Source organism: Brevundimonas sp. T2-11 (genome assembly GCF_055397675.1).
Window position 1 is genome coordinate 3,117,223 of the sequence record NZ_AP027920.1, and the last position, 55,305, is coordinate 3,172,527.

A 55,305-nucleotide genomic window follows, 5' to 3' on the forward strand; every position below is an offset into this window, starting at 1 on the left:
TGCCGGATGCGCGACGCCGGCGTCTGGGACGTCGGCCTCTAGCGCCGGATCAATCGAAATCGCCCATCCGGCGGTAGAAGCCGTCGATGTCCGATCCCAGGCCGCAGAAACGCGCGGCCGCGCCGCCGTCCTCGACGAAGACGCCTTCCGGCCCCACGCGAACCTGAATGACCGGGGGATTCGCGCCGATGTCGGCGGCGGTGATCGCGTTCAGCTCGCCCTCGAACGGCGCCAGACGCGCGGCGATGACGCCGTCCGCGTCCTGCGGCCCGACCGCCTGAAGCTCACAGTCGGCGGCGGTCGCCGCGCCGTTCGGAACACCCCCGGCGCGGAAGGCGACGCGCCAGACCGCCCCCTCCCTGGTCAGGGCCATGCTGGCCTGGGCCGGTTCGTCGCGCTCGAACACGGCGTCCGGCGTTTTCGCCTTCATCGCTTTCGAGGACGCGCCGTCCGCCAGAGACGGTCCGGCAGCGGCCAGACCCAGAGAAGCGGCGACGACAATCGAAATGAGACGCATGGAAAACTCGCGAAAACCTGACCGACAGACGGTTCAGCTTCTCGGCGTCGGCGTCAAGCGCTAAGCCTTGGCCATGACCCAGCTTCAAGGCCCCCTCGCCGGCGTTCGCGTCCTCGACCTTTCCCGAGTCCTGGCCGGTCCCTGGGCGACACAGACCCTGGCCGACCTGGGCGCCGAGGTCATCAAGATCGAGCGGCCGGGCGCAGGCGACGACACCCGCCACTGGGGGCCGCCCTTCACCACCACGACCGACGGCTCGAAAGGCGACGCCGCCTATTTCCTGTGCGCCAACCGGGGCAAGAAGTCGGTCGCGCTGGACATCGCCACGCCTGAAGGCGCCGAGGCCGTGCGCCGACTGGCCGCGACCTGCGACGTGGTGGTCGAGAACTTCAAGACCGACGGGCTGAAGAAGTACGGCCTCGACTACGCTTCGTTGGCGACGGTCAATCCCAAGCTCGTCTATTGCTCCATCACCGGCTTCGGCCAGGACGGGCCGGACGCGCACCGGGCCGGCTACGACTACATGATCCAGGCCATGGGCGGGCTGATGTCGATCACCGGTCAGCCCAACGGCGCGCTCGGCGCCGAGCCGATGAAGGTCGGGGTGGCGGTCGTGGACCTGTTCACCGGCCTCTACGCCTCCAACGCCATCCTGGCGGCCCTGTGGCACGCGCGGGCGACCGGCGAGGGCCAGCACGTGGACATCGCCCTGTTCGACGTCCAGGCGGCCATGCTGGCGAATCAGGCGACCAACTGGTTCGTCTCAGGGACAGCGCCGACGCGGATGGGCAACGCCCACCCCAACCTGGCCCCCTATCAGCCCTTCCCCTGCTCGGACGGCATGGTGGTGATCGCGGTCGGCAACGACGGCCAGTTCCGCGCTCTGGCCAAGGCGCTCGGCGTCGAACCCATTGGCGCCGATCCGCGCTTCGCCACCAACGCCCTGCGGGTCCAGCACCGCGCCGAGCTGTCGCCCACCCTGTCGGCCCTGACGGCGGGCTTCACCATGAAGGGGCTGATGGCGGCGCTGGAGGCGGCGGGCGTGCCCTGCGGTCCCGTCAACACCGTGGATCAAGTGTTCGAGGAACCCCAGGCGATCCATCGCGGCCTGACGGTCGAGCAATCGCGCGACGATCTGGCGACGCCGATCCGCACCGTCGCCTCGCCCATTCGCCTGTCCAAGACCCCTGTCCGCTACGCCGCCCCGCCGCCGAAGCTAGGGCAGGACACGGATGAAATCCTGCGAGGATTACGCTCCGAACCCTAGGATCAGGGCGGATTCAGCACGAGCTCTGCGGCCACCCAGAGCAGGCCTCCTAACGCCGCGAGCAAAGCTGCGGAGGCCAGCATGCCCTGCCACGCGACAGGCCTGAACCGACGCGGCAAGCTGGAGCCCCAAAAGCCTCCACAGGCGAAGGCCGCCAGGGCCATGACAGTGCCCGCCGCACGCGTCCCCGGCGTGATCGCGTCCAAATCGTCGCCTTCCACCGTTGCGAACTCACCGGCACGCACGCGCGCCAGCAGGTCACGAGCCTGTTCCGCCTGATCGGCCCGCCCCATCAGTCGCAAGCCCAGAGCCCGCTGCATCAGGGGATCGACCGTGGTCTGGAACCGCTCGGTCACATCCACTTCCACCCCGTGCGAGGCGAGGAAGGCCGCCGCGAGGTCGGCCTCATAGACATCCTGAAAGCGGGCGATCTCGACAATGCTCATAGGCCGAGGCTAGCACGCCCGGCCCAATTGAAAACGGCGGCTCCCGAAAGAGCCGCCGTCGTCAGTTTCGCGTGCTGCGGGCCTTACAGGTCCAGCAGGGCGCGCGCCGGGTCTTCCAGCAGTTCCTTGATGCGGACCAGGAAGGTCACGGCTTCCTTGCCGTCGACGATACGGTGGTCGTAGCTGAGGGCCAGATACATCATCGGGCGGATCTTGACCTCGCCGTTGATGGCCATCGGACGCTGCACGATGTTGTGCATGCCCAGGATGCCCGACTGCGGCGCGTTCAGGATCGGCGTCGACATCAGCGAGCCATAGGTGCCGCCGTTGGTGATGGTGAAGGTGCCGCCCTGCATCTGGTCCATGGTCAGGGCGCCGTCACGGGCGGCCTTGCCCAGGGCGCCGATGCCCTTTTCGATGCCCGCCAGCGACAGGGTGTCGGCGTCGCGCAGGACCGGAACCACCAGACCCTTGTCGGTGCCGACGGCCACGCCGATGTCGTAGTGGTTCTTGTAGATGATGTCCGTGCCGTCGATCTCGGCGTTGACGGCCGGGATTTCGTGCAGGGCCTGAACCACGGCCTTGGTGAAGAAGGACATGAAGCCCAGCTTCACGCCGTGGCGCTTCTCGAAGACTTCCTTGTACTGGGCGCGCAGGGCCATGACGTTGGTCATGTCCACCTCGTTGAAGGTGGTCAGCTGGGCGGCCGTGTTCTGGGATTCCTTCAGGCGGCGGGCGATGGTCTGACGCAGGCGCGTCATCTTCACCCGCTCTTCACGCGGCTGGTCGGCGCGCGGCGCGGCGGGCGCAGCAGCAGCGACCGGAGCCGGGGCGGCGGCGCCGATGGCGGCGATGGCGTCAGCCTTGGTGATGTTGCCCTTCGGACCCGTGGCCGAGAGCGAGGCCGGGTTGATGTTGTTTTCCGAAACCACGCGCTGGACGGCGGGCGACAGGTGGGCCGAAGCGGGCGCCTGGGCCGAGCCGGTGTTGGCCGGAGCGGCGGCCACCGGAGCGGCGGCCGGAGCAGCCACAGCGCCCGAAGCCGAAATGGAACCGATGACCTGACCGGGGGTCACGGTCGAGCCGTTGTCGGCGGCGATGGTCAGGACGCCGGCGGCCGGGGCCGAGACTTCCACGGCGACCTTGTCGGTCTCGATCTCGACCAGAAGCTCGTCCTTGGCGACGGTGTCGCCCGACTTCTTCAGCCAGGTTCCGATCGAGCCTTCAGCGACGCTCTCGCCCATGGTCGGGACGGCGATCTCGACCGAGGCGCCGCCCGAAGCGGCCGGAGCGGCGGCGGGAGCCGCGACAGCGGCAGGCGCGGCGGCCGGGGCCGAAGCGCCTTCGCTCACCGACCCCAGGACCGTGCCGGGAACGACGGTGTCGCCCTCGGCGGCGTTGATCGCCGCCAAGACGCCGTCGGCCGGGGCCACGACTTCCAGCGAAACCTTGTCGGTTTCCAGCTCGACCAGGACTTCGTCCTTACGAACGGCGTCGCCGACCTTCTTGGTCCACTTGGCGATGGAGGCTTCGCTGACGGATTCACCGAGGGCGGGGGTGAGGATATCGGCCATGGTTCGGTCCAGTGTCTTTGTGTCTTGGCGTATCTATAGGTCAGGCGAGGCCGGTCAGGCCATGGCCTCGGCGAGGAAGGTCTCGAGTTCCTTCAGGTGGCGGCTCATCAGGCCGGCCGCCGTGGAGGCGGAGGCCGGACGCCCGACGTAACGCGCGCGCTTGGCCTTGATATCCATCTTCTCGAGCGTCAGTTCGATCCACGGATCGACGAAGGTCCAGCCGCCCATGTTCTTGGGCTCTTCCTGACACCAGACCAGGTCGGCGTTGGGGAAGCGGGCCAGCTCGGCCGAGATCGACTTGATCGGCCACGGATAGAACTGTTCCAGACGCAGGATGTAGATGTCGTTGATCCCGGCCTTCTCGCGCGCGTCCAGCAGGTCGTAATAGACCTTGCCCGAGCAGGCGATGACCTTGCGGATGTCCTTGTCCGCCTTGAGCGAGACGCCCGCCACTTCGGGACGCAGCTGGGCGTCGTCGCGCAGGACGCGGTGGAAGGACGAGCCTTCGGCCATGTCGGCGATGGTCGAAACCGCCTTCTTGTGACGCAGCAGCGACTTGGGCGTCATCAGGATCAGCGGCTTGCGGAACGAGCGGTGCAGCTGGCGACGCAGGATGTGGAAGTAGTTGGCCGGGGTCGTGCAGTTGGCGACCTGCATATTGTTCTCGGCGCACTGCTGCAGGAAGCGCTCGAGGCGGGCCGAGGAGTGTTCGGGGCCCTGGCCCTCATAGCCGTGCGGCAGCAGCATGGTCAGGCCGCTCATGCGCAGCCACTTGCGTTCACCGGAGCTGATGAACTGGTCGATGACCACCTGGGCGCCGTTCACGAAGTCGCCGAACTGGCCTTCCCACAGGGTCAGGGTGTTCGGGTCGGCCAGCGAGTAGCCGTATTCGAAGCCCAGCACCGCCTCTTCCGACAGGGCCGAGTCGATGACCTCGAAGTGGGCCTGGCCCTCGCTGAGGTGGTTCAGCGGGATGTAGCGCTGCTCGGTCGTCTGGTCGGTGATGCCCGAGTGACGCTGCGAGAAGGTGCCGCGCACCGAGTCCTGGCCCGACAGGCGGACGTTGTAGCCCTCTTCCAGCAGCGAGGCGAAGGCCAGGCTTTCGGCGGTGGCCCAGTCGATGTTCTGGCCGCTGTCAATGGCTTCGCGGCGGCCCTCGACGACGCGCTTCAGCGTCTTGTGGATGTCGACGCTGTTCGGGATCTGGGTCAGGCGATGACCATAGTCCTTGAGCTTGTCAGCCGGGACGGCGGTGTCGCCGCGCTGGGCCGCGTCGTCGGTCTTCTCGGCGCCCAGGCCCTGCCACTGGCCGTCCAGCCAGTCGGCCTTGTCGGCCTTGAAGATCTTGCCGGCCTCGAACTCGGCGTCGAGGAAGGCCTCGAAGCGGGCGACCTCGGCGTCGACATCGGCCTGGGTCAGGACGCCTTCGGCGACCAGACGCTTGGCGTAGATTTCGCGCGTCGATGGTTGGGCGCGGATCTTCGAATACATCAGCGGCTGGGTGAAGGTCGGATCATCGCCTTCGTTGTGGCCGAAGCGGCGATAGCAGAACATGTCCACCACCGCGTCCTTGTGGAACTTCTGACGGTATTCGGTCGCCACCTTGGCGGCGAAGACGACCGCTTCGGGATCATCGCCGTTGACGTGGAAGATCGGGGCCTGGACCATCAGGGCCACATCCGACGGATAGGGCGACGAGCGCGAGTTGCGCGGGCTGGTGGTGAAGCCGATCTGGTTGTTGATGACGAAGTGCAGGGTGCCGCCGGTGCGGTAGCCCTTCAGCCCCATCAGTGCGAAGCATTCGGCCACCACGCCCTGACCGGCGAAGGCGGCGTCGCCGTGGATCAGCAGGGGCACGACCTTGGAGCGGTCCAGCACCCATTCATTGTCCGGCTTGCCGATATTGACCTCGGCCTCGCGGATGTCGAAGGCCTGCTTGGCGCGCGCCTTGCCCAGGACGACCGGGTTGACGATTTCCAGGTGCGACGGGTTGGCCGTCAGCGACAGGTGGACCTTCTTGCCGTCGAACTCGCGGTCCGACGAGGCGCCCATGTGATACTTGACGTCGCCCGAGCCCTCGATGTCCGAGGGGACGGTCGAACCGCCCTGGAACTCGTGGAAGATGGCCTTGTAGGGCTTGCCCATGACGGCCGCGAGCGTGTTCAGGCGGCCGCGGTGTGCCATGCCGAAGACGATTTCATCGACGCCCAGGGCGCCGCCGCGCTTGATCACCTGCTCCAGGGCCGGGACCATGGCCTCGCCGCCATCCAGGCCGAAGCGCTTGGTGCCAGGGAAGCGCTTGTGCAGGAAGCGCTCGAAGCCCTCGGCCTCGATCAGCTTGTTCAGGATGGCCAGCTTGCCTTCCTTGGTGAAGGCGTTCTGCTCGAACTTGTCCGGGCCTTCGAAACGCTGCTGCAGCCAGGATTTCTCTTCCGGCTCGGCGATGTGCATGTACTGCACGCCGATGTTGCCGCAGTAGGTGCGCTTGAGGATCTCCAGCACCTGACGGATCGAGCCGGTCTGCAGGCCCAGGACGCCGTCCAGGAAGATCGGACGATCCATGTCGGCGGCGCTGAAGCCGTAGAATTCGGGGGTCAGCTCGGGGTTTTCGATCGGCTGCTCGATGCCCAGCGGGTCCAAGGTCGCCTGCAGGTGGCCGCGCACGCGGTAGCTGCGGATCAGCATCAGGGCGCGGATCGAGTCATGAGCGGCGGCGCGCACGTCGGCGGCGGTCAGGCCGCCCGAAGCGTCAGGTGCAGGAGCGGCCGGACGCGGGCCGGGCTTGCCGGGGGCGGCCTTGGGATCGACCTTGGGCGCGGGCCAGCGGCCGTCGAAGACAGCGGTGTCCTCGGTCGGCTCGGCCGGCCCCGAACGGCCCCACGAGCCGGCGGCGGCCGACTGCTTCACCAGGTCGGCGTTGTCCTTCAACTGGTCGAAGAAGGCGCGCCATTCCCCCGGCACCGAGCCGGGGTCCGCGGCCCATTTTTCGTGCAGGTCCTCAATGAAGGCGGCGTTCGCGCCATAGAGGAAACTGGTCTCGGCAAAGACCTGGTTCAGCTGACCTGCATCGTCCGCCATTTTGCTCTCGTCGTCCTACATTCCGGCCGCACGCGCACGCCTGCGCGGTGAGCGGCGCCGCTCATATAGGCCGTGTTTCCTTACTGGTCATGACCGAAGCGGGGCGGACAGGGTGGAAATTGGTCGAATCGGCAAGAAAAAACGCCTCCGGACGAATCCGGAGGCGTTTCAAAAGGTCGCGGGGCGCTAAATTTCGCCCCGGAACATCGTTCGGTCGTACTCGCCGCCCCCGAAACGAGGACATCGCCGTCGAGGGTGACGCCGCGAACTCGCTCAAGCAGCGAGCCGCCGCGCGGCGAGCGTTAGCGACCTTGCTGAAGGGTTTAGCCCTTCAGCACTTCCAGAAGCGTGTGGCCCAGACGCGCCGGCGACGGCGAGACGCGGATGCCCGCGGCCTCCATGGCGGCGATCTTGGATTCCGCGTCGCCCTTGCCGCCCGAAACGATGGCGCCGGCGTGGCCCATGGTGCGGCCGGCCGGAGCCGTGCGGCCCGCGATGAAGCCGGCCATCGGCTTCTTGCGGCCCTTCTTGGCTTCATCGATCAGGAACTGGGCGGCGTCTTCTTCGGCGCCGCCGCCGATTTCACCGATCATGATGATCGACTCGGTGGCGTCGTCGGCCAGGAACATTTCCAGGACGTCGATGAACTCGGTGCCCTTGACCGGGTCGCCGCCGATGCCGACGGCCGTGGTCTGACCCAGGCCGGCGTTGGTGGTCTGGAACACGGCTTCATAGGTCAGGGTGCCCGAGCGCGAGACGACGCCGACCGAACCCTTGGAGAAGATGTTGCCCGGCATGATGCCGATCTTGCACTCGTTCGGGGTCAGGATGCCGGGGCAGTTCGGGCCCAGCAGACGCGAGTTGGAGCGGTCCAGGCGCGCCTTGACGCGCACCATGTCCAGCACCGGGATGCCTTCGGTGATGCAGGTGATGAAGGGGATCTCGGCCTCGATGGCCTCGATGATGGCGTCGGCCGCGCCTGCCGGCGGGACATAGATGACGGTGGCGTCGGCGCCGGTGGCGTCGCGGGCTTCGGCGACCGAGGCGTAGATCGGCAGGGTTTCGCCGTGCGAACCGGTCCAGTTGGTGCCGCCCTTGGTCGGGTGCACGCCGGCGACCATCTGGGTGCCGTGGTAGGCCAGGGCCTGTTCGGTGTGGAAGCCGCCGGTCTTGCCGGTCAGGCCTTGCACGATGATCTTGGTGTCTTTGTTGACGAGAATGGACATGTGTCTGTGCTCTGAATTCTGTGTGTCAGCGGGGCGGTGGCGAGTAAGGCGTGAGCCTTAGCCGACCGCCGCGACGATCTTCTGGGCGGCGTCGTCGAGATCGTCGGCCGCCTGGATGGTCAGGCCGCTCTCGTTCAGGATCTTCTTGCCCAGCTCGGCGTTGGTGCCTTCCAGACGCACCACCAGCGGCACCTTCAGGCCCACTTCCTTGACGGCCGCGACCACGCCTTCGGCGATGACGTCGCACTTCATGATGCCGCCGAAGATGTTGACCAGGATGCCCTGGACGGCCGGGTCAGCGGTGATGATCTTGAAGGCCGCCGCGACCTTGTCCTTGCCAGCGCCGCCGCCGACGTCGCAGAAGTTGGCCGGCTCCTTGCCGTACAGCTTGATGATGTCCATGGTCGCCATGGCCAGGCCGGCGCCGTTGACCATGCAGCCGATGTTGCCGTCGAGGGCGACATAGGCCAGGTCCCATTCCGAGGCTTCGATTTCCTTGGCGTCTTCCTCGGTCTCGTCGCGCAGTTCCTTGATGTCGGGGTGACGGAACAGGGCGTTGCCGTCGAACGACACCTTGGCGTCCAGAACGCGCAGGTGGCCGTTTTCCATGACGATCAGCGGGTTCACTTCCAGCATGGCCATGTCCTTCTCGACGAAGGCTTTATACAGGGCCGGGAACAGCGACTTGCCGTCTTCGCGGGCGTCGCCTTCCAGCTTCAGCGCGTCCGACAGGGTGGCGCAGTCAGCTTCGGTCACGCCGGTCGTCGGGTCGATGACGACGGTGATGATCTTTTCCGGGGTGTCGTGGGCGACGGCTTCGATGTCCATGCCGCCTTCGGTCGAGACGACGAAGGAGATGCGGCCGTAGGCGCGGTCGACCAGGATCGACAGGTAGAGTTCGCGGGCGATGTCGGCGCCGTCTTCGATGTACAGGCGGTTGACCTGCTTGCCGGCGTCCGTGGTCTGAGCGGTGACCAGGGTGTTGCCCAGCATTTCCTTGGCGTTCTTGACCACGTCCTCGATCGAGAAGGCCAGGCGCACGCCGCCCTTGGCGTCAGCCGGCAGTTCCTTGAACTTGCCCTTGCCGCGGCCGCCGGCGTGGATCTGCGACTTCACCACATAGAGCGGGCCAGGCAGCTGCTTGGCGGCGGCTTCGGCCTGGTCAGCCGAGGTGATGGCGACGCCTTCGGCGACCGGAGCGCCAAAGGCCTTGAGAACCTGCTTGGCCTGATACTCGTGAATGTTCATGTCTGATCCGCGCCGTTGGGAGGAGGGTTGTGGAAACTTTGGTCGCGCTTATAGGCGTCGCGCCTTCGCCTGCGCAACCGCCCCCCTCCTTATGGCCGTCAGAGGCTTTTCCTATGGCCCAAGCTGGGCTGGATCAGTCGACCCAGTCCTTCTTCAGCGTGCGCGAGGCGCCGAACAGCAGGGCCGAGGACAGCAGATAGAAGCCCATGCCCGTATAGATGGCCCAGCGCAGGCTCTCTTCGCCAAAGGTCGGACGCAGCAGATCCGACATCCAGCCGAAGTAGTAGATGCCGACGGCGATCCCCAGCAGGTTGTTGATCAGCAGGAAGAGGGCCGAGGCCGTGGTGCGCATGGCCGGGGTTCCCAGATGCTGCACCGCCGCCGTGATCGGCCCCAGCCAGGTCAGGTTCAGGCCCGTCGGGATCAGGAAGATCAGGAAGGCCAGGGTCAGGGCCGCCGCCCCGTTGGGGTCAGCGCCCGGCATGGCGGCCCCGACCAGGGCGCCCGAATTCATCGCCAGCAGGAAGCAGGGCACCGAGATCAGGAAGGCGATGGCCGGCGTCAGCGGATAGGCGCCCTTGGATTTCTTGCCCAGACGGTCGGCCATGACCCCGCCCAGCCAGATGCCGGCCACGCCCCCGACCATGACGATGGCCGAATAGTACCAGGCCGTCTGCGACAGGGTCAGGCCGAAGCTGCGCATGAAGAAGCTGGGCAGCCAGGCGGCGACGCCGTAGCCGCACACCGAGGACGAGGCGGCGCCGAAGGCCAGCAGCCAGAAGCTCGGCTTGGGCGCCAGCGTCTTGAGCACCTCGCCGAAGGGCGGCGCCTTCTGCACCACGGGCGCGGCCTGTGGCGCGTCGGCGACAGGGGCGTCCAGCCCGCCGCGCTTCGGGTCCCTGACCGTCAGGCGCAGGATCGGCGCGACCAGAACGCCGAGAACGCCGACGACGATGAAGGCCGTGCGCCAGCCCCAGGTCGCCGCCAACAGGCCCCCGACCAGGGTGCCCGCCGCCATGCCCAGCGGAATGCCGAAGGCGTAGGCCGCCAGCGCCCGCGCGCGCTGCGACTTGGGGAAGTAGTCGGCGATCAGGGAATAGGCCGGGGCCACGCCGCCCGCCTCGCCGATGCCCACCCCCATGCGGCACAGGAACAGCGAGGCGAATCCGCCGGCCATGCCGCACAGGGCGGTGAAACCCGACCAGACGGTCAGGGCGGCGGTCATGATCCACACCCGGCTGAAGCGGTCGGCCAGCCAGGCGATCGGAATGGCCAGGGTGGAATAGAGCAGGGCGAAAGCCAGGCCGCCCAGCAGACCGAACTGGGTGTCCGACAGGCCGAACTCGGCCTTCAGCGGCGCCGCCAGGATGCCGATGATCTGACGATCCAGGAAGTTCAGCATGTAGATGAGGATCAGGATCCCCAGCACATAATAGCGATAGCCGGGGGAGACGGCCTTCTCGACAGCCTCCTTGGGCGCTGCGGCCTCGGACGTGGTCATGGCGTGCCCCCCTCGGGCTTGTTCTGTCTTGTTGAAGCGACGGTAGCGGCGCCGCTCGGCGACGCCAAAAGAAAAAGGGCGACGGTTCGCTCTGAACCGCCGCCCGCGATCAGATGATCAGGCGTTAGGGAGAAGGCTGGATCAATACTTGGCCGTGACCTTGATCATCCAGGTCCGCGGCGCGCCGTAGTAGGCGGTGCGGATGTTGCCGATGGAAGAGAATTCCTGGGCGTCGGTCTTGTAGACCTCGTCCGCCAGGTTCTGGCCGTACAGGCCGACGCTGTAGCGATCCGCCGCATCCGACCACACGACGCGGGCGTCGTAGAGCCAGTAGCTGTCCTGATACATGCCCGGCAGTTCGGTGTCGGTGTTGATGATGGTGTTGTCGACCGCCAGGGCCATGCGCGAGCGATACTTGGCCGCCGCGCCGAAGGTCACCGACGAACCGCCGTCCAGCGCCCACTCGTACTGACCGCCGACGCGCAGCGTCCACTTGGGCGAGAAGGCCGGATCCTGGAAGGCGCGGCTGCCGCCGAAGGCGGTGAAGCGCGCGTCGTTGAACTCCTTGTAGTCGGCCTCCAGGAAGCCGATCTGGGTGTCCAGTGTCAGACCGCGCACCGGCGCCAGAACGCCTTCGAGTTCGAAGCCGAAGATGTCCAGCGAACCGGCGTTGATGACCGAAAGGACCGGGGTGGGCACGCCGCCGCCCGGAGGGACCTCAATCCCCGAAACCCGCGCCTGGAAGTCGTCGTACTTGGTCATGAAGGCGGCCAGGTTCAGACGCAGGCGATTGTCCCAATACTGGGTCTTGGCCCCGACCTCGAAGCTGTCGGCCGTTTCCGGCTGATATTCGGTCGCCTCGGTCGCCGAGTTGGCGCGACCGTTGAATCCGCCCGACTTGAAGCCCTGCGAATAGCGCGCATAGACCATGGCGTCCGGCGACAGCTGATAGTCCGCCGACAGCATGATCGAGGTGTCTTCGTACTCGCCGGTGGGCGGGGCGAAGGCGTAGCTGGTGTTCAGCACCGGCACCGGCACGCCGCCGATCAGCATGGTGAAACTGCTGTCCACCGAGGTCAGGCGCGCATAGTCCTTCTCTTCCTTGGTGTAGCGCACCCCGGCCGACAGACGCAGGGCGTCGGTCACCGCATAGCTGACATTGGCGTAGGCGGCCTTGGAGGTCGTCTCCAGCGTATCGTCGATGTAGCGAATGAAGGTGGCGTTGCCGTAGAGCGGGCCCAGCAGGTCGTCGTTGTAGCTCTCCTGGTGCGAGGAGACGTCTTCCTTCAGATAGTAGAGACCGCCGACCGCCGTCAGCGGGCCGCTGTCATAGGTCAGCTGCAGCTCCTGGCTGGTCTGCTTCTGATCCACCGCCACCAGGGCATCGGCGATCTCCAGCTCGGTGGCGTCGAAGTCGATGTAGTCGTCGGTGTTCAGCTCGCGATAGCTGGTGATCGACTTCAGCGTCAGGGCGTCGGACAGGTCCCACGTCATGCGCAGCGCCGTGCCCCAGGTTTCCAGCCGGGTTTCGTTGGGCAGGCCCGGAGTGGTGCGCGTCTTGAAATCATACTCCGGCGCGGGCGTCGCCACCGGATAGGCCACCCCGTAGCCGAGGTAGGTCAGGCTGTTGGTCGCCTGGCCCACGGTCATGCCCGCGTCGTCCTTCGAATAGTCGACGTTCAGGTCGACGCGGAAGGTCGAGGTCGGGTCCCAGGCCAGGCTGGCGCGGGCGGCCGAGGTGTTCTTGTCATTGTATTCCGCGCCCGTGGCCGGATCGACGACATAGCCGCCGCGTTCCGAATGCAGGGCCGACAGACCCAGGGCCACGGTGTCGGTGACCGGCCCGGAAACCGCGCCCTGGAACTCCATCAGGTCGTAGTCGCCATAGGCGGCCGAGGCCCGGGCGCGGAAGGTCTGGCCCGGACGACGCGACACCAGCTTCATGGCGCCGCCGATAGTGTTCTTGCCGTAGAGGGTGCCTTGCGGGCCGCGCAGGATCTCGACGCGCTCCAGGTCCAGCAGGTCGAACTGGCTGCCGCGAATACGGCTGTAATAGACGTCGTCGACATAGACGCCGACGGCCGGGTCGAAGGTCTGCAGCGCGTCAGGCTGACCCACGCCGCGGATGTAGATATTGGTCGAGTTGGACGAACCACGGCCCTGGACCAGGTTCAGGTTCGGCACAGCCCCCTGCAGGTCCGTGACCTGTTGCGCGCCCGTGCGCTCCAGCGTCTCGCCGCTGAAGGCGGTCAGGGCCAGGGGGGTCTTCTGCGCCGATTCCTCGGAGCGGCGGGCGGTGACGATGATGTCCTCGACGCTCGAGGTCGGCTCCGCGTCCTGGGCGCGCGCATCCTGCGCATAGGCGGCCGAAGCGATCGCGCCCATGGCGGCGCCCGCCAGCAAGGCGGTCTTCACGAGTCTGTTCATTTGGATCCCAATCTCTGTTTCCAGCCCGATCGACGCTTTTATTCAGCGTTCAATGATTTTCATGGAACGTGCCGATCTTTCGCCCGCCTGTCAAACGGCCCCGCTGAAAACCACCGCAAATCGGACGCGCCTGTGGCGCCGTTGCACTGAAGGTGGAACCACGACTAGCTTGCGCGCATGAAAGCCGACGACGACCTCGCCCCGACCCTGCCGCCCGTCGCTGTCGCGCCGGCCCGGCGCGGGCGACCGAAGAAGACCAAGACCGCCGGAGCAGGCGAAACCCGCGAGGCCATCCTGAACGCGGCGGAGGATCTGTTTTCCAAGCACGGCTTCTATGGCGTCACCATCCGCGAGGTGGCGCGAGAGGCGGGCGTGGACACCGCCCTGGTCCACTACTACTTCGGGGCCAAGAAGGAGCTGTTCGACGCGGTCTTCACCCGCCGCGCCGAGGTCTGGAACAACGAGCGCGTCGCCGCCGTCGACCGCTACGCCGAGGCGGCCGGAAACGCCATGACCCTGGAGGGCCTGTTCGAGGCCTTCCTGCGTCCGCCCTTCCAGTGGTCGCTGAAGGGCGGACCGGGCTGGAAGCACTACGCCGCCCTGGTGGCCCAGACCAACGCCAACCCGGCCTTCGGCGGCGAGACCATGGCCCGCTATTTCGACCCGGCGATCCGCCGCCTGCTGGAGCTGGTCAAGCGCGTCCTGCCCGAGGCCGAGGAGACCGACCTCTACTGGGCCTATCACAACCTGTCGGGCGCCCTGACCCTGACGCTCGGCGAGACGGGACGTCTGGACCGCCTGTCCGGCGGCCTGTGCAAGTCCGGCGACCTGGACAGCGCCTGCGACTACATGGTGCGCTTCGCCGCCGCCGGCTTCCGCGCCGTCTGCGGTCCGACGCGCGCGTGACCGTTCGACTGGATTTCTCGCCAGGCTCCAGGGCGCGCGACTTCCTGCGCGGCCTGGCCGTGGCCGTGGGCGCCGGCGTCTTCCTGGCGCTCGGCGGCGCCTTCGGCTCGAACGGCGCGCCGCTGGCCCAGCGCCTGGCCTACTGGGTGCCCGTGCTCGTCGTCGGCGGTCTGTGGGGGCACCTGTGCAGCCTGCTGGTCGACCGGTTCATCGACGTGGACGCCCGTCCCTGGCTGGGCGCCGCCGCCCTGACCCTGGTCATCACCGGACCGTTGACCGTCATGATCTGGGCCTTGACCGGCCTGATGTTCGAGGGACGTCTGCGTCACGCCGACGACCTGCGCCATTTCTTCGCCCCGGTGGCCCTGATCACCGCCGTGCTCAGCATCCTGAACGTCTTCCTGGGCCGCAAGCAGCCGGTCGAAACCCACGCCGCCGCGCCCGGCGCCGCGCCCGCCCGCTTCCTCGAACGCCTGCCGCCGAAGCTGCGCGGCGCGCGCCTGATCGCGGTCCAGGCCGAAGACCATTACCTGCGTCTGCACACCGACCGCGGCTCGGACCTGATCCTGATGCGCCTGTCTGACGCCCTCGATGAACTGGAAGGTCTGGAAGGCGCCCAGACCCATCGCAGCTGGTGGGTGGCGAAAGACGCCGTCGCCGCCGTCGCCCGCGGCGACGGCCGCGCCGCCCTGACCCTGGACGGCGGCGGCGACCGCGAACTGATCGCCCCCGTCAGCCGCCGCTACGCCAAGGCGCTGCGAGAAGCGGGGTGGTGGTAGATCACAACGAACCGCTGCCTTGCGCTTCAGGCATTGCCCTCCTGCCAAGCTTCGCCGATGCTTGTTCGATCAAACCATACAGGGCGACAAGGACCGTGAACAAATGGCTCAGAAAGCTGTTCGGCAAAACCACGATTGATAGTCCTGAGAGCCGTCTTCTGACGCCGGACCGGACGTTGGACACAGCAATTCACGAAACATCCGTCGCCAGCACACCGCCCTTCGTCGCTCTGAACGAGCTTGAAGCTCTCCTGATCGCCGCCAGCACTGACCCCATGCAGCGCAGCGAGTTCCAAGACGTCATGCTGAAGTCAGACCTTCTGGCAGCGACGCCCGAGGCACACGACAGCAGCGGATGGCGGACCCTGAAAAAATCAGAGCGCGTATCCCTCCTGAACGTGCCTGCCCCGGACGGCTTGCCGGTAGCCGCCGTCTTCACCTCCGAGCAGAGGATCGTCGACGCCTTTGGAGCCGGGACCGGCTTTATCCAGATGAACGGAGCGGCTCTTCTCGAACTGGTCGCCGAAAGCGGCGCCTTCCTGAACCCCGGCTCCGCCTATGGCGTCCACTGGACCGCTGACCAGCTCAGCGCCGTCCTAGGCAAGCCGGTCAGGATCACCATCCAGAAGGACACGCAAGTCATGCTCGGAGCGCCCAAAGAGCGGCCAGAGGCGCTTCTGGACGCTCTGACCCGCTCCCTTTCCGCCGAGAACCGTATTCGTGAGGCCTGGCTTGCGCTCGCGCACTGGCCAGAAGAGGACAGGTGGTCTTGGTATCTGGACGTGAGAACCGCAATGCCAGGTGACGACGTCAGCGCCTTGCTCGCTGAGGCGTTCAAGCTCTCGAACCAAACGGGACTGACGCTCGATATGAGGGTCACGAACGAGAATGAAGCAGAGGGCCCAGGGATCCGATTGATCCCAGCCTCCACTCACTAACTCACACCCAGTTCCCGTGGAACGCCGCCGGCAGGGCCACGTCGGCGCGCCAGGTGGCGACCGGGCCGTCCTCGACGTGCATCAGGTCCAGGACATGCAGTTCGCTGACCCCGGCCTTCAGATTGATCGTCGGGCCGACCAGCCAGGCGTCGGCCTCGTGCGTCCCGCCGGGCTTGGGGACATAGACCATTTCGTCGGTCACATGGTCGGGACCGAAGTCGAAGGACCGGGTGCGGCCTGATCGCCAGTCCGTCACCCCGACGGCCGAGGCCAGGGGCCGATCGGCGCGCTCGCCCGTGGTGTGCAGGCTGAAACGGCGGGCCAGACCGGCGCGACGCGGGTCGCCGCGCGGGAACTCGCCGACCACCCCCGTGCGTTCCAGCCGGCCGCGCCCGCCCGTCTCCAGCACCACCATGGCCAGTTCGGCCGGGTCGTGGCCCAGGGGCACGCCGTTCAGCACCTCGTGGGCGCCGCGCGCGGCGAAATCCATGTCCTTGTGGGCGCACAGGTCGAGACGGATCGTGCCGTCCGCCTCCTCCCAGGCGTCGCCCGCGTGGAAGAAGCCGAAGGGCGGCAGCTCATAGATCCGGCGACGGGTCAGGTCGGCCTTGTCGACCACCAGCACCTGGGTCCCCGCCTGGGGCGTCCAGTCGAAGCCCGCCGACATGGGCATGGCGTTGCGCACATGGACCCAGGGCTGCAGGACGATGACCAGATGACGGGCCGTGGCGCTGAAGTCGTGGATATAGCTGGGGCGCGGCAGGGCGATCACCTCGGCGTCCTCCAGCGCGCCGTCCGCCGCCAGACGCCAGACCATGGCCTGCCTGCCGTTCACGCCCAGGTTCCAGATACGGCCGTCCGGCTCGATGCGCGGATGGGCCAGGAAGGGCATGTTCTTCAGATCAGGGCGCAGGGTCACGAAGTCCTCGGTCGCCAGGGTCTCGGGGTCCATGGCCAGGGGCGAGCCCGCCTCCCACAGGGCCCAGAGCTTGCCGCCGACCTTGTGCACCGAGGTGTTGGCCGGGCTGGCGTCGTCGGCCGAGCCGATGCGGGCGCGCGGGTCGCCCGTCGTGCCGAAGCCCGGCATCAGCATGGCCCCGACCTCGGTCTCCTGACGCCGCTTGGGCGTGTCGGCGAAGCGGGCGGCCAGGCTGGCCTGACCATCCTGCACCCGCCAGCGGCGGATCAGGCCGTCGCCGTCGAACCAGTGCTGGGACGAACCGCCCGGGCGACGGAACTTGGCCGGTCCGTTGCGATAGAGGCTGCCCGACAGGCCGGCGGGCGCCCGGCCGTGAACCAGACGCAGGGCGCGGGGGGCCACGTCCCCCTCCACGTCGGCGGTGGCCAGGGACCAGTCGGCGGTCGCCGCCATGGCTTGGGCGGCATAGGCCCGGTCGGGCGTCAGGACGCGGGCGGCGGCGAGCGCAGCGGCGCCCATGAACAGGGTGCGGCGGGTCGGGGTCATGACGGCCTCTTCGGACAGCAAGGCTTAGCGGATGCGGATGGTCTGGGCCGTGGCGCCGGAGACCTCGAAGCGGGCGCGGTCCCACTTGGCCGGCCCCATGTTGCCCACCGCATTATTGGAGAAGGCGAAGGGTTCGGTCGGCATGCCGAACGGGTTGACGTCCATCTTTCCGTTGCCGTTGAGGTCGTGGAAGGCCTTCATGCCATAGGCTCCGGCGGGCAGGTCGAACACCGCCTCGCGCTGGCCCGCCGCCACGTCCACCTGGGCCGCGCGCGCCGGCTGTCCGCCCTCGTAAGACGCCTCGCTGTCATAGAGGGCGACCAGGACCGCACCCGTCTCGGCGCCCGTCTCGAAGGTCAGAGTCAGGCGGTTGTCGGCGTTCTGCGCCAGGGCGGGGGCGGCGCAGGCCAGAGCGGCGAAGAAGGCGATAGAGCGGATCATGGCGGGTGTCCTTGAGGGGGTGGCGAAGAAGTCGCCCCCTCACTCCGACGCCCCGCCGCACCCCGCCAGCGGACTTGCGCCCTCAACCGCTTCGCCTTCGCCAACGACCACCGCCGACCGTTCGCGAAGCGCCAACAACCACCTGTCGCAGAGCCCGGTCGCGCCCCTGCGTCAGCAGCCCGGCTTGCCCCCCGCGCCGCATGGCCGTAAGTCGCAGAACCATGACCCAGACCGCCGCCGCAAGCGCCCCGCTGATCTGCCCCTCCATCCTCGCCAGCGACTTCGCCAAGCTGGGCGAAGAGGTTCGCGCCCTGGAGGCCGCGGGCGCGGACTGGATCCATGTCGACGTCATGGACGGCCACTTCGTGCCCAACCTGACCATCGGCCCGGACGTGGTGAAGGCCCTGCGGCCCCACACCAGCCTGCCGTTTGACGTCCACCTGATGGTCGCCCCGGTCGACAACTGGCTAGAGGCCTATCGCGCGGCCGGCGCTGACATCATGAGCGTCCACCCCGAAAGCGGCCCGCACGTGCACCGGACGCTGGGCCAGATCCGCCAGCTGGGCGCCAAGGCCGGCCTGGTCTTCAACCCGGCCACGCCGCTGAGCGTGCTGGAAGAGGCCGTCGACCTGGTCGATCTGGTGCTGATCATGTCGGTCAATCCCGGTTTCGGCGGTCAGAAGTTCATCGAGTCCTCGCTGAAGAAGATCGAGCGCGCCCGCGCCATCCTCGACCGCGCCGGGTCGAAAGCCCACCTGCAGGTCGACGGCGGCGTGGTCGCCGCCAACGCCGGCGCCTGCCTGTCCGCCGGGGCCGACGCCCTGGTCGCCGGCTCCTTCGTCTTCAAGGGCGGCCCGGACGCCTACGCCGCCAACATCCAGGCCCTGAAGGCCGCCGCCGCGTGAGCCCCCTCGGCCCCTTCGCCCCGCGCGAAACGGAAGGCGGCCTGACCGAGGGCCACATCCCCGGCCTCAAGGGCGCGCCGGTCCGCACTCCGGTGCGCGCCGCCGGCGGCCCCAAGGCCGACCCCGCCCTGTGGGCCGCCGTCGCCGGCCAGATGGCTGCGCGTCAGCTGTGGATCGAGCTCTACGGCCTGCCCGGCTATACGGTGACGCTCAAGGGCGCCCGCGCCGACGGCTTCGCCGTCAGCCCCCGCGACTTCCGCCCCCTGCGCGAAGAGGCCCCGCGCCCCCTGCTGTCGGGTCGCTTCACCCTGGCCGGGCTCAGCCTCGACGCCGAGGGGCCCGCCGACCTGTGGAACCGCCCCACCCCCAGCCGCGCCTTCGCCGTCGAACTGCACGCCTTCGCCTGGATGCCCGAGATGATGGCCCACGGCGATCGCGGCCTGCGCGAGGCCCTGGCCCTGACGCTCGCCTGGGACGACATCTTCAACCGCTGGTCGCCCTTCGCCTGGGACCCCGACATTCTGGCGCGGCGCACCTATCACCTGGCCTGCGCCGGGCGCCGTCTGGCGGGGGTGGCGACCGAGGCCGAGCGCCTGCGCCTGACCGACATCCTGGCGCGTCAGGCGCGTCAGTTGCTGCGTCCGCCCGGCGGCCTAATGGGCCGGGCCGAGCGCCTGACCGCCGCCGCCGTCGCCGGGTGCGCCCTGGCGGGCAAGGCCGGGGCCGGCGTCCGCCGCGCCGCCCTGAAGCGCCTGCCCGCGGCCCTGGAAGCCACCGTGGCCGCCGACGGCTGTCACGCCGCCCGTGCCCCGGAAATGGGTCTGGAGCTGCTGCTTGACCTGCTGACCCTGGACGACGCCCTGGCCCAGCTGTCGGAGCCGACGCCCGAGCCGGTCGCGGCCGCCATTTCGCGCCTGACCACCAGTCTTCGCGTCCTGGCCTTGCCCGACGGTCGTCTGGCCGCCTTTCAGGGCGGCGGGCCGTCGACGCCCGAGCGCGTCGCCGCCGCCCGCGCCCATGACGACACGCCCGCCCCGCCGGCCAGCGGCGCCGTCGGCGGTCTGGTGCGCATCTCCAGCCCCCTGCTGACCGTCATGGTCGACGTCGAGGCCCCGGCGCGCGGCGCCTGGTCGGCCGCCGCCTGCGGCCAGCCCGCCGCGCTGGAAGTCGTCTGCGGCCGCGACCGTCTGTTCACCTCGGCCGGATGGACGCCCCGCGCCCTGGACCGTCAGGCCCTGCGGCTGACGCCGGGCGCCTCGACGCTGACTCTTGGCGAACAGCCTCTTGGCGAGCCCCTGTCCGGCTGGAAGGCCGAGCTGCTGGGCCCGCGCCTGATCGGCCCGGCCCTGCACGTCACCCGCGACCACCGCGAAGGCGACGGCGCCGTCTGGCTGGAGGTCGAACACGACGGCTGGATGCCGCTCTACGGCCTGATGCATCAGCGCCGCCTCTATCTGGACCAGCGCCTCGACGAGCTGCGCGCCGAGGAGCGCCTGCATCCGCCCGAAGGCCGCCCCGACGTGACCCGGGCCATCGCCGCCCCCTACGCCCTGCGCTTCCAGCTGGAGCCCGGGGTTCAGGCCTCGCTGGCGCGCGACCGCCGCTCCATCCTGCTGCGCGGCCATTCGGGGCGTGGCTGGTGGTTCCGCAGCGACGGCCCCGACGTGGCCATCGAACCCGCCGTCCACGTCGACGAGGGCCTGACCCGGCGCTCCCTGCAGATCGTGGTCCGCGGCTCCGCCCGCACCGACGCCGACACCAAGATCCGTTGGAAGCTGAGCCCGGCCGGCGCGGCGGGCGACCCGCACTAGGGTTCGTCGAGGCGCTTCAGAAACGCCGCGACACTACCCTCTCCGTCATCCTCGGGCTTGACCCGAGGATCGGGCGCCAGTCCGAACAGACTGGGATCGAGATCATGCCACTCCGGGTTGGTCTTCTCGACCAGCTCCAGCTTCCATGTGCGGTTCCAAGCCTTCAGCGCCTTCTCGCGCCGGATCGCCTCGGTGACGAAGCCGTGCGGCTCGTACCAGACCAGGGTCTTGCAGCCGTAGCGGTGGGCGAAGCCCTCGATGCGATCCTCGGGTCAAGCCCGAGGATGACGGAAGGGTGGGCCTTGAGTCGGGCCAAGGGCTGACGCCGCGCCCCGATGGTGCTAGAGGCCGCGCCATCTCCCCGCCCCAGCTGTTAACGGACGCCGCCCATGCCCGCCGCTCCCGACTTTCCGCCCGCCCCGGACGCGATCAAACCTGTCCGCGCCCTGATCTCATTGTCGGACAAGGCGGGGCTGGAGGATGCGGCGCGCACCCTGGCCGGTCTCGGCGTCGAACTGGTCTCGACCGGCGGCACCAAGGCGGCGATCGCGGGCTTCGGCCTGCCGGTCAAGGACGTGGCTGATCTCACCGGCTTCCCGGAAATGATGGACGGCCGGGTCAAGACCCTGCACCCCGTGGTGCACGGCGGCCTGCTGGGCGTGCGCAACGCCCCGGCTCACGCCGCCGCCATGACCGAGCACAATATCGGCGCCATCGATATCGTCTGGATCGACCTCTATCCGTTCGAAAAGACGGTGGAGTCCGGCGGCGGTTTTGAAGCGGCCATCGAAAACATCGACATCGGCGGCCCGGCCATGATCCGCTCCGGCTCCAAGAACCACGGCCACGTCGCCGTCGCCGTCGACGCGGAAAGCATCGGCCTGATCGTCGAAGCCCTGAAGGCCGACGGTTCGACCACCCTGGCGCTGCGCAAGCAGCTGGCCGCCCGCGCCTTCGCCCGCACCGCCGCCTATGACGCCGCCGTGTCCGGCTGGTTCGCGGCTCAGCTGAACGACGCCGCCCCGGCCCGCAAGTCGATCGCCGGTTCTCTGGCCCAGATCCTGCGCTATGGCGAGAACCCGCACCAGACCGGCGCCTTCTACCGCACCGGCGAGCGCCGTCCGGGCGTGGCCTACGCCACCCAGATCCAGGGCAAGGAGCTGGGCTACAACAACATCGCCGACGCCGACGCCGCCTATGAGCTGGTCGCCGAGTTCGAGGCCCCGGCCTGCGTCATCGTCAAGCACGCCAACCCCTGCGGCGTGGCCGTCGGCAAGGATCTGTCGGAAGCCTACGCCCGCGCGCTGGAATGCGACGCCGTCTCGGCCTTCGGCGGCGTCATCGCCGTCAACCGCCCGCTGAACGGCGAGGACGCCCGCGCCATCACCGGCATCTTCACCGAGGTCGTCATCGCGCCGGGCGCCGACGAGGAGGCCAAGGCCGTCTTCGCCGCCAAGAAGAACCTGCGCCTGCTGATCACCGACGGCCTGCCCGACCCGCACGGCGCGGGCGAGGTGTTCCGCTCGGTCGCCGGCGGCTTCCTGGTCCAGTCGCGCGACCGCTCGCTGATCAAGCCGTCCGACCTGAAGATCGTCACGCGCCGCCAGCCGACGCCGACCGAGATCCAGGACATGCTGTTCGCCTTCACCGTGGCCAAGCACGTCAAGTCCAACGCCATTGTTTACGCCAAGGACGGCCAGACGGCGGGCATCGGCGCCGGCCAGATGAACCGCCGCGACAGCGCCCGCATCGCCGCCATCCGCGCCAGGGAAGCGGGCGAGGCCAAGGGTCTGGCCCACTCGCTGGCCGAGGGTTCGGCCTGCGCGTCTGAAGCCTTCTTCCCCTTCGCCGACGGCCTGTTGGAAGCCGTCGCGGCCGGCGCCACGGCGGTGATCCAGCCGGGCGGCTCGATCCGCGACGAGGAGGTCATCGCCGCCGCCGACGAACGCGGCATCGCCATGGCCTTCACGGGCGTGCGCGTCTTCCGGCACTAGGCATGAAGAGCGCTAACGCGGGCGACGCGGTCGCCCGCTGCTTGAGCGCAAAAAAAGAGGGCGCCGCCGGTCATGGCGGCGTCCTTTTTCATGGCTGCTTTTTTGCGCCGCACATTCAACTCCGCTCATCCCGACGTCCGCCGGGGTGAGCGGGAGATGGAACATCAGTCCTCGATCACCTCGTGCGATCCGGCGCGGCCCAGGCGCCAGTAGCCGGCGACCTTCATCCATTTCTGGTTGAACGGCCGGGCGGCCAGCAGGGCCGCGCGCATCGATCGCGCGACCGAGGATTCGCAGGCGACCCAGACATAGGCGTCGGCCGGATCAATCCTTTTCGCCGCCGCGACCGCCGCCGTCGTCAGAGCCTCGGCCCGACCACGCGGCCCGCCCTTGCGGTGCACCCAGACGATCTCGACCTCGGCGGCGCTGGCTAGCTGCAGTTCGCCCGCCGCATCATTGACCTCGATGCAGGCGATGACCCGCGCTCCGGCCGGCAGTTCCTCCAGCCGCCGGGCGATGGCGGGGATGGCCGCCTCGTCGCCGACCAGCAAGTGCTGCGAAAAACTGGTGGGGATCAGGAAGGAGCCGCGCGGGCCGCCCAGTCCCAGTTCGTCTCCGATCCGGACGTCCTCGGCCCAGGCCGTGGCCGGCCCCCCGTGACCGACCGCGAAGTCGATGGTCAGCCGCCGGTTGGCCGCGTCGTAAGCGCGCGGAGTGTAGTCGCGCGCCACGGGCCTGGGATCGGGAAACACAGGACCGTCCGGCCCTGCGGTCGGCAGGACCACCGGCTGACCGCGCGGGGTCGGAAAGATCTTCACATGGTCGTCGAAGCCGGGGCTGAAGAAGCCCTCCAGCTCCTCGCCGGTCAGGACGATGCGCTTCAGCACCGGCGTCAGCTGTTCGACCGCCTCCACGCGGGCGCGACGGAACTTCAGCTCATGGCGGACCCGACGGGGTTGCCGCAGATGCGTCTCGTTCATGCCTGACGCACCTTTTCTGCGGCGGCTTCCAGCAGGTCGGCGATGGCCTCGACCTGGCCCTCCGTCAGCGGCGGCTCCTGGGTCAGGCGCAGATGGGTGGCGTTGCGCAGGGCCTCGATGGCCTGGGCGATGCGCGCCGGTCGATCGGGGCGCCCCCGCAGGGCCTTCATCTTCATGTCGATGTGGGCCAGGGCCTCCGCGTTCTCCGTCAGCAGGTGCCGCCCCTCGTCGGTGATCGCATAGCGCTTCTTGCCGCCCTCGGCCGCCACGCTGACCGCGCCCATGTCCTCCAGCAGCGCGAGGCTGGGATAGATGACGCCGGGGCTGGGGGCGTAGGTCCCGCCCATGCGGCTTTCGATGCCCTTGATCAGTTCATAGCCGTGGCTCGGCTTGTCGGCGATCATCGACAGCAGCACCCAGCGCAGGGCGCCATGTTCGAACATGCGTCCGCCGCCACGTCGTCCGTGCCGCCCGCCGCGCATCCGGCCTTCGCCGCCCATGCCGGGGCCGTCCCGTCCCTCGGGCCGCATGTGACGGCCGTGACCGCCCCGGCCGAAGCCGTGACCATGACCCATCCCGTGGCCGCCATGGCGGCCACGCCCAAAGCCGCCGCCCGTCTTCTCGATCCCCTTGGATCCTCTCATTATCGCTTCTCTCTGCTTCACTTAGACATATCGAACTGACGCATAGATATATCGATATATCGAAACTGCAAGACCCCTTCCCTCAGGACCACGAGTCTTTAAAGCTGCGCCTATGGATACGCTCGACGCCCGCTGGGCCCTGCTGGAACCGCACACGACCGTGGTCGGGCCCGACGACGATCGGCCGCGTCCGGCGGTGCTGCTGTTCCACGGCTGCGGCGGTTTGCGCGACCACCTCCCGCGCTACGCCGAGGCGGCCAGGGCGGCGGGCTGGCGCGCCTTCATCGTCGATTCCTACGGGCCGCGCGGCTGGAACCGGGCCTTCACCCTAACCACGGTCTGCACCGGCTTGGTGCTGCGCGGCTACGAGCGGGCGGGCGACCTGCTTGCCACGATCAAGGGTGTCTCACAGCGCCCCGACGTCGATCCCGCCATGCTGTCGCTGGCCGGCTGGAGCCACGGCGGCTGGTCGATCATGGAGATGATGAGCGAGGACCCGCAGCCGGGCCGCCTGGGCGTGGCCAATCCCGGGGATTGCGATCTTTCAGGGGTCAAGGCGGTCTGGCTGGCCTACCCCTACATCGGCGCCTGGGCCTTCAACCGGATGAAGCCGTGGCGGCACTGCCCGCGCGTTCTGGCCATGACGGCCAAGCGCGATCACCTGACCACCGTGTCGAACGCCGAGCGGGTCAACGCCATGATCCGCAACTGCGGCTCGCAGGTCGAAAGCTGGGTCGCCGACGGCACCCACGCCTTCGATGAGCCGACCAGCAACGGCCCGATGCGCCATCACCCCGAGCTGACGCTGGAGGCCCTGCGCCGCTTCACCGCCTTCCTGAAAGACGTCGCCCCCGACCACTGAAAACAAATTCAGGCCCACGCCTTGACGCACGCCCCATCACGTAACAATTGAAGTTACATGAAACGCGACTCCCGCCTGTCCAACATCCTCCACGCCCTGCTGCACATGGCCGAGCACGAGCAGCGTCATGGCCAGCCCATGACCTCGGACCTGCTGGCTGCCTGCCTGTCGACCAATCCCGTCGTCGTCCGCCGCACCATGGCGGGCCTGCGCGAACAGGGCCTGGTCGTATCCGAGAAGGGTCACGGCGGCGGCTGGCGTCTGGCCCGACCGCTGGATGGGGTCACCCTGGGTCAGGTCCACGCCGCGCTCGGCGAACCCGGCCTGCTGCCCGAGGCGCCGCCGGTCGAGGCCGAAGGCTGCCTGATCGAGGCCGCCGTCAACGAGGCCCTGTCCGACACCTACGCCGCCGCGCGCGCCCTGCTCGCGGCCCGGCTGGACTCCATCACCCTGGCCGATCTGGCGGCGGACTTCTCGCGCCGGCTGGCCGCCCATCCCAAGAAAGACCTGCTCCATGCGCACCAGCGAAAATCCGATGCCTCATGACGCCGTCGTCATCGGCGGCTCCTACGCCGGCCTGTCCGCCGCCCTGCAACTGGTGCGGGCGCGCCGTCGGGTTCTGGTCATCGACGACGCCCGGCCGAGAAACCGCTTCGCCGCCCGCGCCCACGGCGTCCTGAGCAACGACGGCCGTCCGGGGACCGAGATCGCCGCCGCCGCCCGCGCCCAGGTCGCCGCCTATCCCACCGCCGCCTTCCGCATGGCCGAGGCCGTGGACGTCGAACGGATCGACGGCGGCTTTTCAGTCGCCTTCGCCGACGGCACACGCACAATGGGCCGCCGTCTGATCCTGACCCACGGGGTCGAGGACGTCCTGCCCGACCTTCCGGGCGTGAAGGAACGCTGGGGCCGAACCGCCCTGCACTGCCCGTGGTGTCACGGCTATGAGATCGGCGGCGGACCGATCGGCGTCCTCGGGCGCGGCGACCATGCGGTCCAGTATGCGATGATCGTCGCCGAATGGGGCCAGACGGTTCTGTTCATCGACCCGGCGCGACTGGGTGAAGACGACGCCCGCCTGCTGGCCCGTCGCGGCGTCACGATCGAGCCCACGCCCCTCGAACGTCTGGAGGGCGAGGCGCCCACCCTGACCGGGGCGCGACTGAGGGACGGGCGGTTCGTCCCGCTGAAGGCCGTCTTCGTCGGCGCCCAGGTGCGTCAGGCCAACGGCTTCGCCGAAAGCCTGGGCTGCGAGATGAGCGACAGCCCCATGGGCCGCATCGTCAAGGTCGACGCCCAGCAGCAGACCAGCCAGCCGGGCGTCTTCGCCGCCGGTGACCTGGCGCGGCCGGCGGGCAACATCACCCTGGCGACGACGGACGGCATGGTCGCCGCCCACGCCGCCTTCCGCTCCCTGATCGAGGAGGAGACGGCCTGAGCCTTCAGGCGATACGGGCCGTGACCGTGATCTCGGACCGCACCGAATGGGCCATGTCGCAGTGCTCGTGCGCGGCGTGGTGCAGGGCGTCCAGTTCGGCCTGATCGGGCTGGCGGCCCGTAAAGCGGGTCACCGGATTGAGGGCGACGCGGGCCAGATAGCGCTTGCCCGCCTCGTTCTTGTCCAGCTCGCCCGAGGCCTCGTCCAGATAGCGGTCGACCACCAGGCCGGCGTTGGCGGCGAAGGCCAGGAACCACAACATGTGGCAGCTGGACAGCGAGGCGATCATGGCCTCCTCCGGGTCCACGCCCGCCGGGTCCGACATCGGGATCGGCACGCCCGCCGGCGACGAGGAGCCGGGCACCACCGCCCCGCCGTCGAAGCGCCAGACATGGGCGCGGCTGTATCGCTTGTCGACGAAGGCCTGATCGCCCCGCGTCCATTCCACCGTCGCGCCGTGTCCGCTCATGTCTCGTCTCCTCTAGGTCTCGCCCAACGAGGTATAGATCATGCGCGCCCGCGTCTGGAATCCCAGCCCCCGATAGAAGGCGATCGTCGCTTCGTGATCAGCGAAGGCGTGCAGGAAGGCCGTCTCCCCCGTCGCCAGAATCTCACCGACCACCACGCGCGACAGGGCTGCCGCGTAACCCTTGCCGCGATGATCCGGGTGGGTGCAGACCCCGCTCAGCTCGGTGAAACCGTCCACCCGCAGTCGTCGTCCCGCCATGGCGACCAGTTCGCCGTCCTGCCTGATCCCGACGAAGGGGCCCAGTTCGCGGGTCCTGGAACGGAAGGGACCGGGTTTCGTCAACGTGGCCAGCGCCAGCATGGCGGGGGCGTCCGCCTCTCCCAGTTCCTCGATCACGCCATCCAGTTGCGCGGCGCCCGGCCCGACCGGCGTCAGGGCCGTCGCCGTCATCTGCACGAGGGCGACCTGAGCGGCCACCGGCACGCCGTCGGGCAGGACCCCGGCCATCGGTCCGTCCTCACGTTCGACCAGTCCCGCGCCGGGATAGCGTCGCGCCAGGACGCCGAGCGCCTCGCGACTGGCCGCGCTGTCGTCCGCCGCCGCCAGAAAGACGCCGACCTCGGGGTCGAGGCGCGCGGCCAGCCCCCCGGAATCAGGCGTGGCAAGCCGCGACAGGCGGGTCGTCAGGGCGTTGAAAACGGCGCGATCAAGAGGATGGGTCATGACCGGTGATCTAGGCGCGAAGGCCCCGTCGCGAAACCCGCGACAGGGCCGTCACATCCGAAAACGACCGATCAGCCCTGCCAGAAGCCGACGATCTTCTTGACCTCGTCCACGACCGGCTGGGCCACCTCGCGAGCGCGTTCGGCGCCGACGGCCAGGGCGCGGTCGATCTCGGCCGGGTCGGCCATCAGGCGGCGCATTTCGGCGGTGACCGGAGCCATCGACGTGACCGCCAGCTCGGCCAGCTTGGGCTTGAAGGCGCCGAAGCCCTGACCGCCGAACTCGGCCAGAACAGCCTCGCGCGTCGTGTCCGACAGGGCGGCGTAGATGGCCACCAGGTTCTTGGCCTCGGGCCGCCCGTCCAGACCCTCGACCGTGTCCGGCAGGACGTCCATGTCCGACTTGGCCTTCTTGATCTTGGCGGCGATGGTGTCGGCGTCGTCGGTCAGGTTGATGCGCGACAGGTCCGACGGATCGGACTTGGACATCTTGGCCGACCCGTCGCGCAGGCTCATGACCCGTGTGCCCGGCCCCTGGATCAGCGGCTCCGGCTGCGGGAAGAAGCCCGGAACGCCGAAGTCGTTGTTGAACTTGGCGGCGATGTCGCGCGTCAGCTCCAGATGCTGCTTCTGATCCTCGCCGACCGGCACCTCGGTCGCCTTGTAGAGCAGGATGTCCGCCGCCTGCAGCACCGGATAGGTGTAGAGGCCGACGCTGGAGCGTTCCTTGTGCTTGCCCGACTTCTCCTTGAACTGGGTCATCCGGTCCAGCCAGCCGAGGCGGGCGACGCAGTTGAAAATCCAGGCCAGCTCGGCGTGGGCCGGCACCGCCGACTGCGGGAAGATGGTCGCCTTGGCCGGGTCCAGACCCGCCGCCAGATAGGCCGCCGCGATCTCGCGCGTCTGGGCCGTCAGCTTCTCGGGCTCCTGCCAGACGGTGATGGCGTGCATGTCGGCGACGAAGACGAACAGGGGCGCGCCCGTGTCCTGCAGCTCGGTAAAGCGCTTCAGCGCCCCCAGATAGTTGCCCAGGTGCAGGGCGCCGGAGGCCTGGATGCCGGACAGGATACGGCGCGGACCGGTGTAGGGGGCCGGGGTCTGATCAGTCATAGAAAGGTTCTCGGGGACTCAAAGAGGCTGGATTCGGCGCGCGCGCAGGCGTGCGGGGTCGTGCGGTGAACAGTCAGCCGCGCCATCGCCGGGCGACGAAAGGGTGTCCCGAATGAGCCATGCCTTCGCGCTTACCGGCTCAGGCCGCGAAGGGCAAGCTTACCGCCCCTTGCGGATCAGGCCCTTGATCTCGGCGACGGTGATCGCGCGGGTGGCGAAGGCCAGGGCGACGTAGGTCAGACCGCCCGCCGCCACGACGGCGAGGAGGGTCAGCTCCTTGGCGCCGTGGTCCGATCCGATCGCGCCCAGCAGGCCCTCGACGGGCGCCTGCAGCATCGGCCGCGCCCAGGAGGCGAGGCCGACCACCACGCCCAGACCGATACTCGCCAGACCAATGCGCGCCAGGCGCGAGATCGCGGCCGGGCTCGGCCGGTAATGGCCGCGCCGCCACAGGGTGGCGCCGAGCAAAAGGGCGTTGGTCCAGGCCGCGGCGCTGACCGCCGCCGCGATGCCGGAAATGCCCATGCCCAGGTTGAACAGGGCGATGGCCAGGGCCGCGTTCACCGCCACCGAGACCAGGGCGAAGGCCATGGGGCGGCGCGTGTCGCCGCGCGCGAAGAAGGCCGGGGCCAGGATGCGGATCAGGACGAAGGCGGGCACGCCCCAGCCGAACTGGAACAGGGCCTGGGCCGTGTTGACGGCGTCGACCTGCAAGAAGGCGCCGCGCGTGAACAGGGCGTCGATCAGGAAATAGGGCATGGCCATCAGGGCCGCCGCCGCCGGCAGGGTCAGGGCCATGGACAGGGCCAGGGCCTCATCCATCGAGGCCTGCTGCTGGCCATGGTCCTTCGACGCCACCGCCGCCGACAGACGCGGCAAGAGGGCGATGCCGATGGCCACCCCGACCAGACCCAGCGGCAGCTGGTAAAGGCGGTCCGCCGTAGCCAGCCAGGTCCGCCCGCCCGCCACGAAGCTGGACAGGTTGCCCGAGATGAAGACATTGATCTGGGTCGCCGAGTTGCCGATGGCGGCCGGAATGGCGGTGATGATGATGGCCTTCACCGCCGGGGTCAGTTTCGGCAGGGTCAGGCGGATATTGGCCCCCGCCTTCCTCGCCGCCCACCAGCACAGGCCCGCCTGGGCCACGCCCGCCACGGCCACGCCCCACGACGCCGCGTAGGCGGCGCCCACCTGATCGCCCTTGGCCGGGATGACGGCGGCCAGCATGATCAGGTTCAGCAGGATGGGATAGGCCCCCGAGACAATGAAGCGCCCGCGCGCGTTCAGCACGCCTGACAGCAGGGAGGCGATCGCCATGCAGGGCAGGTAGGGCATGGTGATCTGGGTCAGGATCACCGCCAGCTTGAAGCGGGCCGGATCATCGAGGAAGCCGATGTTGATGACCGTCATCAGCCACGGCATCGTCAGCTGGGCCAGGATAGTCAGGACCACGGTGACGGCGGCCACGGCGGCCAGGGCGTCGGTGGCGACCTGATCGGCCACGGCCTCACCCTCGGTCTTCAGCGTCTTGGCGTAGGCCGGAACGAAGGCGGCGGCGAAGGCCCCCTCGGCGAAGATGCGGCGGAACAGGTTGGGGAAGTTCAGGGCGGTGTTGTAGGCGTCCGCGGCCGGTCCCGCCGAGGCCCCGAGGGCCGCCGAGATCACCACGTCGCGCGCGAACCCGGCCAGACGGCTGAGCAGGGTCATGGCGCTGAAGATGGCCGAGGAGCGCATGACGCCCCCCCCTTTGGGCGCGTCGACCTTCACCGTCGTCGAGGCGGCGGGCGGCTGCACCACAGGCTCCACCGTAGCGTTCGCAGCCGGAACCGGGGCCGCCGGTTCGATGGGATCGGTCTTGTCGTTCACGGCTGGTCTCTGTGCTCGCCCGACAAACGCCTTAGCGCGCCCGCGACCCGCTGGATACGGGCTTGCGTCCGATCTCGCCTTCCAGATCGGAGACGTCGCGCACGCTGGCCCGCACCGGCGTGATACGCCGCCCCGCCGGCCCCTGCGGCGCGCGGTCGAGAACCTCCAGCAGCCCCGCCTTCAGCCCCTCCAGCCGTCCCGCATCGCTCGGCTTACGCCCGTCGGCGTCAGTGATGTAGAAGCCGTCCACCGCCCGCTCGCCGAAGCTGGCGATGTGAGCAGAGCGGGTGGAGTAGCCGTACGCCGAGATGGTCCGCGCCAGCTCGGCCAGCAGGCCGGGACGGTCGGCGCCCGACACCTCGACCACCACGGCGCTGGCGCCTGTCTCGACGTCGATCCGCACCACCGGCCGGACCTCGAACACCGCCCGGCGGGCGCTGACGCGCGGGGTCTCGACCGCCGAGGTCCGCGCCCCCTTCTGCGCCGCCCGTTCCAGCGCCTTGACCAGGATGGCCAGCCGCCGCGGCTCGCGCCAGCCATAGGCCTCGCCTGCCCCGTCCTGCAGCTCGAAAACGTCCAGCGCCGTGCCGTCCTCGGCCGTGGCCAGGCGCGCCCCGACGACGTCGGCCCCGGCCATGGCCAGGGTCGCGGCCAGGTCGGCGAACAGACCGGGCCGGTCCAGCGCCGCCACCGCCACGCGCGCGGTGGATTCCAGCGGTCCCTCGGCGGGCAGGGCCTCGACCGCCGCCCCTTCGCGCCGCGCCCGCTCCACCAGGGCCGGATGATCGACCAAGGGGTCCTCGCGCGTCACGGCGTCGCCGCGGAACAGGGCCTCGGTCGCCTCGAACAGGGCCCGCATCAGTTGACCCTTCCAGCCGTTCCACACGCCCGGCCCCACGGCGCGGATGTCGGCCACCGTCAGCACCATCAGCATTCGCAGGCGCTCCGGGTCGCCGACGGCCTCGGCGAAGGCCCGTACGGTGGAGGGGTCCGACACGTCGCGCTTTTGCGCATAGTCGCTCATCAGCAGGTGATGGCGCACCAGCCAGACCACCAGCTCGATCCGGCGCGGGTCGACGCCCAGCCGCTCGCAGGCCCGGCGCGCGGCGATGGCCCCGTCCTCCAGCTGCCCCCGGTCGCCGCCCTTGCCCACGTCGTGCAGCAGCATGGCCAGCATCAGCACCTCGATATCGGCGATGCGGTGGATGATGGTGGTCGAGGCCGGATGGTCGGCCTCCAGCTTGCCGCGCGCAATGTCGTTGATGATCCCCACGGCCTGCAGGGTGTGCTCGTCCACCGTATAGGCGTGGTACATGTTGAACTGGGTCTGGCCGGCGATCCGCCCCCATTCGGGCAGGAACCGGCCCAGCAGGCCGGTCTCGTTCATGATCGACAGAACGCGATAGGGCCGCGCCCCGTGCGCCAGCACCGTCAGGAAGGCCTCGGCCGCGCGCGGGTCGCGTCGCAAGGCCGGCGTCACCAGCGACAGGGCGCGGATCACGGCGGCGAAGGCGTCGGGGTGCAGGTCCAGATCCAGCCGGTCGGCCTCGACGAACAGCAGCAGCAGCCGCACCGGATCATGGGCGAAGACCGAGCCCCCCGTCACCGTCAGCCGCCCGCCCTCGATGGCCAGACCGTCGAAAGCCAACTTGGCGCGCCTGCGCGGGATCAACCGCGACAGGCCGCGCGCCAGGCCTTGCGCCTTCTTCTGCTGGCGCGCCTCTAGCTGGGCCGAGACGGCGCGGGTCAGGGCGCCCACCTCGCGCGCCACCTGGAAATAGCGGCGCATGAAGCGCTCGACCGCCAGTTCGTCGCCGCGCCCGCGCCAGCCCATGCGCCGGGCGATCTCGGGCTGGAAGTCGAAGGTCAGCTTCTCCTCCGCCCGACCGGCCGCCAGATGCAGATGGATGCGCACGCTCCACAGGAAGCCGATGGCCTCGCGGAAGCTGCGCAGCTCGCGCGCGCTCAGCAGGCCCTCCAGCGCCGCCTGTCCGCGTTCGCTATCCGGCGCCAGGGATCGAGCGATCCAGAACAGGGTGTTCAGGTCGCGCAAGCCGCCCTTGCCGTCCTTGACGTTGGGCTCGACGCGATAGCGCACCGCCCCGGTCTTCTGCAGGCGGACATCGCGCTCCTCCATCTTGGCGGCGATGAAGGGGCGAGGATCGGCCTTGGCGACTTCGACGCGGAACCGCCGCAGCAGGTTTTCGCCGAGAGCGGCGTCCCCCGCCAACACCCGCGCCTCCAGCAGGGTGGTGCGCACCGTCATGTCGCTGCGCGCCAGCTCCAGGGCCTCGCCGACCGAGCGCGAGGCCGAGCCGACCTTCAGGCCCAGGTCCCACAGGACATAGTGGACGAATTCGATCACAGCCTCGGCGCGGGCGCTGGCCGTCTGGCCGGGCCGCAGGAACAGAAGGTCGAGATCGGAAAAGGGCGCCAGGACGCCCCGCCCGTAGCCGCCCACCGCCAGCAGGCAGAGGCGGTCCTGCGGCGCCGGATGCAGGACCTCGGTCGCCACCCGCCACAGGCTGGTCAGCATGGCGTCGGCGGCGGCGGCGTAGAGGCGCGCCGCCTCGGCCCCGTCGATCCCGCCCTCCAGCCGCCGGGCGATGCGGGCGCGGTCTATGGCGAAGTTTTCGCGCAGGAGCGCGGTGACGGCGGCGCGGGCGTCGGGCGCCGAGGCGGCCTGAACCAGACGCGGATCAAGGGCCGCCGCAGAGGTCACGAGCGCGACAGGCCCTTCAGCCGATACAACGCCTCCAGCGCCTCGCGCGGGGTCAGCTCATCGGGGTCGATGGCCGCGACCGCGTCGTCCAGCGCCGAGCTGATCGGAACTGCAGCCGGCTCGGCCACGGCGGCGAACAGGGGCAGGTCGTCCAGACGCGCCGACGCCGTCTTCTCGCTCTCCAGCCGCTCCAGCACCTCTCGAGCGCGCCCCACCACCGAGGCCGGCACCCCCGCCAGCCGGGCCACCTGCACCCCGTAGGAGCGGTCCGCCGCTCCCGGCGCCGCCTCGTGCAGGAAGACCAGGTCGCCGTTCCACTCGCGCGCCTTCATCGACAGGTTGCAGACGTGGTCCAGCCGCTCCTCCAGCCGGGCCAGCTCGTGATAATGGGTGGCGAACAGGGTGCGGGCGCGATTGGTCTCGTGCAGGGCCTCGGCCGTGGCCCAGGCGATGGCCAGACCGTCATAGGTGGCGGTGCCGCGCCCGATCTCGTCCAGCACCACAAAGCTGTGCGGCGTGGCCTGGGTCAGGATGGCGGCGGTCTCGACCATCTCCATCATGAAGGTGGAGCGGCCGCGCGCCAGATCATCCCCGGCCCCGACGCGGCTGAACAGGCGGTCCACCACCCCCAGCCGCATGGCGCGCGCGGGCACGAAGGCGCCCGCCTGGGCCAGGACCACCAGCAGGGCGTTCTGGCGCAGGAAGGTCGACTTGCCGGCCATGTTCGGGCCTGTGACGATCGACAGGCGCGAGGCCCCGGCGCCGTCGCCGGCCAGCCGGCAATTGTTCGGGGTGTAGGGATCGCCCTGGGCCGTCACCGCCGCCTCGACCACCGGGTGCCGTCCGGCCTCGACATCGAAGCACAGGCTGTCGTCGACCACCGGGCGGACGGCGCCAACTTCTTCCGCCCATTCGGCCAGGGCGGCGTGGGCGTCCAGCTCGGCCAGGGCCTCGGCCACGCCCTGCAGCGGCCCGGCCAGCCGCGCCACCTCGCGCCGCCAGCCTTCGAAGGTCTCGCCCTCCATGGCCAGGGCGCGGTGCCCGGCCTGGCTGATCTTCGCATCCAGCTCCGACAGTTCGACCGTGGTGAAGCGGACCTGATTGGCCAGGGTCTGGCGGTGGATGAAGGGGCTGTCGGGTCCGGCCCGCAGCAGGCTTTCCGCCGCCTTGGCCGAGGCCTCGAGGAAGTAGCCCAGCACGGCGTTGTGGCGCACCTTGAAGACCACGCCGCTCTCGGCCACGGCGCGCGCTTCGAGGTCCGCGACCACGCGGCGGCTGTCGTCGCGCAGGGTGCGGGCGGCGTCCAGCTCGGGTCGGTGGCCGGGGTTCACGAAGCCGCCGTCGCGCGCCAGATGCGGCGGCTCCTCCATCAGACCGTCGATCAGATCGGCCAGCAGGTGCGACAGTTCCCCGTCCAGCGTCAGACGGTCGAGACAGGCCAGAACCCGGCTCGGGGGCCCGGCCAGAGGATCATTCGCCGAGGCCGCGAACAGCCCGGCCAGAGCCTGCGCCGTCGTCAGGCCGGAACGGATGGCCGCCAGATCGCGCGGCCCGCCGCGTCCCAGCGCCAGACGCGAGGTCGCCCGCGCCACATCGGCCGAGGACCGCAAGCCGTCGCGCAGATCGCGCCGCAGGTCGCGCCGCTCCAGCAGCCACTCGACCGCATCCAGCCCGGCGTTGATCGCCGCCGGATCGCGCAGGGGCCGCGAAATGCGTTCCGCCAGGGCTCGCGCCCCGCCCGAGGTGACGCTGCGGTCGATGCAGTGCAACAGGGAGCCGTCGCGCTCGCCCCTCTGGGTCCGGTCGATCTCGAGGCTGAGACGCGTCGCCGGATCGATGGCCAGAAACCCGCTCTCGCCCGAGCGGCGCGGCGGGGCCAGAGCCGGGATCTTGCCGGCTTGCGTCGTCTCCAGATAGGCGGCGATCAGGCCGAGCGCCGAGACCTCGGCCTCCTCGAAGGCGCCGAAGCCGTCCAGGGCCGAGACGCCGTAGAGCCGCTGCACCCGGTCGCGGGCGCCCACCGGCTCGGCCAAGGCTTGCGGCATGGCCTGAACCACCCCGCCGGAGCCGTCCAGCGCCCCCTTCAGCGTCTCATCAGAGAAGAGGCGGTCAGGGACCAGAACTTCCGACGGCCGGAAGGCCGCCAGCGCTGCGCCCAGGTCCGACAGGTCGCAGGCCACGCTGTCCACCGCCCCGGCCGACAGCTCGACCACGGCCACGGCGGCGCGGCCCTTGCGGATCGCCACGGCGGCCAGCCGGTTGGCCCCGCGCGCGTCCAGCAGGCTGTCCTCGGTCAGGGTGCCGGGCGTCACCACCCGCACCACCCCGCGATGCACCACGGCCTTGGAGCCACGCTTCTTGGCCTCGGCGGGGTTCTCCAGCTGCTCGCAGATGGCGACCTTGAAGCCCATGCGGATCAGCCGCGCCAGGTAGCCGTCCATGGCGTGGACCGGCACCCCGGCCATGGGGATGTCCTCGCCCTGATGCTTGCCCCGCTTGGTCAGGGCGATGCCCAGGGCCGCCGCGGCCTTGACCGCGTCGTCAAAGAACAGCTCGTAGAAGTCGCCCATGCGGAAGAAGAGGATGGCGTCCGGCTGATCGGCCTTGGCCGCCAGGAATTGCGCCATGACCGGCGTCGTTCCGGCGTCGGGCTTGAGATCGGCTTGCGGGGGGTGGGCGATGGGCGCGTTCATACGCCGCGCAAGGTGACGGATCGGCGCCCCCGCCTCAAGCGTCGGCTTGCAGCTTCACCGTAGAAATGGTCATCTTCCTTGGGGGAAGTCATGACCAAGAAGACCTATATCGCACAGCCGATCCTCGGATGGTGGCGCGCTGTCGAGATCGTCGGTTGGATCTATACGGCCATAGCGGCCGTTCTGGCCGTGCTGTTCACAATCGAATGGAGCCTGCTGAAGGCCATAGGCGACGGTGGCCTGGTTCTCCAGGACACGCCCCTGCTGAGCGGCTTTGAAATAGCCATGCGCAGCTTCGGCGTCCTCGGCCTCGTCAGCTATTGGCTGGGCGTGGTTCTGACCTTGATCTGGTACTATCGCGCGAACAGCAACGCCCATGCTCTCGGCCTTCGCCTCGAGAACACACCCAAATGGGCGGTGGCCTGGTTTTTCATCCCCTTCGCCATGCTGTTCAAACCCTACGGCGTCACCAGCGAACTGTGGCGCTCCAGCGTCCATCCGGACAGCTGGCGCGGAAAGCCGGACCCCACACGGATGCGATGGTGGTGGGCGACCGTGCTGATCGGAAAAATCGGCGCCAGCCTCAGCGACAAGCTCTATCTCTCCGGAAGCACAGCTACGGCTGGGTTCGGCGCGCTGTCGCTGGCCCTTTCGTCCGGTCTGATCGTCGTGGCGGGCGTCCTCTTCCTCTCGATGGGCCGAGAGATATCGAAACGCCAGCAAGCCCTGATCGACCAGGACTACAAACGGGCGGACACGCTCGGTCAGGCGGTCTGGAACACCTGACGGGGATCAGGCGGCGTTGCTGATGTGCAGGCGCAGGCGCGAGGCGACGGCGGCGGGTGCCTCGTCCAGGGCCAGGGCGTCCCAGTCGATGTCGGGCTTGGCCGCATGCGAAGCGGCGACGATGGCGCGCAGTTCGGCGGCCGAGGCCACGCTGGCGATCACCTGGGCCACGCCGGGGAGGTTCAGGGCATAGGCCAGGGCCGCCTGCATCGGATCGACCCTCGCCTCGGCCAGACGACGGCGCGTGCGCGACAGGGCTATGCCGTGCGCGGCCAGTTCCGGCGGCAGACTCTCGCGGTTGGCGAACAGCAACCCTTGCGCGAAGACCGAGGCCAGATGCACCTCGACGCCCTGCCCGGCTAGGGTCTCGATGACCCCGCCGCGCGCGGCGCGCTGATCCAGAATATTGCAGGCGACCTGCACCACGTCGGGCTGGAAACGGCGGGCCAGCAGGGCCGGGCCGTCTTCGACGGTGGCGACGAAGCCGATCTTGCGGAAGATTCCCCGTTCCCTGAGCGCCTGCAGACGGGCCCACAGGGCGCGGCCCTCGGCCCCCGCCAGATCGGCGGCGTTCTGCACCAGGACGGCGTCGCCGCGCGGCAGGCCCATGCGCTCCAGCGAGCGGCGGGCGCGGGCCTCGACCCGGTCCAGACCATCGGCCAGGGGCACGGTGCGCACGGTGACGCGGAAGGGCGAAGGGAAGGGCCAGGCCTGACCCAACAGCCGCTCGACGTCGCCTTCGGGCCGGGTCGCCACCAGACCGACGCCCGCGTCGCCCGCGGTCTGCAGCAGATGGCGCATGGCGTCCTCCCGCTGGCCGGGCGGCAGCGGGCGGGACCGTTCGGGCTCTGTCACCACCGCGATGGCGAGCCGGTCGGCCGGAGAGGGCGGAAGGGCGAATCTCACGACGCCGATATTCAGCGCCAAAGCTTAAGGGAGATTGACCGAAATCAAGGCTGTTGGTGAACGAACAGGCTTAATCCGCATCCGGCTGATTGTCGGGATGCGCCGCGACGAAGGCCGGATGCCGGTCCGCTTGGGCCTCGACCGCCAGCAGGCGCGGAAAGGCTGTCAGGTCGACGTTGAAACGGCGCGCCGAATAAATTTGCGGGATCAGGTAGCAGTCGACCAGGCTCGGGGCGTCGCCGAAGCACCAGCCCTCGCCGTGACGCGTCACCATCGCCTCCAGCGCCGTGAAGCCGTCAAGGATCCAGCGCCCGGCCCAGGCGTCGACGCCCGTCTGATCGGCGCCGAGCTCGCGCACCGCCTTCAGGACCCGCAGATTGTTCAGCGGATGGATGTCGCAACCGATCAGGGCCGCCATGGCGCGAACGACCGCGCGGTCCGCCGCACCGGACGGCAGCAGGGCCGGGGCGGGATGCGCCTCCTCCAGCCACTCCAGAATAGCGGGGCTCTGGGTCAGGACCAGGCCGTTGTCCGTCTCCAGCGCCGGAACCAGGCCCTGAGGGTTCAAGGCGAGGTAGGCCTCGGACTTCTGCGCCCCCGTCCGCAGATCGACCGGAGAGGTCTCGTAGGCCAGCCCCTTCAGGTTGAGGGCGATGCGGGTGCGATAGCTGGTGCCCGAGCGCCAGTAGCCGTGCAGGATCATGACTTCACCGTGAAACTGAGCGGAGACAGGCCGTCGATGCGCGCCTCGACCCGGTCGCCGGGAACCACCGGTCCGACGCCCTCGGGCGTGCCGGTGAAGATCAGGTCGCCCGGTTGCAGGGCCCACAGCTCATTGGCCTTGGCCAGGATGCCCGCCGGGTCCCAGATCATGTCCGACAGCCGACCCGACTGACGCATCTCGCCATTGATCTTCAGCTCGATCGCCGCATCGACGTCGGGCAGGGCGCCGAGCGTCAGGGCGCCGCAGGGCGCCGACTGGTCAAAGGCCTTGCCCGCCTCCCACGGCCGCCCCTTGGTCTTGGCCTCGGCCTGCAGATCGCGCCGCGTCAGATCGACGCCCACGGCCCAGCCGGCCACGGCCCCGTCCTCGCCGACGGCGACGACCAGTTCGACCTCATGATGCAGGTTGGCCGTCGCCGACGGATAGGCCGGATCGGCCCCGTCCACGACCAGGGCGTCCGCCGGCTTGGCGAAGAAGAAGGGGGCGGGCTTGTTCGGATCAGCCCCCATTTCCCGGGCGTGGGCGGCGTAGTTCTGGCCCACGCAGAGGATGCGCCGGACGGGAAAACGGCGGGCGTCTCCGACAATGGGCAAGGAGGGGGTCGGCGCGGGCGGGAACAGCCATTGGGTCATGACGTTGTTCTAGGACGACGCTTCCAGCGACGCCAGAAGGCGGTCGCGCGGCGGCCTGAGGTCTGCGGCCTTGCAGGAACCTTGGTCGTCGGTGTGGCGTTCGGGGCGGGGGTTCTCTATTTAATCGTCAAGCTTACAACCCAGCGGAGCGCGCAACATGGCCACGACCAAGGCTCGGGAAGACATCAAGAACGACCTGAAGACCCTCAAGGAGGATCTGAAGACCGGCGCGCGCGAGGAAACGCAGCGCCTCAAGGAAAAGGCCGCCGCCGCCGAGGCCCGCCTGCGCGAGCAGGGCGAGGAACTGCGCGAGAAGGCCCGCGGCTACTATGACGACGCCCGCGTGCGCGGCCGTGAATATTACGACGACGCCGCCGAGCGCTTCGAGGAAGCCCAGCGCTATGTCGTCGAGCGCGTTCAGGAACGCCCCGTCCAGTCGACCGCCATCGCCCTCGGCGTCGGCTTCGTTCTGGGCCTGCTCATCGCCGGTCGCCGCCGCTGATGTTCGGGCGGGGGCTGATCAACCGCGCCGTCGCGACCTTCATCGCGGGCGGCGCGGGCTTCGTGGCCATGGTCGCCCTGGGGGCCACGGTCTATTATCTTCTGGCGCTCATCGTCGTGCCTCTGGCGGCGGCGGCCATCACCTCGGCCATCTTCGCCTTGATCGCCCTGATCATCGCCCTGGTCTTCGTTCGCCGCGCCTACGGCGAAGACGAGGAGGAGGAACAGGAACCGGAAAGCCTGGGCATGCGCGCCTTCCACCTGTTCCAGGAACGCCCCATCCTGGGCGCGGCGGCAGCCTTGGCCGGCGGCTTCATCTTCCTGCGCAACCCCGCCCTGGCCACCATGGTCGCGGCGGCCTTTACTGAAAAGAGCCGCCAACGCCGTCGATAAACGGCGGAACGGTCAAGTCTTCGGAGCGTTGTTATCGACAGGTGAAGCGATCGGCACAGAGCGGCCGATGGTTTTACCTCCGTCAACAATGTTCCGGAGGACCGTCCATGCTTCGTTGGGCTATTATATTCTTTATTATCGCCTTGGTCGCCGCTGTTCTCGGTTTCGGCGGAATCTCGGGCATGTCGTTCGAGATCGCCAAATTCATCGCCATCATCGCCGTGATCCTGTTCGTGGTCTCGCTGGTCATGGGCGGCATGCGCGGGCGCGGGCCGCGCGTCTGACGCGACTCACCCGGCCTTGAATGAAGAGGCCCCGGCGATCCGCCGGGGCCTTTTTCGTCCGCGCCGCCTCAGGTGACGGCGGCCTCCATCTCACCGGGCGTGGTCGGGTCGGGCGCGGTGTCGGCCCGGCGCGTGTCCTGACGACGCGGCAGACGCCAGGTCTGGTGATCCTCGAACCGCTTGCCGGTCCAGACCACCGCCGTGACCACGATCTCGACCGCATCCCACTCGATCCGGTTGAAGCTGGGCGGCGCCCCGCGCTCGCGATGCGACAGGGTCCCGCAACCGATGGCGTAGGAACAGCGGTCCGAGAGGTCGATCCCCAGGGCGAACGGCACGTGGACGTGTCCGGTAGTGATCAGGTCCACCCCCGCCTCGGCGAAGATCAGGGCGGCCCGGTCGCCGCGCTTGACCTCGCCGGTCATCGGCGCGCCGATCATCTCGATCAGCGGATGGTGGCAGGCCAGAATCCGCAAGGCCCCGATCGGCGCATGCCGCAGGGCCTCGGCCGCCCGGCGCGTCTGGTCCAGGTCGATGACCCCCTTGGACCAGTTGGGCCGGGCCTGCCAGCCGCGCGCCGTGGTCACGCCGCGCACCATCAACTCGGGGCGCTTGAACTCGTGATCGTGGGCCGGGTGGCCGGTGGCCTTCTCAAACGCCCGCCACGGCCAGAACAGCCGCGCCATCACATCCCAGTAGGGCACATCGTGATTGCCCACCGTGACGAAGACCGGCTGGGGCATGGCGCGGATCCATTGGCCCGCCGCCTCGAACTCAGCCGGCAGGCCGCGCTGGGTGATATCCCCGGTGACCAGCACCAGATCATGCGGCGTCGCATGGGCGTAGTCGAGCGCGGCGGCCACGGCGTGAACATGCTCGCAACCGAAATGCACGTCGGAGAACTGAAGCACCCGCCCCATCAGACACTGTCCTCGCCCGCGGGCGGACGCGGCGCCAGGGCCCGAAAGGCGCGCGGCTGGAAGCTGACGGCGGCCTCGCGCCCCAGCAGCACGGGCTCGCCGTCGATCACCGCCGGGATCTTCGAACGCGCCGAGACCCCGATCCAGCGTGCGGGCCGGGTCGTCACATTGGGATCGTGACGCCAGTCGTCGAACAGGGCGTGCGCCGCCAGGCGGAAGGCCTGGGCCGCATCCGACGGATTCATCGCCGCCGCCTCCAGCCCGTCGCACTTGACCATGGCCTTGGAGATGAGGGGACTGATCAGCACCAGAGCCTCGGCCCGGCGCTTGTCGCCGCCGTCCAGACTGTATCGCAGGCGACCGGTGAAGGCCCGCTTCAACGCCCGCCGTCCGTACATCCAGGCCAGTTTCAGCTTGCCGGTGCGCATGGCCTCGCGCGCCGGCGCCCACAGGGCCGGAGACCCCAGGATGGCCGCACAGTAAAAGGCCTCGCCTTCGACCACCCCGCCCGAAACGACCATGGGCTCGCCCTCGTCCAGCGCTCGCCGCAGGGCCGCCTTCCAGTCCGCCGTACCGTACAGGGCCTTGGGCAGCATGTTCATGGTGCCGCCGGGCAGGGGCGCGATCAGCGGACCCTTCATGCCCGCCTGCGCCGCCACCGACCGCGCCGTGCCGTCTCCGGCTAGGACGAACAGAACGTCCGGCCCGGCCGCCAGGGCCTTGGCGATCTGATCCGGAATTCCAGGCCCCTCCAGCGTCGTCACCGTCGCTTCGCAATCATATAGCGACAGGATGGCCTCGGCCTCGGCGGCGGCCTGGGGGCCGACCCCGCCGGACAGGGGATTGACCACGATCGCCACCCGGCGAACCGAGGCGTGAAGCGCGTGGCGGGGCGTTTCAGGAGAAGCGGCGGGCGCGGAAGCGTCGGTCATGGGCGGCGAACGCCCGATTTCCCGCGCCGGTTCCGCCTGGCCGCGCCGCCGAACAAAATAATGTGAAGCTTGGCGCCCCCGCCCCGGAACCGCCGCGTTTTCCCTGCGTTCTGTCAGCCTCAGGGGAGCCACCTCGGACGAAGGACAGATCCATGAACAAGGCGATCATCGCCATCGCCGGCGCCGGCCTTCTGGTCACCGCCTGCGCCAGTGACCCGTATTACGGCGGCGGCAGCAACGAAACCGTTCGCCAGGGCGCCATCGGCGCCGGCCTCGGCGCGGTGGCCGGCGCCATCATCGGCAACAACGTCGGCGGTGGCAACGCCGCGACCGGCGCCGCCATCGGCGCCCTCGCCGGCGGCGCAGCGGGCGCCATCCGCGGCTCCAGCCAGGACCGCAACAACCAGCAGCGTTATCGCGACAATCAGGGCCGTTATTACTACTGCTATGATAACCGCCAGACCGAGTGCTACTGGGAAAACGGCCAGCGTCGCTACTAAGACGACACTGGCGCCCGAAGGCTTTTCGGGTCAGGTTTCAGGGGCGGCTCGCGAAGGCGGGCCGCCCTTTCTGCTTTCGTAGTCTTGCGCGCCCGGGGCTGGGCGTTCTGTCGAAGGGCTGACCGATGAAACCCATCCTCCCTGCCGTCGCCGCGAGCGGCCTGATCCTGGCCCTGCTGGCCGGCTGCTCGACCCCCGGCGCCTACAAGAAACGCAGCGATCTGGTCAGCGACCCCGCCGCCTGCGCCGCCAGGCGGTTCGAGGTCTATTTCGATCAGGATCAGGCCCGCCTGACCACCGCCGCGCGCGAGGCCATCAGCCTCACCGCCACCCAGCTTCAGGGCTGCGACATCACCAGGGTTCAGGTGCTGGGCCTGGCCGACGCCCGCAGCGGCACCGCCGCCGCCAACCAGTCCCTGTCGGAACGCCGCGCCCGTTCCGTGGCTGAAGCCCTGGCCGCCGCAGGCCTGCCCGCTCCCGCCTTCGAGGTCGCCGCCGCCGGCGCCGAGGGCGCCCTGGTCAACGGCGTCAACGACCCCCTGCGTCGCCGCACAGAGGTGGTGATCGAGGCCCAGCCCCGGCGCTAGGCCTTCCTGACGCAGGGGCTTCCCACGCGCTGCGTCAGCGCCTCCCGCCTGCGACGATGCGGGGCGGTGGCTGTCGGGCGGCTGGGCGTCTAAGGTCGGCGCCTGTCCTTCGTCGCCCGGTGCCGCCCCTTGCGTCTTCTCGTCGCCCTTCTCGTCTGGCTGACCTTCGCCGCCTCGGCTTCGGCGGCGCCCTCCGCCCTGGATCAGGCGCTGAAGGCGGGCGCCGCTCCGGTCGCCGCCGGGCCGCAGCGCACCGAGCGGATCGAGGCCGAACTGGTCCCCATGAGCGCCTGGGCCACGCCCGGCTCGACGGCGATCGTCGCCGTGCGTCAGAAGATCAAGCCCGGCTGGCACACCTACTGGCGCAACCAGGGCGATTCCGGCGGCCCGACGACGCTGAGCTGGAGCCTGCCTGACGGCGTCGTCCCCGGCGACATCCTGTGGCCCCTGCCCGAGCGCCAGCGGCTGCAGAGCCTGATGAACTACGGCTATTCGGACGTGGTTTTCCTGCCCGTCCCGCTGCAGGTCCCCGCCTCGGTCCAACCGGGCCAGACCCTGTCCTTGCGCGTCACCGCCCACTTCTACGTCTGCAGCGACGAGATGTGCGTACCCGAGGACCTCGACCTGTCCCTCAGCCTGCCGGTGCGCGACGGCGCCGCTCCGCTGGACCCGCGTCACGGTCAGGCCATTCAGGTCGCGGTCGCCTCGGCCCCCCGTCCCGCCGGGATCGAGGCCCGCGCCGCCTTCGCCGACGGCCGGCTGACCCTCAGCGCCAGCGGCGGACCGCTGGCGGACGCCGCGCCGAAATGGGCCTACTTCTTCCCCTTCGAAGGCGGGGTCATCGACCACGCCGCCGCCCAGACCGGCCAGCGCGGTCCGCAGGGCCTGACCCTGACCCTCGCCCCCGGGCGCGGCCTGACCGCCAACGGTCTGAAGCCGCCGCTGTCGGGCGTCCTGTCCACCGATCTCGGCGCCTGGGAGATTTCGGCGGAACAGGGCGCGGCCCTGGGCGAGGTCTCGGGCGAAGGTGTCATCGGCGACGGCGAGGCGGCGCAAACCCCGGCCTCGTCCACGACGCCGCTCGCCTTTCTTCAGGCCGCCCTGTTCGCCCTGCTGGGCGGACTGATCCTCAACCTGATGCCCTGCGTCTTCCCCATCCTGGCGATGAAGGCGGCGGCGCTCAGCCGCTCGGCCCACGAACCGGCAGAGGCCCGCCGCGACGGCCTGGCCTTCCTCGCCGGGGTGCTGGCGACCTTCCTTGTTCTGGCCGGGGCGCTTCTGGCCCTGCGCGCGGGCGGACAGGCCCTCGGCTGGGGCTTCCAGCTTCAGTCGCCCGGCGTGGTCGCCGCCCTGGCCCTGCTGATGCTGGCCGTGGCCCTGAACCTGTCGGGCGTCTTCCACGTCGGCGGCGGCCTGCAGGGCGCCGGGCAGGGCCCCCTGTCACGCCTGCCCGGCGCCGCGGGCGCCTTCTTCACCGGGATCCTGGCCGTGGTCGTGGCCGCCCCCTGCACCGCGCCCTTCATGGCCTTCGCCCTGGGGGCCGCCCTGCTCATGCCCTGGCCCATGGCCCTGGTGGTCTTCCTCATGCTCGGCCTCGGCCTGGCCCTGCCCTATGTCCTGATCAGCCTCAGCCCGCGCCTTCTGTCGCGCCTGCCCCGGCCCGGCCCGTGGATGGAGACGCTGCGCAACCTGCTGGCCTTCCCCATGTACGGCGCCGCCCTGTGGCTGGCCTGGGTCTATGGCCGTCAGACCGCCGACGCGCTCGCCCTGCTGTTCGGCGCGGGCCTGATGCTGGCCCTGGCCCTGTGGCTTTACGGTCGTTCGCAGGCCGCGCCAGGCAAGGGCCGCCTCGCCGCGGTCGCCGCCCTCCTGTTCCTGCTCGCCGCCCTGGGCCTTGGCGTTCTGGCCGCGCGCGCCGCGCCGGCCTCGACCGACGGCGCCGCTTCGTCGGCGCATCTGCCGTCGCAGCCCTGGTCGGAACAGGCCGTGCAGACCGCCCTCGCCGAGGGCCGTCCGGTCCTGGTCAACTTCACCGCCGACTGGTGCGTCACCTGCAAGATCAACGAGGGCGCGGCTCTGTCCTCGGCCCGCACGGCCGAGGCGATGCAGGCGGCCAACGCCGTCTATCTGGTCGGCGACTGGACCCGCCGCGACGATTCCATCACCGCCGAACTGCAGCGTCACGGCCGCTCCGGCGTTCCACTGTACCTGCTGTATGCGCCGGGTCGCGCCAAACCCCGCGTCCTGCCGCAACTGCTGACCGAAGGGACCGTCGTCGATGCCCTGAAAGACGCCGCCTCTTAGACCTCACCTGCCCATGTCCTGAAGGAGACCACCCGATGATCCGCATGCTGACCGTCGCTTCCGCCTCGCTTCTCCTGCTCGCCGCCTGCCAGCAGCCGCCTGCTGCAACGCCCGACAAGGCCGCACCCGCCGCGACTGAAACCGCCGCCGTCGCCGGACCGGGCGACATGGCCCCGGCCTTCACCCTGGTCGACGCCGAGGGCGTGCAGCGCTCGCTGGCCGACTTCAAGGGCAAGACCGTCGTTCTGGAGTGGACCAACGAAGGCTGCCCCTTCGTGAAGAAGCACTACACCGGCGCCATGCAGGCCCTACAGCGCGAGGCGACCGCCGACGGCGTGGTCTGGCTGACCATCATCTCCTCGGCGCCCGGAACCCAAGGCTTCGTCGAGGGCGAAGAGGCGAGGGCCTGGAAGGCCAAGCACCAGGCCGCCTTCACCCACCTGCTGCTGGATCCGACCGGCGAGGTCGGCAAGCGCTACGACGCCAAGACCACGCCCGACATGCGCATTATCGATCCCGAAGGGCGTCTGATCTTCATCGGCGGCATCGACGACCGGCCCACCAACAAGGTCGAGGATCTGGAAGGCGCGAACAACTTCGTCCGCACCGCCCTGGCCGACGCCAAGGCCGGCCGCCCCGTCCAGACCGCCTTCGCCCAACCCTATGGCTGCGCGATCAAATACCCGGAGACGGTGGAGAGCTGAGAAAGACAACTCAGCCCTCTGCGAAGCGGGATTTCAAACAGGGCTCAAGTAGCCCGAAGGGCGATAGCCCCTAAAAAGAAAACCTCGCCGGGCGGCTACGCCGCCGGGCGAGGCGGCGAGGTGATGACCTCGACGTTGTCGTTCAGCAGATAGGCCAGCTCTTCCAGCGCGACCTTGCGCTCGGCGGCGTTGGGCGCGGTTTCGACCGCCGCGACCTTCCTGGGCATGTCTTCCGAAATGCCGCGCAGGATGCATTTCAGGTCATTGTCGGTGCCGCGCTCCTTGAGTACCAGATGGCCCTGCAGGTCGCGGGCGGCCAGATCGCTCGCCTGGGTCTTGAAGCCGGTGAAAGCGGCGCCCGTCATGAAGCCCTCGGCGTCGGCCTCGCCCGAGGCGATCCAGCCGTCGACGATCGCCTTCAGCGACCCCGAGCGCGTCACCAGATCGGCGAACAGGGGCTCATGCGCCACCGAGACGGGGGCGTCGGCCGCGACGGGCGGCTGGGCCGCGGCTTCGGCCACCGAAGGGTCGCTGAGCAGCAGGGCGGCGGCGAGGATGATTCCGCAGGACATGGGGGATCCCTTTCACTGACGGCCGGGTCGAGCTTCCGCGCGGAAACCCATATTGACCCGGTCATTGATTGAACTCTTCTAGGCCTGAGCCGTAAACATGGGCTTGCAAGCGCCGTACCAGCCCTTTTGGGACGGCCGAGGGGGGAGACGAGGATGCCGCACGCCGCCTGGACCGAACTGGAGGCCGCTGCCCGCCGCGACGCCGACGCCCGCATCAGCGATCAGTTCGCCGCCGATACCGACCGCCTGACTCGCCTGTCGCTCGACGCCGCCGGCCTGCACCTGGACCTCTCCAAGCAGAGCTGGACCCGAGGCGGCTTCGAGGCGGCCCTGGACCTGGCCCGCGCCGCCGACGTCGAGGGCCGGCGGGCCGCCTTGTTCGGCGGCGAGGCCGTCAACGCCACCGAGGGCCGGGCCGTGCTGCACCCGGCCCTGCGTGCGCGGGACGGAGCCGCCTTCCACGCCCTGGGCGAGCCTGTCTCGGCCGAGGTGGACGCCGTGCGCGGCCAGATGCGCGACTACGCCCACGCCGTTCGGTCCAGCCTTGAGACGGGCGCGACCGGCCGTCCGTTCAAAACCGTGGTCCATATCGGGATCGGCGGGTCGGACCTGGGGCCGCGCCTGATCTGGGACGCCCTGCGCCCGCTCGAGCCGACCATCGACATCCGTTTCGTCGCCAACATCGATCCGCGCGACATGGCCGAGGCCCTGGCCGGCCTCGATCCCGAAACCACCCTGGTCGTGGTCGTGTCCAAGACCTTCACCACCCAGGAAACCCTGGCCAACGCCGAGGCCGCCAAGGCCTGGCTGGCCGCCGCCCTGCCCGCCGAGGGCATGGAGCGGCACTTCATCGGCGTCACCGCCGCGCCGGAACGCGCCGCCGCCTTCGGCTGCGGCCGCACCTTCGCCTTCCGGGACTGGGTCGGGGGCCGCTACTCCCTGTGGTCGGCCGTCAGCCTGTCGTGCGTCATCGGTCTGGGCTGGGAGGTGTTCCAGGGCTTCCTCGACGGCGCCGCTTCCCTGGACCGGCACTTCCTCGAGGCCCCGCTGGAGCGCAACGCCCCGGTCCTGATGGCCCTGGCCCAGATCTACAACGTCGACGGCCTGCACCGCCCCGCGCGCACCGTCGCCCCCTATGCCCACGGCCTGCGCCGCCTGCCGGCCTTCCTGCAGCAGCTGGAGATGGAGTCCAACGGCAAGCGGGTGCGCCGCGATGGTTCGCCGGTCGGTCGCCAGACCTGCCCCGTCGTCTTCGGCGAGCCCGGCACCAACGGCCAGCACGCCTTCTTCCAGCAGATTCATCAGGGCCCCCAGGTGGTCCCGGCCGAGTTCGTCATCGTCGCCTCGACGGACGGGACGACCTCGGAAAGTCCGCTCTGGGCCAACGCCCTGGCCCAGGGTCAGGCCCTGATGCAGGGCAAGAGCGAGGCCCAGGCCCACGCCGAACTGATCGCAAGCGGCGCGTCCGAAACCGAGGCCGACGCCCTGGCGCCGCACAAGACCTTCCCCGGGAACCGCCCTTCAACCGCCATCCTGATGGAGCGGCTGACGCCGCAGAGCCTGGGAGCCCTGATCGCCCTCTATGAACACAAGACCTTCGTCGAGGGCGTGATCTGGGACATCAACAGCTTCGACCAGTGGGGCGTGGAACTGGGCAAGGTCCTGGCCAGGGCCGTGCTGACGGACGTGGCGGCGGGCGCCCCCTCGCCTGACCTGGACCCCTCGACCGCCGCCCTGCTCGCCCGGCTGCTGAAGTGACCGTCGTCGCGATGGCCTGGCAGAGGCTGGAGGGCCTGGCCCTTCTGGCCGTTTCGGTCCTGGCCTATGCGCGGTTCGGCGAGGGCTGGCTGCTGTTCGCCGTCCTCTTCCTGACGCCGGATCTGTCCTTCTTCGGCTATCTGGCCGGGCCGCGCATCGGGGCCTGGGCCTACAACCTCGCCCACAGCCTGATCGGGCCCCTGCTGCTGGCGGCGGCCGGTGGGCTGACCGGCGACGAACTGTTCGTCGCCCTCGCCCTGATCTGGCTGGCCCACATCGGCTTCGATCGCGCCCTCGGCTACGGCCTCAAGTCTTCAGACAGCTTCAGCGTCACCCATCTGGGCCTGATCGGAGCCGCGCGTCGGGATCGACGCGCGGCCGCCTGACCCGCAATAGGGGTCGATGCTGCGCCCGGCCGTCGCTGCTGACGACGCAGACCGAGCGATAAGAGCCAGTCCCCGCGCAATGCTTGCACGACAGTTTCCACCAGGGGCGGAACCTCTACAGCAGGGCTGCCGTTTCACGGCCTCAACCAGGAAGCTCCCCATGTTCAAATCCCTTCTCCTCGCGGCCCTGATGGCCACGGCCTTGCCTGCGACCGCTCAGGACCACAGCCGCACCGAAAGGGTCCAGTTCGCGCGCGGCGCCTCCTCAGCCACCCTGCAGGGCAACATCCACGGCTATGACACCGTCGACTATGTGCTGGGCGCGCGCGGCGGGCAGACGCTGAACGTGCGCCTGCAACCCACCAACGCCTCGGCCTATTTCAACGTCACCAAACAGGGCGCGGACGAGGCCCTGTTCGTCGGTTCGACCTCGGGCGATCGGTTCAGCGGTCGCCTGCCGTCCAGCGGCGACTACGTCGTACGGGTCTATCTGATGCGCAACGCCGCCCGTCGCGACGAGCACGCCAACTACAGGCTGACCATCGGCGTTCGTTGATCGCCCATGAAAAAGGCCCGGCGACGCCGCCGGGCCTTCAGTCATCGAGCGCCGGAACCTACCAGCGGCGATCGTAGCGGTAGTCGCGATCGCGACGGTTCTGATGGCTGCGCCACTCGCCGTGGTTCCGCCAGTAGCGGCCGTCACGATAGTAGCCCCGATCATTGTCGCGGCCCTGGTAACGGCCGTTGTAATAGCCGTCACGGCTGTTGATGCCGTGCTCGCGTTCCCAATGGCCCTGGTTCCGATAGCAGCGGCCGCCACGGTAATAATCGCAGTTGTCGCGGTCGTTGTCCGAGGCCACGGCGCCCAGGGCCGCGCCGGCCAGGGCGCCGCCGGCGATATAGCGTCCGTCGCCCTGACCGATCAGGGCGCCGGCCACGCCGCCGACGACAGCCCCGAGCACAGCGTCACGGCCGGTGTTGTCGCGGTCGCGATCACGATAGTTCTGGGCGGCGGCAGGAGTGACGGCCAGCATGGTCAGAGCAACAGCGCCGACGCCGATCTTGGAAATGGTCTTCATGGCGGGGCTCCTTTCGAAAGCCGGTTGATCCGTTGTCCCCTTTCTAGGGAGCCCCCGCTGAACGACCCCAAGGGGTCCCGTTCATATTCAAGTCATCTGGCGCTGTCCCGCCCTAGTGTCCGGCCGGGTACTGCATGGCCACGCTCACCTGGGCGTCGCCGCTCGCCGGCACGGTGAACTTGACCTGATCGAAGGTCGGGGCGCCCCTCAGGGTCTCGCCGCGAAACATGGCCCAGCCCTCGGCGGGCATGCCGTTGGCCAGGGCCATCTGCTGGTCGCCGTTCAGGTCATGCAGGACCGAGACGGAATAGTCGCCCGGCGGCACGTCCTTGAGGGTCACGACCCGGGTCCCGGCTGTGGGCGTCTTGATGATCTCGCCGTGGTCGCCCGCCTGCTTCAGAAACTGGGCGGACGTCTGCAGCCCGACCAGAAGATCGCCGCCGCGCGCCTGGACGCCGGTGACGGTGATGACGACGTCTCCGGCCAGGGCGGAACCGGCCCCCATCAGCACGAAGGACGACAGGGCCGCGGCCAGGGCCGCCTTGTGAATCTTTTGCATGTCTCTCTCCTCCCTTCGCGCCCGGCGCCGATGTGCGCCTGACCTCACGAAGACAATGAACTTTGTAATTTAAAGTTCTTGGAGTCAAGAGGCCAAAATCCGTCGCTGTTTCTCCCTCCTCGCCTTGACGCCCCGGAGCCGCCCTCCTACTTGCCCGATGCGTTAGCACTCTCGCCGGCCGGCTGCCAAAGCGGCGGTCGCGGGGGCGCCGCCCACCATTTCAGAACGCCCCGCTTCGGGGGTTTAAGAGGGAGAAGTCCGATGGCGTTTCGTCCGCTCGGCGATCGCGTGCTGGTCAAGCGCGTGGAAGAGGAATCCAAGACCAAGGGCGGGATCATCATCCCCGACACGGCCAAGGAAAAGCCCCAGGAAGGCGAAGTCGTCGCCGTGGGCCCCGGCGTCCGTGACGAAGACGGCAAGCACGTCGCTCTGGAACTGAAGGCCGGCGACCGCATCCTGTTCGGCAAGTGGTCGGGCACGGAAGTGAAGATCGACGGCGAAGACCTGATCATCATGAAGGAATCCGACGTCCTGGGCGTGCTGTCCTAAGCACCCGACGTTCTGCTTTCTTCAATAAACTCATTCAGATAGGAGCTGCCCGATGGCCGCTAAGATCGTAAAGTTCAACACCGACGCCCGCGACAAGATGCTGAAGGGCGTCAACGTCCTGGCTGACGCCGTCAAGGTGACCCTGGGTCCGAAGGGCCGCAACGTCGTGATCCAGAAGTCCTTCGGCGCCCCGCGCTCGACCAAGGACGGCGTCTCGGTCGCCAAGGAAATCGAGCTGGAAGACGCCTTCGAGAACATGGGCGCCCAGATGATCCGCGAAGTCGCCTCCAAGGCGAACGACAACGCGGGCGACGGCACCACCACCGCCACCGTCCTGGCCCAGGCCATCGTGCAAGAGGGCCTGAAGGCCGTCGCCGCCGGCATGAACCCGATGGACCTGAAGCGCGGCATCGACCAGGCCGTCGCCGTGGCCCTGGACGAGGTCAAGTCGATCTCCAAGCCCGTCGCCAACAACTCCGAAATCGCCCAGGTCGGCACCATCTCGGCCAACGGCGATGAAGAAATCGGCGCGCTGATCGCCCAGGCCATGGCCAAGGTCGGCAACGAAGGCGTCATCACGGTCGAAGAAGCCAAGACGGCTGAAACCACCGTCGACATCGTCGAAGGCATGCAGTTCGACCGCGGCTACCTGTCGCCCTACTTCATCACCAACGCCGACAAGATGGAGGTCGCCCTCGAAGAGCCCCTCATCCTGCTCCACGAGAAGAAGCTGACCTCGCTGCAGCCCATGCTGCCGGTGCTGGAAGCCGTGGTTCAGTCGGGCCGTCCCCTGCTGATCATCGCCGAGGACATCGAAGGCGAAGCCCTGGCCACCCTGGTGGTCAACAAGCTGCGCGGCGGCCTGCGCGTCGCCGCCGTCAAGGCTCCGGGCTTCGGCGACCGCCGCAAGGCCATGCTGGAAGACATCGCCATCCTGACGGGCGGCCAGGTCATCTCGGAAGATCTCGGCATCAAGCTTGAAACTGTCACCCTCGACATGCTCGGCAAGGCCAAGAAGGTCCAGATCACCAAGGACGACACCACCATCGTCGAAGGTTCGGGCGAGAAGGACGGCATCGAGGCTCGCGTCGGCCAGATCAAGCGTCAGATCGAGGACACCACCTCGGACTACGACCGCGAGAAGCTGCAAGAGCGTCTGGCCAAGCTGGCCGGCGGCGTCGCCGTCCTGCGCGTCGGCGGTTCGACCGAAGTCGAAGTGAAGGAAAAGAAGGACCGCGTCGACGACGCCCTGAACGCGACCCGCGCCGCTGCCGATGAAGGCATCGTCCCGGGCGGCGGCGTGGCCCTGCTGCAAGCCTCGAAGAAGCTGGCCGACCTGAAGGGCTCCAACGCCGATCAGAACGCCGGCATCGCCATCGTCCGTCGCGCCCTGCAGGCTCCGATCCGTCAGATCTCGGAAAACTCGGGCGTCGAAGGCTCGATCGTGGTCGGCAAGGTCATGGACTCGACCGACGCCTCGTTCGGCTTCAACGCCCAGACCGAAGAGTACGGCGACCTCGTCCAGATGGGCGTGATCGACCCGGCCAAGGTCGTGCGTTCGGCTCTGAAGTCGGCCGCCTCGGTCGCCGGCATCATGATCACGACGGAAGCCGCCATCGCTGACGCGCCCAAGAAGGCCTCGGCCGGCGGCGCCCCCGACATGGGCGGTATGGGCGGCATGGGCGGCATGGACTTCTAAGTCCGCGCCACCTCACGCTGAGACGACGAAAGGGCGGGATCCACGGATCCCGCCCTTTTTTTCGTTCGACCATGTCCTCGGCTTCGGGCCGCGCCCGGACGCGCTCTTAGTGCTGGCTTTCCGGCAGGCGCACGATCAGGCCGTCCAGGTCGTCGCTGACGCGAATCTGGCAGGACAGGCGGCTGTTCGGCTCGACGTTCTCGGCGAAGTCGAGCATCGACTCCTCCATGGCCGAAGGACGACCCGTTTCCGAGGCGAAGTTCTCGTCGACATAGACGTGGCAGGTGGCGCAGGCGCAGGCGCCGCCGCAGTCGGCGTCGATGCCCGGCACATTGTTGCGGATCGCGCCTTCCATGACGGACAGGCCGTTCTTGACCTCGACCGTGTGCTCGGTCCCGTCGTGCTCGATGTAGGTGATCTTGGCCATGCAGGCGTCTTAGCCCAGGCCGCGCCGGAGGCAAGCCCCGGCGGACGGCGGGCATGAAAAACCCCCGGAGCCTGACGGCGCCGGGGGCTGTTCGGATGGCGAAGCCTGAAGGATCAGGCCGCCGCGCGCTTGCGGCTCGGCGCGACCATCAGCTTCTTGGTCTCGGCGATCGCCTTGGCCGGGTTCAGCCCCTTGGGGCAGACCTGGGCGCAGTTCATGATCGTGTGGCAGCGATACAGCTTGAAGGGGTCCTCGAGGTCGTCGAGGCGCTTCTGGGTCGCGTCGTCACGGCTGTCCGAGATCCAGCGGAACGACTGCAGCAGAGCCGCCGGGCCGAGATACTCTTCCTGGTTCCACCAGTAGCTGGGGCAGGAGGTGGAGCAGCAGGCGCACAGGATGCACTCGTACAGGCCGTCCAGCTTCTCGCGGTCGGCGGGCGACTGCAGACGCTCCTTCTCCGGGTCCGGCTCGTCGGACTGGAGGTAGGGCTGGATCGAGTCGTACTGGGCGTAGAACAGCGACAGGTCCGTCACCAGGTCCTTGACCACCGGCTGGTGCGGCAGGGGGGAGATGGTGATGTTGTGCGACGAGCACTCGTCCCAGCCCTTGGTGCAGGCCAGGGTGTTGCGACCGTCGATGTTCATCGAGCACGAGCCGCAGATGCCCTCGCGGCACGAGCGACGGAAGGACAGGGTCGGGTCGATCTCGTTCTTGATGTGGATCAGGGCGTCCAGAAGCATGGGGCCGTGATCGTCGGACGAGACCTCGTAGCTGTCCCAGCGCGGATCGGAATCCGTTTCCGGGTCATAGCGATAGACCTTGTAGGTCTTGACGTTCTTGGCGCCGGCCGGGGCCTTGTGGACCTTGCCGGTCGTGGGCTTGGAGCCGCGCGGGAGGGTGAGTTGAACCATCTGCCTGCTCCCTTAGTAGACCCGAGCCTTGGGCTCGATGTAGGCGACTTCGTCGGACATCGTGTACTTGTGCACCGGACGATAATCGATCTGGACGCCTTCGCCCGGACGCTTCCAGGCCAGGGTGTGTTTCATCCAGTTGACGTCGTCGCGGTCCGGATAGTCCTCGCGGGCGTGGGCGCCGCGCGATTCCGTGCGGTTGGCCGCGCCTTCGATGGTGACCAGAGCCTGGGCGATCAGGTTGTCGTACTCCAGCGTCTCCATCAGATCCGTATTCCAGATCAGGCCGCGATCGGTGGTCTTGATGTCGGCGCCGGCGGCGTCGATCGAGCGCAGCTTCTGAACGCCTTCGTCCAGGGTCTTGCCGGTGCGGAAGACGGCGGCGTCCGACTGCATGGCGCGCTGCATCTCAAGGCGCAGCTTGGCGGTCGGGGTCGAACCCGAGGCGTTGCGGAAGCGGTCGAGGCGGGCCAGGTGGGCGTCGGTGGTCGCCTTGGGCGCAGCCGGGACGGCCGAGGCCTTGTCCACGACCTCGCCGCAGCGCAGGCCGACGGCGCGGCCGAACACGACCAGGTCGGTCAGCGAGTTGGAGCCCAGGCGGTTGGCGCCGTGCACCGAGACGCAGGCGGCTTCGCCCACGGCCATCAGGCCCGGAACCACGCTGTCGGGGTTGCCGTCGCGCAGCGTCAGCACCTCGCCGTGGTAGTTCGTCGGGATGCCGCCCATGTTGTAGTGGACGGTCGGCAGGACCGGGATCGGCTCCTTGGTCACGTCGACGCCGGCGAAGATCTTGGCCGACTCCGAGATGCCCGGCAGGCGGGCGTGCAGGATCTTGGGATCCAGGTGATCCAGGTGCAGGAAGATGTGGTCCTTGTTCGGACCCACGCCGCGACCTTCGCGGATTTCGATGGTCATGGAGCGGCTGACCATGTCGCGCGGGGCCAGGTCCTTCACGGTCGGCGCATAGCGCTCCATGAAGCGTTCGCCTTCCGAGTTGGTCAGATAGCCGCCCTCGCCGCGGGCGCCCTCGGTGATCAGGCAGCCGGCGCCATAGATGCCGGTCGGGTGGAACTGCACGAACTCCATGTCCTGCAGCGGCAGGCCGGCGCGCAGCACCATGGCGTTGCCGTCGCCGGTGCAAGTGTGGGCCGAGGTGGCCGAGA

The 55,305-nt window shown here is 69.0% G+C and carries 53 protein-coding genes (2 of these 53 cut by a window edge); 24 read left to right on the top strand and 29 right to left on the bottom strand.

Going from position 1 to position 55,305, the window contains the following annotated elements; genetic code table 11:
- Positions 1-42 carry the final stretch of a DUF6356 family protein gene (locus ACZ5XO_RS15015; RefSeq protein ID WP_313101490.1) on the top strand. 225 nt of this gene lie to the left of the window's left edge, so only the last 42 of its 267 coding nucleotides appear in the window; the start codon falls outside the window, past its left edge; it ends in the stop codon at positions 40-42.
- A gap of 7 nt (positions 43-49) precedes the next feature.
- Here the strand turns inward: ACZ5XO_RS15015 and ACZ5XO_RS15020 are convergent, their stop codons facing one another.
- Positions 50-517 carry a hypothetical protein gene (locus ACZ5XO_RS15020; RefSeq protein ID WP_464163190.1) on the bottom strand — a complete coding sequence of 156 codons (468 nt, stop codon included), beginning with the start codon at positions 515-517 and terminating at the stop codon, positions 50-52.
- A 73-nt stretch (positions 518-590) separates the two neighbouring features.
- Here ACZ5XO_RS15020 and ACZ5XO_RS15025 point away from each other — a divergent pair, with 73 nt between their 5' ends.
- Complete coding sequence (locus ACZ5XO_RS15025) at positions 591-1,784, top strand: CaiB/BaiF CoA transferase family protein (protein ID WP_464163191.1); 1,194 nt, start codon at positions 591-593, stop codon at positions 1,782-1,784.
- Between the two features lie 2 nt (positions 1,785-1,786).
- Here the strand turns inward: ACZ5XO_RS15025 and ACZ5XO_RS15030 are convergent, their stop codons facing one another.
- The 7 genes from ACZ5XO_RS15030 to ACZ5XO_RS15060 form a co-directional block, all read right to left on the bottom strand.
- Positions 1,787-2,230, bottom strand: a complete 444-nt coding sequence (locus tag ACZ5XO_RS15030; RefSeq protein ID WP_464163192.1) for a putative signal transducing protein — start codon at positions 2,228-2,230, stop codon at positions 1,787-1,789.
- Between the two features lie 83 nt (positions 2,231-2,313).
- Positions 2,314-3,804: a 2-oxoglutarate dehydrogenase complex dihydrolipoyllysine-residue succinyltransferase gene (odhB, locus tag ACZ5XO_RS15035; RefSeq protein WP_464163193.1), complete on the bottom strand. Its 1,491-nt coding sequence runs from the start codon at positions 3,802-3,804 to the stop codon at positions 2,314-2,316.
- A 54-nt stretch (positions 3,805-3,858) separates the two neighbouring features.
- Positions 3,859-6,882 (bottom strand): 2-oxoglutarate dehydrogenase E1 component, encoded by a 3,024-nt coding sequence (locus ACZ5XO_RS15040; RefSeq protein WP_464163194.1) that lies wholly within the window; start codon positions 6,880-6,882, stop codon positions 3,859-3,861.
- Between the two features lie 323 nt (positions 6,883-7,205).
- Positions 7,206-8,108, bottom strand: coding sequence for a succinate--CoA ligase subunit alpha (gene sucD / locus ACZ5XO_RS15045; protein ID WP_464163195.1), 903 nt, complete (start codon positions 8,106-8,108; stop codon positions 7,206-7,208).
- A 57-nt stretch (positions 8,109-8,165) separates the two neighbouring features.
- Positions 8,166-9,356: an ADP-forming succinate--CoA ligase subunit beta gene (gene sucC, locus ACZ5XO_RS15050; RefSeq protein WP_464163196.1), complete on the bottom strand. Its 1,191-nt coding sequence runs from the start codon at positions 9,354-9,356 to the stop codon at positions 8,166-8,168.
- A gap of 133 nt (positions 9,357-9,489) precedes the next feature.
- Positions 9,490-10,857 carry a spinster family MFS transporter gene (locus tag ACZ5XO_RS15055; RefSeq protein WP_464163197.1) on the bottom strand — a complete coding sequence of 456 codons (1,368 nt, stop codon included), beginning with the start codon at positions 10,855-10,857 and terminating at the stop codon, positions 9,490-9,492.
- A gap of 141 nt (positions 10,858-10,998) precedes the next feature.
- Positions 10,999-13,284 (bottom strand): TonB-dependent receptor, encoded by a 2,286-nt coding sequence (locus ACZ5XO_RS15060; RefSeq protein ID WP_464163198.1) that lies wholly within the window; start codon positions 13,282-13,284, stop codon positions 10,999-11,001.
- A 177-nt stretch (positions 13,285-13,461) separates the two neighbouring features.
- Here ACZ5XO_RS15060 and ACZ5XO_RS15065 point away from each other — a divergent pair, with 177 nt between their 5' ends.
- The 3 genes from ACZ5XO_RS15065 to ACZ5XO_RS15075 all read left to right on the top strand — a co-directional run bounded on the left by ACZ5XO_RS15065 (position 13,462) and on the right by ACZ5XO_RS15075 (position 15,907).
- On the top strand, positions 13,462-14,190 hold the full coding sequence (locus tag ACZ5XO_RS15065) for a TetR/AcrR family transcriptional regulator (protein WP_464163199.1): 729 nt from the start codon (positions 13,462-13,464) through the stop codon (positions 14,188-14,190).
- Positions 14,187-14,969: a LytTR family DNA-binding domain-containing protein gene (locus ACZ5XO_RS15070; protein WP_464163200.1), complete on the top strand. Its 783-nt coding sequence runs from the start codon at positions 14,187-14,189 to the stop codon at positions 14,967-14,969. The genes ACZ5XO_RS15065 and ACZ5XO_RS15070 overlap by 4 nt, the downstream gene beginning before the upstream one ends.
- A 95-nt stretch (positions 14,970-15,064) precedes the next feature.
- Positions 15,065-15,907: an enhanced serine sensitivity protein SseB C-terminal domain-containing protein gene (locus ACZ5XO_RS15075; protein ID WP_464163201.1), complete on the top strand. Its 843-nt coding sequence runs from the start codon at positions 15,065-15,067 to the stop codon at positions 15,905-15,907.
- A 1-nt stretch (position 15,908) separates the two neighbouring features.
- Here the strand turns inward: ACZ5XO_RS15075 and ACZ5XO_RS15080 are convergent, their stop codons facing one another.
- Both ACZ5XO_RS15080 and ACZ5XO_RS15085 read right to left on the bottom strand, forming a co-directional pair.
- A complete protein-coding gene (locus ACZ5XO_RS15080; RefSeq protein WP_464163202.1) occupies positions 15,909-17,372 on the bottom strand; it encodes a carotenoid oxygenase family protein in 1,464 nt (487 codons plus the stop codon).
- A gap of 24 nt (positions 17,373-17,396) precedes the next feature.
- Positions 17,397-17,813: a DUF2141 domain-containing protein gene (locus ACZ5XO_RS15085; RefSeq protein WP_464163203.1), complete on the bottom strand. Its 417-nt coding sequence runs from the start codon at positions 17,811-17,813 to the stop codon at positions 17,397-17,399.
- A gap of 221 nt (positions 17,814-18,034) precedes the next feature.
- Here ACZ5XO_RS15085 and rpe point away from each other — a divergent pair, with 221 nt between their 5' ends.
- The 3 genes from rpe (at position 18,035) to purH (ending at position 22,523) form a co-directional block, all read left to right on the top strand.
- A complete protein-coding gene (gene rpe / locus ACZ5XO_RS15090; RefSeq protein WP_296176853.1) occupies positions 18,035-18,718 on the top strand; it encodes a ribulose-phosphate 3-epimerase in 684 nt (227 codons plus the stop codon).
- Positions 18,715-20,529: a heparinase II/III family protein gene (locus ACZ5XO_RS15095; RefSeq protein WP_464163204.1), complete on the top strand. Its 1,815-nt coding sequence runs from the start codon at positions 18,715-18,717 to the stop codon at positions 20,527-20,529. Before rpe ends, ACZ5XO_RS15095 begins: the two co-directional genes overlap by 4 nt.
- 389 nt (positions 20,530-20,918) lie before the next feature.
- Positions 20,919-22,523, top strand: a complete 1,605-nt coding sequence (gene purH, locus ACZ5XO_RS15100; RefSeq protein ID WP_464163205.1) for a bifunctional phosphoribosylaminoimidazolecarboxamide formyltransferase/IMP cyclohydrolase — start codon at positions 20,919-20,921, stop codon at positions 22,521-22,523.
- A 164-nt stretch (positions 22,524-22,687) separates the two neighbouring features.
- Here the strand turns inward: purH and ACZ5XO_RS15105 are convergent, their stop codons facing one another.
- Positions 22,688-23,503, bottom strand: coding sequence for a siderophore-interacting protein (locus tag ACZ5XO_RS15105; RefSeq protein ID WP_464163206.1), 816 nt, complete (start codon positions 23,501-23,503; stop codon positions 22,688-22,690).
- Positions 23,500-24,147 carry a PadR family transcriptional regulator gene (locus tag ACZ5XO_RS15110; RefSeq protein ID WP_464163207.1) on the bottom strand — a complete coding sequence of 216 codons (648 nt, stop codon included), beginning with the start codon at positions 24,145-24,147 and terminating at the stop codon, positions 23,500-23,502. The genes ACZ5XO_RS15105 and ACZ5XO_RS15110 overlap by 4 nt, the downstream gene beginning before the upstream one ends.
- Before the next feature lie 112 nt (positions 24,148-24,259).
- Between ACZ5XO_RS15110 and ACZ5XO_RS15115 the strand changes: the two genes are divergently transcribed.
- From ACZ5XO_RS15115 to ACZ5XO_RS15125, 3 genes are read left to right on the top strand one after another with little or no spacing between them, the layout of a single operon-like run.
- Positions 24,260-25,009, top strand: coding sequence for a dienelactone hydrolase family protein (locus tag ACZ5XO_RS15115; protein ID WP_464163208.1), 750 nt, complete (start codon positions 24,260-24,262; stop codon positions 25,007-25,009).
- Between the two features lie 57 nt (positions 25,010-25,066).
- Positions 25,067-25,555, top strand: coding sequence for an Rrf2 family transcriptional regulator (locus tag ACZ5XO_RS15120; RefSeq protein WP_464163209.1), 489 nt, complete (start codon positions 25,067-25,069; stop codon positions 25,553-25,555).
- The gene (locus tag ACZ5XO_RS15125; RefSeq protein ID WP_464163210.1) at positions 25,524-26,447 is read left to right on the top strand and encodes an NAD(P)/FAD-dependent oxidoreductase; all 924 of its coding nucleotides are present in this window, start codon (positions 25,524-25,526) and stop codon (positions 26,445-26,447) included. Before ACZ5XO_RS15120 ends, ACZ5XO_RS15125 begins: the two co-directional genes overlap by 32 nt.
- Positions 26,448-26,451: 4 nt before the next feature.
- On the opposite strand, the gene ACZ5XO_RS15130 is transcribed toward ACZ5XO_RS15125, so the two are convergent.
- From ACZ5XO_RS15130 to mutS, 6 genes are all read right to left on the bottom strand, one after another.
- Positions 26,452-26,916, bottom strand: a complete 465-nt coding sequence (locus ACZ5XO_RS15130; protein WP_464163211.1) for an OsmC family protein — start codon at positions 26,914-26,916, stop codon at positions 26,452-26,454.
- A 12-nt stretch (positions 26,917-26,928) separates the two neighbouring features.
- Complete coding sequence (locus ACZ5XO_RS15135) at positions 26,929-27,639, bottom strand: GNAT family N-acetyltransferase (protein WP_464163212.1); 711 nt, start codon at positions 27,637-27,639, stop codon at positions 26,929-26,931.
- A gap of 71 nt (positions 27,640-27,710) precedes the next feature.
- On the bottom strand, positions 27,711-28,748 hold the full coding sequence (gene trpS, locus ACZ5XO_RS15140) for a tryptophan--tRNA ligase (protein WP_292084981.1): 1,038 nt from the start codon (positions 28,746-28,748) through the stop codon (positions 27,711-27,713).
- Between the two features lie 159 nt (positions 28,749-28,907).
- Positions 28,908-30,614, bottom strand: coding sequence for a murein biosynthesis integral membrane protein MurJ (murJ, locus tag ACZ5XO_RS15145; protein ID WP_464163213.1), 1,707 nt, complete (start codon positions 30,612-30,614; stop codon positions 28,908-28,910).
- A gap of 31 nt (positions 30,615-30,645) precedes the next feature.
- Positions 30,646-33,336 carry a [protein-PII] uridylyltransferase gene (gene glnD / locus ACZ5XO_RS15150; protein ID WP_464163214.1) on the bottom strand — a complete coding sequence of 897 codons (2,691 nt, stop codon included), beginning with the start codon at positions 33,334-33,336 and terminating at the stop codon, positions 30,646-30,648.
- A complete protein-coding gene (mutS, locus tag ACZ5XO_RS15155) occupies positions 33,333-36,029 on the bottom strand; it encodes a DNA mismatch repair protein MutS (protein ID WP_464163215.1) in 2,697 nt (898 codons plus the stop codon). The genes glnD and mutS overlap by 4 nt, the downstream gene beginning before the upstream one ends.
- A 90-nt stretch (positions 36,030-36,119) precedes the next feature.
- Here mutS and ACZ5XO_RS15160 point away from each other — a divergent pair, with 90 nt between their 5' ends.
- Positions 36,120-36,815: a DUF4328 domain-containing protein gene (locus tag ACZ5XO_RS15160; protein ID WP_464163216.1), complete on the top strand. Its 696-nt coding sequence runs from the start codon at positions 36,120-36,122 to the stop codon at positions 36,813-36,815.
- Between the two features lie 6 nt (positions 36,816-36,821).
- On the opposite strand, the gene ACZ5XO_RS15165 is transcribed toward ACZ5XO_RS15160, so the two are convergent.
- The 3 genes from ACZ5XO_RS15165 to ACZ5XO_RS15175 form a co-directional block, all read right to left on the bottom strand.
- Positions 36,822-37,721: an aldo/keto reductase gene (locus ACZ5XO_RS15165; protein ID WP_464163217.1), complete on the bottom strand. Its 900-nt coding sequence runs from the start codon at positions 37,719-37,721 to the stop codon at positions 36,822-36,824.
- Between the two features lie 70 nt (positions 37,722-37,791).
- Positions 37,792-38,424: a maleylacetoacetate isomerase gene (gene maiA / locus ACZ5XO_RS15170; protein ID WP_464163218.1), complete on the bottom strand. Its 633-nt coding sequence runs from the start codon at positions 38,422-38,424 to the stop codon at positions 37,792-37,794.
- Complete coding sequence (locus tag ACZ5XO_RS15175; protein ID WP_464163219.1) at positions 38,421-39,077, bottom strand: fumarylacetoacetate hydrolase family protein; 657 nt, start codon at positions 39,075-39,077, stop codon at positions 38,421-38,423. The genes maiA and ACZ5XO_RS15175 overlap by 4 nt, the downstream gene beginning before the upstream one ends.
- Positions 39,078-39,234: 157 nt before the next feature.
- On the opposite strand from ACZ5XO_RS15175, the gene ACZ5XO_RS15180 reads away from it, so the two are divergent.
- The 3 genes from ACZ5XO_RS15180 (at position 39,235) to ACZ5XO_RS15190 (ending at position 40,255) form a co-directional block, all read left to right on the top strand.
- On the top strand, positions 39,235-39,579 hold the full coding sequence (locus ACZ5XO_RS15180) for an ElaB/YgaM/YqjD family protein (protein WP_312781514.1): 345 nt from the start codon (positions 39,235-39,237) through the stop codon (positions 39,577-39,579).
- Positions 39,579-39,971 (top strand): hypothetical protein, encoded by a 393-nt coding sequence (locus ACZ5XO_RS15185; RefSeq protein ID WP_464163220.1) that lies wholly within the window; start codon positions 39,579-39,581, stop codon positions 39,969-39,971. Before ACZ5XO_RS15180 ends, ACZ5XO_RS15185 begins: the two co-directional genes overlap by 1 nt.
- A gap of 107 nt (positions 39,972-40,078) precedes the next feature.
- On the top strand, positions 40,079-40,255 hold the full coding sequence (locus ACZ5XO_RS15190; RefSeq protein WP_105562824.1) for a DUF1328 domain-containing protein: 177 nt from the start codon (positions 40,079-40,081) through the stop codon (positions 40,253-40,255).
- A gap of 68 nt (positions 40,256-40,323) precedes the next feature.
- Here ACZ5XO_RS15190 and ACZ5XO_RS15195 read toward each other — a convergent pair whose 3' ends face one another.
- Together ACZ5XO_RS15195 and ACZ5XO_RS15200 are read right to left on the bottom strand one after the other, a co-directional pair.
- Positions 40,324-41,175 (bottom strand): metallophosphoesterase family protein, encoded by an 852-nt coding sequence (locus ACZ5XO_RS15195; protein ID WP_464163221.1) that lies wholly within the window; start codon positions 41,173-41,175, stop codon positions 40,324-40,326.
- Positions 41,175-42,107 carry a diacylglycerol/lipid kinase family protein gene (locus ACZ5XO_RS15200; RefSeq protein ID WP_464163222.1) on the bottom strand — a complete coding sequence of 311 codons (933 nt, stop codon included), beginning with the start codon at positions 42,105-42,107 and terminating at the stop codon, positions 41,175-41,177. Before ACZ5XO_RS15200 ends, ACZ5XO_RS15195 begins: the two co-directional genes overlap by 1 nt.
- A 152-nt stretch (positions 42,108-42,259) precedes the next feature.
- Here ACZ5XO_RS15200 and ACZ5XO_RS15205 point away from each other — a divergent pair, with 152 nt between their 5' ends.
- The 4 genes from ACZ5XO_RS15205 (at position 42,260) to ACZ5XO_RS15220 (ending at position 46,202) form a co-directional block, all read left to right on the top strand.
- Positions 42,260-42,607 (top strand): YMGG-like glycine zipper-containing protein, encoded by a 348-nt coding sequence (locus ACZ5XO_RS15205; RefSeq protein ID WP_464163223.1) that lies wholly within the window; start codon positions 42,260-42,262, stop codon positions 42,605-42,607.
- A 125-nt stretch (positions 42,608-42,732) separates the two neighbouring features.
- Entirely contained in the window at positions 42,733-43,194 is a 462-nt protein-coding gene (locus ACZ5XO_RS15210; protein WP_464163224.1) for an OmpA family protein, read from the top strand.
- A 129-nt stretch (positions 43,195-43,323) separates the two neighbouring features.
- Entirely contained in the window at positions 43,324-45,498 is a 2,175-nt protein-coding gene (locus ACZ5XO_RS15215; RefSeq protein WP_464163225.1) for a protein-disulfide reductase DsbD family protein, read from the top strand.
- A gap of 35 nt (positions 45,499-45,533) precedes the next feature.
- A complete protein-coding gene (locus ACZ5XO_RS15220) occupies positions 45,534-46,202 on the top strand; it encodes a thioredoxin family protein (protein WP_464163226.1) in 669 nt (222 codons plus the stop codon).
- Positions 46,203-46,297: 95 nt separating this feature from the next.
- Here the strand turns inward: ACZ5XO_RS15220 and ACZ5XO_RS15225 are convergent, their stop codons facing one another.
- The gene (locus ACZ5XO_RS15225) at positions 46,298-46,774 is read right to left on the bottom strand and encodes a hypothetical protein (protein WP_464163227.1); all 477 of its coding nucleotides are present in this window, start codon (positions 46,772-46,774) and stop codon (positions 46,298-46,300) included.
- A gap of 153 nt (positions 46,775-46,927) precedes the next feature.
- On the opposite strand from ACZ5XO_RS15225, the gene pgi reads away from it, so the two are divergent.
- The 3 genes from pgi (at position 46,928) to ACZ5XO_RS15240 (ending at position 49,474) form a co-directional block, all read left to right on the top strand.
- Positions 46,928-48,532, top strand: a complete 1,605-nt coding sequence (pgi, locus tag ACZ5XO_RS15230; RefSeq protein WP_464163228.1) for a glucose-6-phosphate isomerase — start codon at positions 46,928-46,930, stop codon at positions 48,530-48,532.
- Positions 48,529-48,918 carry a DUF4260 domain-containing protein gene (locus ACZ5XO_RS15235; protein WP_464163229.1) on the top strand — a complete coding sequence of 130 codons (390 nt, stop codon included), beginning with the start codon at positions 48,529-48,531 and terminating at the stop codon, positions 48,916-48,918. The genes pgi and ACZ5XO_RS15235 overlap by 4 nt, the downstream gene beginning before the upstream one ends.
- 160 nt (positions 48,919-49,078) lie before the next feature.
- Entirely contained in the window at positions 49,079-49,474 is a 396-nt protein-coding gene (locus ACZ5XO_RS15240; RefSeq protein WP_464163230.1) for a hypothetical protein, read from the top strand.
- Positions 49,475-49,532: 58 nt separating this feature from the next.
- Here the strand turns inward: ACZ5XO_RS15240 and ACZ5XO_RS15245 are convergent, their stop codons facing one another.
- Positions 49,533-49,997, bottom strand: a complete 465-nt coding sequence (locus tag ACZ5XO_RS15245) for a hypothetical protein (RefSeq protein ID WP_207824383.1) — start codon at positions 49,995-49,997, stop codon at positions 49,533-49,535.
- Positions 49,998-50,109: 112 nt separating this feature from the next.
- Positions 50,110-50,556 carry a DUF2141 domain-containing protein gene (locus tag ACZ5XO_RS15250; RefSeq protein ID WP_464163231.1) on the bottom strand — a complete coding sequence of 149 codons (447 nt, stop codon included), beginning with the start codon at positions 50,554-50,556 and terminating at the stop codon, positions 50,110-50,112.
- Positions 50,557-50,817: 261 nt separating this feature from the next.
- Between ACZ5XO_RS15250 and groES the strand changes: the two genes are divergently transcribed.
- Both groES and groL read left to right on the top strand, forming a co-directional pair.
- Entirely contained in the window at positions 50,818-51,105 is a 288-nt protein-coding gene (gene groES / locus ACZ5XO_RS15255; protein WP_003167913.1) for a co-chaperone GroES, read from the top strand.
- A 52-nt stretch (positions 51,106-51,157) separates the two neighbouring features.
- The gene (groL, locus tag ACZ5XO_RS15260) at positions 51,158-52,804 is read left to right on the top strand and encodes a chaperonin GroEL (protein ID WP_464163232.1); all 1,647 of its coding nucleotides are present in this window, start codon (positions 51,158-51,160) and stop codon (positions 52,802-52,804) included.
- Between the two features lie 106 nt (positions 52,805-52,910).
- Here groL and ACZ5XO_RS15265 read toward each other — a convergent pair whose 3' ends face one another.
- The 3 genes from ACZ5XO_RS15265 to sdhA all read right to left on the bottom strand — a co-directional run.
- Positions 52,911-53,231, bottom strand: a complete 321-nt coding sequence (locus tag ACZ5XO_RS15265; protein ID WP_464163233.1) for a 2Fe-2S iron-sulfur cluster-binding protein — start codon at positions 53,229-53,231, stop codon at positions 52,911-52,913.
- A 113-nt stretch (positions 53,232-53,344) separates the two neighbouring features.
- Positions 53,345-54,142, bottom strand: a complete 798-nt coding sequence (locus tag ACZ5XO_RS15270) for a succinate dehydrogenase iron-sulfur subunit (protein WP_312781574.1) — start codon at positions 54,140-54,142, stop codon at positions 53,345-53,347.
- 12 nt (positions 54,143-54,154) lie between these two features.
- Positions 54,155-55,305 carry the 3' portion of a succinate dehydrogenase flavoprotein subunit gene (gene sdhA, locus ACZ5XO_RS15275; RefSeq protein WP_312781573.1) on the bottom strand. 634 nt of this gene lie beyond the right edge of the window, so 1,151 of the gene's 1,785 nt are visible here — the last part of the coding sequence; its start codon lies beyond the right edge, outside the window; its stop codon occupies positions 54,155-54,157.

Coding starts and splice junctions, on each gene's coding strand:
- ACZ5XO_RS15020 (WP_464163190.1), bottom strand. CDS start 517: ATGCGTCTCATTTCGATTGTCGTCGCCGCTTCTCTGGGTCTGGCCGCT.
- ACZ5XO_RS15025 (WP_464163191.1), top strand. CDS start 591: ATGACCCAGCTTCAAGGCCCCCTCGCCGGCGTTCGCGTCCTCGACCTT.
- ACZ5XO_RS15030 (WP_464163192.1), bottom strand. CDS start 2,230: ATGAGCATTGTCGAGATCGCCCGCTTTCAGGATGTCTATGAGGCCGAC.
- odhB (WP_464163193.1), bottom strand. CDS start 3,804: ATGGCCGATATCCTCACCCCCGCCCTCGGTGAATCCGTCAGCGAAGCC.
- ACZ5XO_RS15040 (WP_464163194.1), bottom strand. CDS start 6,882: ATGGCGGACGATGCAGGTCAGCTGAACCAGGTCTTTGCCGAGACCAGT.
- sucD (WP_464163195.1), bottom strand. CDS start 8,108: ATGTCCATTCTCGTCAACAAAGACACCAAGATCATCGTGCAAGGCCTG.
- sucC (WP_464163196.1), bottom strand. CDS start 9,356: ATGAACATTCACGAGTATCAGGCCAAGCAGGTTCTCAAGGCCTTTGGC.
- ACZ5XO_RS15055 (WP_464163197.1), bottom strand. CDS start 10,857: ATGACCACGTCCGAGGCCGCAGCGCCCAAGGAGGCTGTCGAGAAGGCC.
- ACZ5XO_RS15060 (WP_464163198.1), bottom strand. CDS start 13,284: ATGAACAGACTCGTGAAGACCGCCTTGCTGGCGGGCGCCGCCATGGGC.
- ACZ5XO_RS15065 (WP_464163199.1), top strand. CDS start 13,462: ATGAAAGCCGACGACGACCTCGCCCCGACCCTGCCGCCCGTCGCTGTC.
- ACZ5XO_RS15080 (WP_464163202.1), bottom strand. CDS start 17,372: ATGACCCCGACCCGCCGCACCCTGTTCATGGGCGCCGCTGCGCTCGCC.
- ACZ5XO_RS15085 (WP_464163203.1), bottom strand. CDS start 17,813: ATGATCCGCTCTATCGCCTTCTTCGCCGCTCTGGCCTGCGCCGCCCCC.
- rpe (WP_296176853.1), top strand. CDS start 18,035: ATGACCCAGACCGCCGCCGCAAGCGCCCCGCTGATCTGCCCCTCCATC.
- purH (WP_464163205.1), top strand. CDS start 20,919: ATGCCCGCCGCTCCCGACTTTCCGCCCGCCCCGGACGCGATCAAACCT.
- ACZ5XO_RS15105 (WP_464163206.1), bottom strand. CDS start 23,503: ATGAACGAGACGCATCTGCGGCAACCCCGTCGGGTCCGCCATGAGCTG.
- ACZ5XO_RS15110 (WP_464163207.1), bottom strand. CDS start 24,147: ATGAGAGGATCCAAGGGGATCGAGAAGACGGGCGGCGGCTTTGGGCGT.
- ACZ5XO_RS15115 (WP_464163208.1), top strand. CDS start 24,260: ATGGATACGCTCGACGCCCGCTGGGCCCTGCTGGAACCGCACACGACC.
- ACZ5XO_RS15120 (WP_464163209.1), top strand. CDS start 25,067: ATGAAACGCGACTCCCGCCTGTCCAACATCCTCCACGCCCTGCTGCAC.
- ACZ5XO_RS15125 (WP_464163210.1), top strand. CDS start 25,524: ATGCGCACCAGCGAAAATCCGATGCCTCATGACGCCGTCGTCATCGGC.
- ACZ5XO_RS15130 (WP_464163211.1), bottom strand. CDS start 26,916: ATGAGCGGACACGGCGCGACGGTGGAATGGACGCGGGGCGATCAGGCC.
- ACZ5XO_RS15135 (WP_464163212.1), bottom strand. CDS start 27,639: ATGACCCATCCTCTTGATCGCGCCGTTTTCAACGCCCTGACGACCCGC.
- trpS (WP_292084981.1), bottom strand. CDS start 28,748: ATGACTGATCAGACCCCGGCCCCCTACACCGGTCCGCGCCGTATCCTG.
- mutS (WP_464163215.1), bottom strand. CDS start 36,029: ATGAACGCGCCCATCGCCCACCCCCCGCAAGCCGATCTCAAGCCCGAC.
- ACZ5XO_RS15160 (WP_464163216.1), top strand. CDS start 36,120: ATGACCAAGAAGACCTATATCGCACAGCCGATCCTCGGATGGTGGCGC.
- maiA (WP_464163218.1), bottom strand. CDS start 38,424: ATGATCCTGCACGGCTACTGGCGCTCGGGCACCAGCTATCGCACCCGC.
- ACZ5XO_RS15175 (WP_464163219.1), bottom strand. CDS start 39,077: ATGACCCAATGGCTGTTCCCGCCCGCGCCGACCCCCTCCTTGCCCATT.
- ACZ5XO_RS15180 (WP_312781514.1), top strand. CDS start 39,235: ATGGCCACGACCAAGGCTCGGGAAGACATCAAGAACGACCTGAAGACC.
- ACZ5XO_RS15185 (WP_464163220.1), top strand. CDS start 39,579: ATGTTCGGGCGGGGGCTGATCAACCGCGCCGTCGCGACCTTCATCGCG.
- ACZ5XO_RS15190 (WP_105562824.1), top strand. CDS start 40,079: ATGCTTCGTTGGGCTATTATATTCTTTATTATCGCCTTGGTCGCCGCT.
- ACZ5XO_RS15195 (WP_464163221.1), bottom strand. CDS start 41,175: ATGGGGCGGGTGCTTCAGTTCTCCGACGTGCATTTCGGTTGCGAGCAT.
- ACZ5XO_RS15200 (WP_464163222.1), bottom strand. CDS start 42,107: ATGACCGACGCTTCCGCGCCCGCCGCTTCTCCTGAAACGCCCCGCCAC.
- ACZ5XO_RS15205 (WP_464163223.1), top strand. CDS start 42,260: ATGAACAAGGCGATCATCGCCATCGCCGGCGCCGGCCTTCTGGTCACC.
- ACZ5XO_RS15210 (WP_464163224.1), top strand. CDS start 42,733: ATGAAACCCATCCTCCCTGCCGTCGCCGCGAGCGGCCTGATCCTGGCC.
- ACZ5XO_RS15220 (WP_464163226.1), top strand. CDS start 45,534: ATGATCCGCATGCTGACCGTCGCTTCCGCCTCGCTTCTCCTGCTCGCC.
- ACZ5XO_RS15225 (WP_464163227.1), bottom strand. CDS start 46,774: ATGTCCTGCGGAATCATCCTCGCCGCCGCCCTGCTGCTCAGCGACCCT.
- pgi (WP_464163228.1), top strand. CDS start 46,928: ATGCCGCACGCCGCCTGGACCGAACTGGAGGCCGCTGCCCGCCGCGAC.
- ACZ5XO_RS15240 (WP_464163230.1), top strand. CDS start 49,079: ATGTTCAAATCCCTTCTCCTCGCGGCCCTGATGGCCACGGCCTTGCCT.
- ACZ5XO_RS15245 (WP_207824383.1), bottom strand. CDS start 49,997: ATGAAGACCATTTCCAAGATCGGCGTCGGCGCTGTTGCTCTGACCATG.
- ACZ5XO_RS15250 (WP_464163231.1), bottom strand. CDS start 50,556: ATGCAAAAGATTCACAAGGCGGCCCTGGCCGCGGCCCTGTCGTCCTTC.
- groES (WP_003167913.1), top strand. CDS start 50,818: ATGGCGTTTCGTCCGCTCGGCGATCGCGTGCTGGTCAAGCGCGTGGAA.
- groL (WP_464163232.1), top strand. CDS start 51,158: ATGGCCGCTAAGATCGTAAAGTTCAACACCGACGCCCGCGACAAGATG.
- ACZ5XO_RS15265 (WP_464163233.1), bottom strand. CDS start 53,231: ATGGCCAAGATCACCTACATCGAGCACGACGGGACCGAGCACACGGTC.
- ACZ5XO_RS15270 (WP_312781574.1), bottom strand. CDS start 54,142: ATGGTTCAACTCACCCTCCCGCGCGGCTCCAAGCCCACGACCGGCAAG.